The 57,671-nt window shown below is 42.2% G+C and carries 49 protein-coding genes and 1 riboswitch (1 of these 50 running past the window's edge); of the genes, 41 read left to right on the plus strand and 8 right to left on the minus strand.

All coding sequences use genetic code 11. From position 1 onward, the window contains the following. On the minus strand, positions 1-213 hold a 213-nt coding region (locus tag IFO66_RS09505; protein WP_192024926.1), incomplete at its 3' end, for a transposase. A gap of 353 nt (positions 214-566) precedes the next feature. Here IFO66_RS09505 and IFO66_RS09510 point away from each other — a divergent pair. The 10 genes from IFO66_RS09510 (at position 567) to IFO66_RS09555 (ending at position 20,291) form a co-directional block, all read left to right on the plus strand. Then, the gene (locus IFO66_RS09510; RefSeq protein WP_192024927.1) at positions 567-1,949 is read left to right on the plus strand and encodes a TraB/GumN family protein; all 1,383 of its coding nucleotides are present in this window, start codon (positions 567-569) and stop codon (positions 1,947-1,949) included. Between the two features lie 303 nt (positions 1,950-2,252). Further along, positions 2,253-3,074, plus strand: a complete 822-nt coding sequence (locus tag IFO66_RS09515) for a sensor histidine kinase (protein WP_192024928.1) — start codon at positions 2,253-2,255, stop codon at positions 3,072-3,074. A gap of 3 nt (positions 3,075-3,077) precedes the next feature. Then, complete coding sequence (locus IFO66_RS09520) at positions 3,078-3,725, plus strand: response regulator (protein ID WP_192024929.1); 648 nt, start codon at positions 3,078-3,080, stop codon at positions 3,723-3,725. A gap of 455 nt (positions 3,726-4,180) precedes the next feature. Continuing rightward, positions 4,181-5,665, plus strand: a complete 1,485-nt coding sequence (locus IFO66_RS09525) for a phytoene desaturase family protein (protein WP_192024930.1) — start codon at positions 4,181-4,183, stop codon at positions 5,663-5,665. 32 nt (positions 5,666-5,697) lie between these two features. Next, complete coding sequence (locus tag IFO66_RS09530; RefSeq protein ID WP_192024931.1) at positions 5,698-11,235, plus strand: type I polyketide synthase; 5,538 nt, start codon at positions 5,698-5,700, stop codon at positions 11,233-11,235. A 149-nt stretch (positions 11,236-11,384) separates the two neighbouring features. Then, positions 11,385-12,839 (plus strand): condensation domain-containing protein, encoded by a 1,455-nt coding sequence (locus IFO66_RS09535; protein WP_192024932.1) that lies wholly within the window; start codon positions 11,385-11,387, stop codon positions 12,837-12,839. Positions 12,840-13,034: 195 nt separating this feature from the next. Beyond that, entirely contained in the window at positions 13,035-14,093 is a 1,059-nt protein-coding gene (locus tag IFO66_RS09540; RefSeq protein ID WP_225445642.1) for a glycosyltransferase family 2 protein, read from the plus strand. A 68-nt stretch (positions 14,094-14,161) separates the two neighbouring features. Beyond that, positions 14,162-17,695 (plus strand): amino acid adenylation domain-containing protein, encoded by a 3,534-nt coding sequence (locus IFO66_RS09545; RefSeq protein ID WP_192024933.1) that lies wholly within the window; start codon positions 14,162-14,164, stop codon positions 17,693-17,695. 99 nt (positions 17,696-17,794) lie between these two features. Beyond that, complete coding sequence (locus IFO66_RS09550) at positions 17,795-19,561, plus strand: ABC transporter ATP-binding protein (protein ID WP_192024934.1); 1,767 nt, start codon at positions 17,795-17,797, stop codon at positions 19,559-19,561. Positions 19,562-19,592: 31 nt separating this feature from the next. Further along, positions 19,593-20,291, plus strand: a complete 699-nt coding sequence (locus IFO66_RS09555) for a thioesterase II family protein (RefSeq protein ID WP_192024935.1) — start codon at positions 19,593-19,595, stop codon at positions 20,289-20,291. A gap of 92 nt (positions 20,292-20,383) precedes the next feature. On the opposite strand, the gene IFO66_RS23995 is transcribed toward IFO66_RS09555, so the two are convergent. After that, positions 20,384-22,741: a S8 family serine peptidase gene (locus IFO66_RS23995; RefSeq protein ID WP_192024936.1), complete on the minus strand. Its 2,358-nt coding sequence runs from the start codon at positions 22,739-22,741 to the stop codon at positions 20,384-20,386. Positions 22,742-23,026: 285 nt separating this feature from the next. Between IFO66_RS23995 and IFO66_RS09565 the strand changes: the two genes are divergently transcribed. Together IFO66_RS09565 and IFO66_RS24220 are read left to right on the plus strand one after the other, a co-directional pair. Beyond that, entirely contained in the window at positions 23,027-23,764 is a 738-nt protein-coding gene (locus tag IFO66_RS09565) for a MerR family transcriptional regulator (protein ID WP_192024937.1), read from the plus strand. A gap of 49 nt (positions 23,765-23,813) precedes the next feature. Continuing rightward, entirely contained in the window at positions 23,814-24,569 is a 756-nt protein-coding gene (locus IFO66_RS24220; RefSeq protein WP_192024938.1) for a VOC family protein, read from the plus strand. Positions 24,570-25,018: 449 nt separating this feature from the next. Here the strand turns inward: IFO66_RS24220 and IFO66_RS09575 are convergent, their stop codons facing one another. Further along, the gene (locus IFO66_RS09575; protein WP_337912797.1) at positions 25,019-25,972 is read right to left on the minus strand and encodes a GNAT family N-acetyltransferase; all 954 of its coding nucleotides are present in this window, start codon (positions 25,970-25,972) and stop codon (positions 25,019-25,021) included. Between the two features lie 351 nt (positions 25,973-26,323). Here IFO66_RS09575 and IFO66_RS09580 point away from each other — a divergent pair, with 351 nt between their 5' ends. From IFO66_RS09580 to IFO66_RS09590, 3 genes are all read left to right on the plus strand, one after another. After that, positions 26,324-26,917 carry a TetR/AcrR family transcriptional regulator gene (locus IFO66_RS09580; RefSeq protein WP_192024939.1) on the plus strand — a complete coding sequence of 198 codons (594 nt, stop codon included), beginning with the start codon at positions 26,324-26,326 and terminating at the stop codon, positions 26,915-26,917. A gap of 54 nt (positions 26,918-26,971) precedes the next feature. After that, positions 26,972-27,628, plus strand: a complete 657-nt coding sequence (locus tag IFO66_RS09585) for a DJ-1/PfpI family protein (protein WP_192024940.1) — start codon at positions 26,972-26,974, stop codon at positions 27,626-27,628. Positions 27,629-27,863: 235 nt separating this feature from the next. Continuing rightward, complete coding sequence (locus tag IFO66_RS09590; protein ID WP_192024941.1) at positions 27,864-29,699, plus strand: UbiD family decarboxylase; 1,836 nt, start codon at positions 27,864-27,866, stop codon at positions 29,697-29,699. Positions 29,700-29,824: 125 nt separating this feature from the next. Here the strand turns inward: IFO66_RS09590 and IFO66_RS09595 are convergent, their stop codons facing one another. Next, positions 29,825-30,283, minus strand: a complete 459-nt coding sequence (locus tag IFO66_RS09595; protein ID WP_192024942.1) for a MarR family winged helix-turn-helix transcriptional regulator — start codon at positions 30,281-30,283, stop codon at positions 29,825-29,827. A 266-nt stretch (positions 30,284-30,549) separates the two neighbouring features. On the opposite strand from IFO66_RS09595, the gene IFO66_RS09600 reads away from it, so the two are divergent. Beyond that, positions 30,550-32,133, plus strand: a complete 1,584-nt coding sequence (locus IFO66_RS09600; RefSeq protein ID WP_192024943.1) for an MDR family MFS transporter — start codon at positions 30,550-30,552, stop codon at positions 32,131-32,133. Positions 32,134-32,631: 498 nt separating this feature from the next. Here IFO66_RS09600 and IFO66_RS09605 read toward each other — a convergent pair whose 3' ends face one another. Beyond that, a complete protein-coding gene (locus IFO66_RS09605; RefSeq protein WP_192024944.1) occupies positions 32,632-33,312 on the minus strand; it encodes a DUF559 domain-containing protein in 681 nt (226 codons plus the stop codon). 409 nt (positions 33,313-33,721) lie between these two features. Then, a riboswitch (adenosylcobalamin (AdoCbl) riboswitch) is annotated at positions 33,722-33,873 on the plus strand. A 556-nt stretch (positions 33,874-34,429) separates the two neighbouring features. Between IFO66_RS09605 and IFO66_RS09610 the strand changes: the two genes are divergently transcribed. The 25 genes from IFO66_RS09610 (at position 34,430) to IFO66_RS09730 (ending at position 55,930) form a co-directional block, all read left to right on the plus strand. Then, positions 34,430-35,572: a 1-propanol dehydrogenase PduQ gene (locus tag IFO66_RS09610; protein WP_192024945.1), complete on the plus strand. Its 1,143-nt coding sequence runs from the start codon at positions 34,430-34,432 to the stop codon at positions 35,570-35,572. Between the two features lie 196 nt (positions 35,573-35,768). Beyond that, on the plus strand, positions 35,769-36,122 hold the full coding sequence (locus IFO66_RS09615; protein WP_028596407.1) for a BMC domain-containing protein: 354 nt from the start codon (positions 35,769-35,771) through the stop codon (positions 36,120-36,122). Positions 36,123-36,136: 14 nt separating this feature from the next. Next, positions 36,137-36,568: a EutP/PduV family microcompartment system protein gene (locus IFO66_RS09620; protein WP_192024946.1), complete on the plus strand. Its 432-nt coding sequence runs from the start codon at positions 36,137-36,139 to the stop codon at positions 36,566-36,568. Between the two features lie 72 nt (positions 36,569-36,640). Beyond that, complete coding sequence (locus tag IFO66_RS09625; protein ID WP_028596405.1) at positions 36,641-37,213, plus strand: ANTAR domain-containing response regulator; 573 nt, start codon at positions 36,641-36,643, stop codon at positions 37,211-37,213. After that, positions 37,206-38,630 carry a sensor histidine kinase gene (locus IFO66_RS09630; RefSeq protein ID WP_192025084.1) on the plus strand — a complete coding sequence of 475 codons (1,425 nt, stop codon included), beginning with the start codon at positions 37,206-37,208 and terminating at the stop codon, positions 38,628-38,630. Before IFO66_RS09625 ends, IFO66_RS09630 begins: the two co-directional genes overlap by 8 nt. 139 nt (positions 38,631-38,769) lie before the next feature. Further along, positions 38,770-40,200 (plus strand): ethanolamine ammonia-lyase reactivating factor EutA, encoded by a 1,431-nt coding sequence (gene eutA, locus IFO66_RS09635; protein WP_192024947.1) that lies wholly within the window; start codon positions 38,770-38,772, stop codon positions 40,198-40,200. 40 nt (positions 40,201-40,240) lie between these two features. After that, positions 40,241-41,605 (plus strand): ethanolamine ammonia-lyase subunit EutB, encoded by a 1,365-nt coding sequence (locus IFO66_RS09640; RefSeq protein WP_028596402.1) that lies wholly within the window; start codon positions 40,241-40,243, stop codon positions 41,603-41,605. A 17-nt stretch (positions 41,606-41,622) separates the two neighbouring features. After that, positions 41,623-42,597, plus strand: coding sequence for an ethanolamine ammonia-lyase subunit EutC (eutC, locus tag IFO66_RS09645; protein WP_192024948.1), 975 nt, complete (start codon positions 41,623-41,625; stop codon positions 42,595-42,597). An 18-nt stretch (positions 42,598-42,615) separates the two neighbouring features. Next, positions 42,616-43,269: an ethanolamine utilization microcompartment protein EutL gene (eutL, locus tag IFO66_RS09650; RefSeq protein ID WP_192024949.1), complete on the plus strand. Its 654-nt coding sequence runs from the start codon at positions 42,616-42,618 to the stop codon at positions 43,267-43,269. 10 nt (positions 43,270-43,279) lie between these two features. Next, complete coding sequence (locus IFO66_RS09655; protein WP_192024950.1) at positions 43,280-43,906, plus strand: BMC domain-containing protein; 627 nt, start codon at positions 43,280-43,282, stop codon at positions 43,904-43,906. A 28-nt stretch (positions 43,907-43,934) separates the two neighbouring features. Then, positions 43,935-45,407 (plus strand): acetaldehyde dehydrogenase (acetylating), encoded by a 1,473-nt coding sequence (locus IFO66_RS09660; RefSeq protein ID WP_192025085.1) that lies wholly within the window; start codon positions 43,935-43,937, stop codon positions 45,405-45,407. A gap of 246 nt (positions 45,408-45,653) precedes the next feature. After that, positions 45,654-45,944, plus strand: coding sequence for a propanediol utilization microcompartment protein PduA (gene pduA, locus IFO66_RS09665; protein ID WP_028596399.1), 291 nt, complete (start codon positions 45,654-45,656; stop codon positions 45,942-45,944). 208 nt (positions 45,945-46,152) lie between these two features. Further along, entirely contained in the window at positions 46,153-47,019 is an 867-nt protein-coding gene (locus IFO66_RS09670) for a cobalamin adenosyltransferase (RefSeq protein ID WP_192024951.1), read from the plus strand. A 27-nt stretch (positions 47,020-47,046) separates the two neighbouring features. Beyond that, a complete protein-coding gene (gene eutD, locus IFO66_RS09675; RefSeq protein ID WP_028596397.1) occupies positions 47,047-47,682 on the plus strand; it encodes an ethanolamine utilization phosphate acetyltransferase EutD in 636 nt (211 codons plus the stop codon). A 208-nt stretch (positions 47,683-47,890) separates the two neighbouring features. Continuing rightward, the gene (locus IFO66_RS09680; RefSeq protein WP_192024952.1) at positions 47,891-48,643 is read left to right on the plus strand and encodes an ethanolamine utilization protein; all 753 of its coding nucleotides are present in this window, start codon (positions 47,891-47,893) and stop codon (positions 48,641-48,643) included. 21 nt (positions 48,644-48,664) lie between these two features. Continuing rightward, on the plus strand, positions 48,665-48,940 hold the full coding sequence (locus IFO66_RS09685; protein ID WP_192024953.1) for a EutN/CcmL family microcompartment protein: 276 nt from the start codon (positions 48,665-48,667) through the stop codon (positions 48,938-48,940). After that, the gene (locus tag IFO66_RS09690; protein ID WP_192024954.1) at positions 48,933-49,478 is read left to right on the plus strand and encodes a BMC domain-containing protein; all 546 of its coding nucleotides are present in this window, start codon (positions 48,933-48,935) and stop codon (positions 49,476-49,478) included. The genes IFO66_RS09685 and IFO66_RS09690 overlap by 8 nt, the downstream gene beginning before the upstream one ends. Before the next feature lie 60 nt (positions 49,479-49,538). Next, positions 49,539-50,642 carry an ethanolamine utilization protein EutH gene (gene eutH, locus IFO66_RS09695; RefSeq protein WP_028596393.1) on the plus strand — a complete coding sequence of 368 codons (1,104 nt, stop codon included), beginning with the start codon at positions 49,539-49,541 and terminating at the stop codon, positions 50,640-50,642. 281 nt (positions 50,643-50,923) lie between these two features. Next, complete coding sequence (locus tag IFO66_RS09700) at positions 50,924-51,658, plus strand: hypothetical protein (RefSeq protein WP_192024955.1); 735 nt, start codon at positions 50,924-50,926, stop codon at positions 51,656-51,658. After that, the gene (locus IFO66_RS09705; RefSeq protein WP_192024956.1) at positions 51,648-52,409 is read left to right on the plus strand and encodes a hypothetical protein; all 762 of its coding nucleotides are present in this window, start codon (positions 51,648-51,650) and stop codon (positions 52,407-52,409) included. Before IFO66_RS09700 ends, IFO66_RS09705 begins: the two co-directional genes overlap by 11 nt. Before the next feature lie 78 nt (positions 52,410-52,487). Next, on the plus strand, positions 52,488-53,018 hold the full coding sequence (locus IFO66_RS09710) for a cysteine hydrolase family protein (RefSeq protein WP_192024957.1): 531 nt from the start codon (positions 52,488-52,490) through the stop codon (positions 53,016-53,018). Positions 53,019-53,043: 25 nt separating this feature from the next. Continuing rightward, on the plus strand, positions 53,044-53,292 hold the full coding sequence (locus IFO66_RS09715) for an NUDIX domain-containing protein (RefSeq protein ID WP_192024958.1): 249 nt from the start codon (positions 53,044-53,046) through the stop codon (positions 53,290-53,292). 302 nt (positions 53,293-53,594) lie between these two features. Then, entirely contained in the window at positions 53,595-54,416 is an 822-nt protein-coding gene (locus IFO66_RS09720; protein WP_192024959.1) for an amino acid ABC transporter substrate-binding protein, read from the plus strand. A gap of 14 nt (positions 54,417-54,430) precedes the next feature. After that, positions 54,431-55,099, plus strand: a complete 669-nt coding sequence (locus tag IFO66_RS09725) for an ABC transporter permease subunit (RefSeq protein WP_192024960.1) — start codon at positions 54,431-54,433, stop codon at positions 55,097-55,099. 12 nt (positions 55,100-55,111) lie between these two features. Further along, positions 55,112-55,930: an amino acid ABC transporter ATP-binding protein gene (locus IFO66_RS09730; protein WP_192024961.1), complete on the plus strand. Its 819-nt coding sequence runs from the start codon at positions 55,112-55,114 to the stop codon at positions 55,928-55,930. Between the two features lie 139 nt (positions 55,931-56,069). On the opposite strand, the gene IFO66_RS09735 is transcribed toward IFO66_RS09730, so the two are convergent. From IFO66_RS09735 to IFO66_RS09745, 3 genes are all read right to left on the minus strand, one after another. Next, entirely contained in the window at positions 56,070-56,696 is a 627-nt protein-coding gene (locus IFO66_RS09735; RefSeq protein WP_192024962.1) for a TetR/AcrR family transcriptional regulator, read from the minus strand. 24 nt (positions 56,697-56,720) lie between these two features. After that, positions 56,721-57,182: a hypothetical protein gene (locus tag IFO66_RS09740; protein WP_192024963.1), complete on the minus strand. Its 462-nt coding sequence runs from the start codon at positions 57,180-57,182 to the stop codon at positions 56,721-56,723. A 231-nt stretch (positions 57,183-57,413) separates the two neighbouring features. Further along, on the minus strand, positions 57,414-57,671 hold the end of the coding sequence (locus IFO66_RS09745) for a VOC family protein (protein WP_192024964.1). The gene runs 588 nt beyond the window's last position; 258 of the gene's 846 nt are visible here — the last part of the coding sequence; its start codon lies off the right edge, out of view — the gene reads right to left on this strand; it ends in the stop codon at positions 57,414-57,416.

Raw genomic sequence — 57,671 nt, forward strand, 5'->3', positions numbered from 1 at the left:
TGTAGTCAGCGTATGCGGATAGGTCCCATTTCGATATCCTTGCCGTTCCTCCGTGCGTTCATAATGTTCCGCTTGGAGTTGATCCGTGGCTTGTGCTTTCAATACCTGATTTAGAACGGTCTCAAGCAATGCAGCAACTCCCGCATCCCGTGACTCACCAATAAACAATTGATGCAATAATGGTTCATCTAAGGTAATATGATATTGAGTCATAAATAGTACCTCCTCTGAATGGGTCTGCATAACTTCATTCTAGACGAGGCTCTATTTCATGGCTCTTTTTTTGTTCACCATTTTACACAATTATACGGACTCAACTAGAAAATGGCGTTTTGAACTTAAAATAGCTGCATTTTTGTCCATATCAATATGACTTATGCACGCAAGTGGGATTTCGCGAAGAAGAAGTGCAGTTCACAGATGCAGCTTCACAGATGCTGTGCTGTTCCACAGTTTCTTCAAATATAAATAAGTTCATTATATTTTTGACACATGTACGTCGGATAGATAAAGTATAATATTGATGAAACATTTACCACAACTTAGATTCGAGAGGAGAAAAATTGATGCCAGAACAAAAACGCTGGTCCAAGTTAACGCGTTGGACAGCTGCAGGTATGCTGAGCTTTTCCATCTTGCTAGGAAATGTGTTCCCCGTTCATGCAGAAACAACTGCTCCTGCAGCACCACAAATTAGCGAATGGTCTGTAAAGACGCTGAATGAAGGTGAGAAGTATGGGATATATCCAATTAATTGGTATTATGATGGATCGTTCCAAAAGTCGATTACACCAGATAAGTTTAAAACGCTCATGGAAGGAACAGAGACGAAACTAGATAAACTTGGATTTAACAAAAAAGTAGCGTCCTTGTCTTTCCCAACGGATAAAGTTATTACGAGAGAAACGGTTATTACTTCCTTACATAAGCTACTAGCAAATTATGAGCTGCCGAAAGCATTCGACATGACTGCGGATATGGCACCAATTGATTATATGCAGAATAAAGGTCTCGTGAAAGGTACGAAGGCAGGCTTAGAGTTAGACAAGCCTAGTACGGTTGAGCATGCCGCTGTAATGGCGAGCCGATTAGTGGAATTTGCTTATGATGCGGCTGGAGCTGGCGCAGAAGGTCTAATGTGGAAAGTAACAAATAAACAAAATACATTGTATCTGCTAGGTTCTGTTCACCTTGGCCTTACCGATATGTATCCGATGCAGAAGAGCATTCGTGAAGCATTTGATGCCTCAGACAATCTGTGGGTTGAATTGGATATGCTGAACGGAGACATGAGCTATTTTAATGAAAAGATGCAGTATAGTGATGGAACTACCATAAAAGATCATGTGTCTAAAGAAACGTATGAAAAGCTGCAAAAAGCACTGACGAAGCTAGACTTGCAGGGGAATGCTTTTGACGGTTTTAAACCTTTTGCAATTTCCACGAGTCTGTCGACTTTAGGGTATGCCCAAAATCCAGAAGCGTACCAAATGGCGATGCTAACTGGTATTGACAATTACTTTATTACAAAGGCTATGTTAACAGGCAAGCCGATTCATGAGTTGGAAGGAATAAAGCTGCAAGCCGACCTATTCGCGAATGTTCCTCCTGCACAGCAGGAAAAAGAATTGAATACCATGCTAGATTCCATTTTAAATGAAAAAGGAATGGAAGAAAGCGCAGAATACTTGAAAAAGATGCAGCTTGATTGGATTGAGGGCGATGCAGAAGGCTTGGCGAAATTACTAGAAGTCGGATTTGAGGATGAAGCTAGTAAACGCTTAATTGGTGAGCGGGACAAAAATATGGCGCTCAAGTTAGCCAAGTTACTGGAGAAAGAAGGAGAGAACACATCCTTCGTCGTCGTAGGAGCGGCACACTATGTCACGAAAGGCATGGTTGTCGATCTGTTGAAAGAAAAGGGATACACAGTTCAGTACTTGCAATAATTTTATATAACAAGCGACAGCAGTCCGTGCATCGGGTCATAACGACTTCGAAATACGGGCTGCTTTTTTGCAGTGTCGACTCCAGCTGGATAAGCCTATTTTTTGATACACGACTCGGCTTAGCGTAAGAGAGGAATCTGCGAAAGGAATCAAACCGGAACTTGTCTGAATCACTAATAAATTTCGGTCGATTGATCAAACGTTATAGGATAAGATTAAGGAAACGGCAAGGCGAATGCAGCCTGCTAATGGAAGGCGCTGTGTGCGGTAGTAAGCCGTAGGCCTATGAAGAGGAGAAGTGAGATGACCTATAAGCAAATGAAATGGCTAATTTTAATTATTCCCACCTTGACGATTGGTCTATGGGAGTATGTTAGGCACGAATTTCTTCTTCCTTATATTTCTATGGAGTTGGGTAACTGGCTTTCATCTGTATTTGTACTAGTAGTAACGCTGTTGTTTATAATGAAATTGTTCAAAATGATTGAGCATCATCAAGAAGAATTGAGTCGGGCTAAGGCAGTGCAGGTCGTACTGGAGGAGCGGGAAAAGCTTGCTCGAGAATTGCATGATGGCATTGCGCAATCCCTATTTTTCTTACATGCTCAGGTAACGCGTATGGAACATATGAATCAAGCGGAGGGACTCCCCTTAGAGCAATTGAAGGAAAGCGTATACCGTACCAACGACTACGTAAGACAAGCCATAGCTAATTTACGGCATGCTGCGGATGCAGACGAAAATCCTTGGCTGCAGGGGATGGGAAGCTTGATAGATGAGTTGAGCCTTGAAACGGATCTACAAATTGAAACGAATTGGGATATAGAAGATTCTCAGCTCTCAGCGAAAGATAAAATAGAATTACTAGCAATCGTTCGAGAATCATTGATTAATAGTTATAAACATGCGAATGCTACTAGTGTACGAGTGAAAGCGTTGTCAACAAAACGAGGCTGGATGTGTCAGATTACGGATAATGGGAAGGGATTTGATCTAGACAAAGCAGCTGGCTCTAACCGCTATGGTCTTAAAATGATGAAAGATCGAGCCACTAATATGTCTTGGCAGCTGCAAATCGATAGGAAAAATAGAGGGACTTGTGTTGCGATTGTAAAGGAGGGGTAGTGGATGTCAAAGTTCCGGGTACTCATTGTGGATGACAGTGAACTGGCTAGGGCAGGAATTCGTATGATTTTAGAGAGCGATCCTGCTTTTGAAATCGTTGCGGAGGGAAGCAACTGCGAAGAGGCGTTAGCACTCAGTGAACGGTGGATGCCTGATTTGATTCTTATGGATATTCAAATGCCAGGCATAGATGGTCTGGAAACAACTCGACGATTGAAGGAGAAGTTCCCTTATGTCAAAGTTGTGATGGTAACGGTGTCGGATGATATTGCTCATTTATTCGATGCGCTTAAAAAGGGTGCTCAAGGCTATTTATTAAAAAATTTAAAGCCAGAGGCATGGCATGAATATTTGAAAGCGATCGCCGTTGATGAGGCACCGATGACGCGTGAGCTGGCTTTTCGTATTTTGAAAGAATTTTCCCCGATGGGAGCTGATGAGGGGCAATCTGATCGTTTAACTGGCCGAGAACGAGAAATATTAGGATTGGTTGCAAAGGGAATGAGCAATAAGGAGATTTCGAGCAAGCTTGATATTTCCGAGCATACGGTAAAGAATCATTTGAAAAATATTCTCCAGAAGCTTCAATTGGAAAATAGAGTCCAGCTCGCGCGTTATGCCTATGAAAAGAGTTGGTTGGTAAAGGGATAGAGATTTTATTTACATGGGAATGAGATGTGTCTGTTCCTTTGTTATTTGTATTTTTCTTGCATAATTATGCATTAAACGGGTGAAGGTGGGGGGATAACGAATGAAGTAGGAAATAGGGAGCGTCGTTTTTTGATCCTGAAGTTTATAGTTAGACAAGGAATTGTCGATTTTATATTAATTTCTGCTAAAAAATGACTTCCGTAAAATGAGTTTAAATGTTTATAATATGAATCAAGTTATATTCAGCGATTATACGTTATTACTTCTACGATTTTCCTCCTAAACTTCATTAGATCCGCTCTCAGATTAGTTATTATCCGTAAAAGAAACAGTAAGGAGTTATTGCTAAACTTTAATAGATGGAGGTTGGAATAATAAAAATAATTATTAGGTCCTATATATTGGGATAAGAATGACAGTCTTTGCTTCCTGGTTTCTTAAAAAGGAGGGGGATTATGACAGAAAATTATGATGTCATTATAATAGGAGCTGGACTTGGTGGATTAACTGCAGGGGCAATGTTAGCGAACCAAGGAAAAAAGATTCTTCTACTTGAGAAGCATAATATTGTTGGTGGTTGTGCCAGCACATTTAGAAGAAAACAATTGACCTTCGATGCAGCAGTGCATTTAATTGGAGGATTAGAGGACGAGGGAGTTATTTACTCTATTCTGAAGGATTTGAATGTCCTAGATCAATTACATATCCACCATAACCCTATTATATATCGAGATCAAATAGGATTAGAAACATTCAACTTGCCAGGAGATCCCGATGCGCTGGCAGATGTCTTGATGCGCGCTTTTCCATCAGATGAAGAGGCGATATATGAGACAATTCAGGAATTCAAAGAGATTGGCAATGCAGTGCTATCTGATACCATACCTGGAAAGAGAACACAAGGAAGAATAATTGCCCTTCAAAGCATGTCGATTCAGGATTACTTGTCAGATCGCTTTATTAGTCAAAAGGTAGAATTTTTGCTATCATCGCTGTTTCCTTATATCGGTGCTATGCCAAGTGAGATATCTGCACCATACTATATGGGAACGATGATGTCTTATAGCGGTGGAGGGTTCTACCTGAAGGGTAGCTCACAAACGTTGGCCAATTCACTCAAGTATGCGCTGGAACGTGATGGCGGTAAAGTTATGCTACGTCGACAAGTCCACAGTATTTTAGTTCAAGATGGTAAGGTAGAGGGTGTATTAGACCATAAAGGAAATACGTACATGGCACCCACGATTATATCCAATGCAGACATGACCAGAACTTATCTTTCGATGATTACTTCAGAGCATCTTCCACCAAATTTGGACAAGGAACTAGACAGTCTTATTCCTTCTAACTCATCAGTTGTTCTCTTCATGAGTATTCAAAATGATGGATGGGAACAACAGCTAGCACACGAAATTTTCATTTTCTCAGACTACAACAACGACTCCAAACGAAATTATTTTGATCCCCTAGATACACGTACAAAACCATGGATGATTCTTTCTTGCCCTTCTTTTGCTGATACATCACTTGCACCACCAGGATTTTCGATTGTATCCATAATGGCTCCTTGTGATGCTGATTATGTTGAGAACATTCGTAGAGAAAAAGGTAAGGAATTCATTCAGGAACGTTTCTTAGAACATATTGAAGCTTCTTTACCTGGATTAAAAGAGCGCATTACTTTTATGGAGCTGGCTACACCTAGTACGATTGAGCGATACACCAGCAATAGCAAGGGGGCCATATATGGATGGAAGAAGTCTATGGACCAACAAAAAAGAATCGAGTCATTGTCGCGATCGTTGATTTCGGGCTTACATACGGTAGGTCATTGGACAAAGTATGGTAATGGTGTATTTGGGACGATGAATGGTGGAAGACAGGTTGCAGACGTCATTATAAAACAAGAGGATATTTCCAAGCACGGGCAGCTACAATAAATGATTCTATAAAGCAAAATGGAGGAGCACAAATGAATGATAAAGATACTTTATTGCGTGAACCCATCGCTATCATAGGTATTGGGTGCCGTTTTCCAGGAGGTATTACAGATCCCGATACATTTTGGAATCTATTGAAAAATGAAGTAGATGCGATTACGGAAGTGCCCTCTGATCGTTGGTCATTGGATAAATATTATGATCCAGAACGTAGTAAACCAGGTAAGACCTATACTCGTTGTGGTGGATTTTTGGAACGAATGGATCAATTCGATGCCTCTTTCTTCGGTGTTTCTCCACGAGAGGCCTCGTTCATTGACCCTCAACAGAGATTATTAATGGAAGTATGCTGGGAGGCTTTTGAGGACGCGGGTTTGATTTTGGAAGACAATCGTAATCGTACAGGTGTGTTTATCGGTGGTTTTACAATGGACTATAAATATTTACAATTCCAAGAGAGAAACCGTGAAATCATTGATTCTCATACAGCAGTAGGGGCAATGATGACGCTGCTCGCTAATCGTTTATCTTATGTATTTGATTTTCAAGGACCTTCCCTCGCAGTAGATACAGCTTGTTCATCTTCCTTGGTTGCCGTTCATCTTGCTTGTCAGAGCATTTGGAGCGGTGAATCAACCGTGGCTGTAGCCGGGGGAGTCAATTTAATGCTTAAGCCTGATATTACAATCGCAGAATCTAAAGCAGGCATGTTGTCTCCTGATGGAAGATCTAAAGCATTTGACTCACGTGCAAACGGTTATGTACGTGGGGAAGGGGCAGGTATTGTCCTTCTTAAGCCTTATTCTCAAGCTCTAGCAGATGGTGATTCGATCTATGCCTTAATTCGAGGAACGGCTGTCAATCAAGATGGGCATAGTGCTGGTCTTACAGTACCACGTGGAGAAGCGCAGCAGACATTAATGCGGGAGGCATATGCGAATGCAGGCGTGCTGCCCAGCGAAATACAGTATGTTGAAGCACACGGAACAGGTACACCAGTAGGAGATCCGATTGAGGCTAACGCACTTGGAACCGTACTATCTGAAGGACGAAGAGACGGCGAATTCTGCTATATCGGTTCGGTAAAGACCAACTTTGGACACACTGAAGCTGCAGCAGGAATTGCTGGATTGATTAAAGCAGCCCTTTCTATTCAAAATGCTCAGATTCCGAAGCATTTGCACTTGATAAACCCTAATCCAGGCATCAATTTCGAACAATTAAAGATTAAGGTACCACAGACATTAACAGAGTGGAGATCTGTTAACGGGACTCGTCTTGCTGGGATAAACTCGTTTGGTTTTGGAGGGACAAATGCTCATATAGTCATACAAAATGCACCGAGTACTAGTAAAGAGACAAGTATGGAAGTAGATAATATGAAGATGATTCCAATAACAGCACGAAGCACAAATGCTTTAGAAGCCTCCGCCCGTACTTGGTTGGATCAACTTCGTGGAGAAACATGGTTACATCATTCACTGCAAGATATTGCTTATACTGCAAGCTCGCGTAGAACACACCATCAATATCGTCTAGCAATTGTCGCCCATTCTAAGGAAGAGTTGACTGAGAAGCTAGAAGCATTCCTTGAAGGTGAGTCACTGTCAGGAGTTGTTACTGGTAATATGCAAACTAAGCGGCCACCGTCCGTATTTGTGTATACAGGAATGGGACCGCAATGGTGGGGAATGGGGCAGCAATTATATAAAGAGGAACCCGTATTTCGAGAAGTTCTTCATCGATGTGACGAACTATTTACTAGAATTGCAGGCTGGTCACTATTGCAGGAAATGCTTAAGGAAGAGAAAAACTCACGTATGTCAGAAACAGAAGTGGCTCAGCCTGCAAATTTCTTTATACAAGTTGCTTTAACAGAATTGTGGAGAGCTCGCGGAATTGTGCCGGATGCTATCGTTGGACATAGTGCAGGTGAAGCGGCTGCTGCTTATGCTGCTGGCGCAATGACGATTGAGGAAGCAATAAGGGTCATTTATCACCGTAGTCGTCTCCAACAGATGACCACAGGGCAAGGCAAGTTAGTTGCCGTGAGTCTATCAGAGCAAGAAATCAAGGCGTATTTAAATGGTTATGAAGATCGGGTATCTATTGCTGCAGTTAATAGTCCTACTTCAGTTACACTTGTAGGTGATCCATTAGCGTTGGAAGAAGTTATCGCTCCACTTGAGGAAAATGGAGTATTCTGCAAATACTTATTCGTGAAGGTGCCTTATCATAGTCATTATATGGATCCGCTAAAAGCGGAATTGTTGGATGTATTGAGTGATCTTAAGTTATCATCTACAACGATACCTCTTTACTCAACAGTTACGGGCAAACATATCGATGGAGCAGAAATGAATGCGGAGTATTGGTGGTTGAATGTTAGGAACCCTGTATATTTTGCTGCTGCAACTCAATCCATTATTGAGGATGGATATGGCCTATTTGTCGAAATCGGCCCGCACCCTGTATTGGCCAATTCTATTCAAGAATGCTTGACAGTGTGTGGAAAGCAAGGTGTTGTCACGCCTTCATTGAGACGCGGTCAGGATGAATTGAGTATTATGATGAATGCTACGGGATTGCTTTTTACGAACGGTATAGATTTAGAATGGGCTATCGTTAATGGAAATGGAAACTATATTAAGCTCCCATTATACTGTTGGCAGCGTGAACGATACTGGAATGAAACAGAAGAATCTAGATTAGATCGTACAGGAGAGGCTTTGCGACCATTGCTCGGAACGAGATTGAAGACTCAACGATTGACATGGGAGTCAGAAGTAAGCTTATCTAAGCTTCCTTATCTAGAAGATCATCGTATTCAGCAGGCTGTTATATTCCCTGGCGCAGGCTATATTGAGGTCATCAATGAGGCGATTGCTGACATGTATGGAGAACGAATTGATGATATTTCCATTGAAATTGGAGGAGAGTTCCATAAAGCGCTATTCTTGAATGAACAGAAAAATGCCAAGCTACAAATTGAAATCGATCAAGAAAATGGGAACTTCTCAATCGTAGATGCTTCTAATAGTAAAGGTAACCAGGAGTGGCCACTTCTTTGTAGTGGTACTTTACGCATAAACAATCTTCACAAGGAGCCAAAGCTTAGTCTGGATGAATTACGACAACGAGTGCATAAGAGTATTACGAAAGAGGAGTGCTACACAAGATTCCGGAAATTGGGATTAGAATACGGCCCTACATTCCAAGGTATTGGACATCTCTGGCAAGGGGAAGGTGAAGCGTTGGCGAGACTGGAGTTGCCAGAATCCGTTACAGCGGAATCAAATCAGTATCAAATTCATCCTGCATTATTTGATCTGATGTTCCAGACGTTGGCGGCTGCACTTCCATTCGATGATAAAGAAACGGTATATATGCCTACTGGTGCTGAAAACTCTATTTCTTACAATCGCATTAATATTTCAGAACTATGGGTTTACACCGTTATTAGAGAAAAAAACAGTTCTGAAATGAAAGGCGATATATATTTAATGGATGAGGCAGGCCATGTGTTGTTTTTCATTTATAACTGTCGGGCAAAGTCATTAAATGAAGACGCAAGCAGTGTAATAGGCGGAGCGCCAATAATTTATTCAGAATTGAAGTGGACGGAACAAGAAATCGAGACAGTATCGGTGCCGATTGTTGATTCTTTGGGTCTATGGTTGCTTCTTTCTGATAATAATGGCATTGGAAATGTCTTGGCGGATAAATTAATAAATCAAGGAAATCGTGTGGTGCAAGTTCGTACTGGACATAAGTACGAGGAAGTGCTCCGTGGTGAAATATACTCAATTAATCTTGATTCTATCGAGGATATGAATCGTCTTTTAGATGAACTTCAGGTGCTAACCGCAGAGAAGTCGCTTGAATTAAAACGTATCGTTCATATGTTTGGATTGGATATTGTCCGTACTGAAGAGACTGAACTAGAGCATCTTCTCGAAGCTGAACGATTAGGAAGTAAAAGCGTGATGCATATAGTTCAGTCAATAGCCAAGCGTAATTGGAGCAAGGTGCCTACTTTGCATATTGTAACTAACGGTGCTCAAGCTGTTCGAGCTGAACAAATTTCCAAAATCGGACAGACATCGTTGTGGGGGATAGCAAGAGTTATAGGGCACCAGGAACACCGTGATATATGGGGAGGAATTATTGATCTAGACCCTGCTGTAGGTATTGAACAGGCAGTGGAACATTTAATGTATGAATGGTCTTACTCTTCAAAGGAGGACCAAGTTGCCTTCAGAGATAGCACGAGATATGTGGCTAGATTGCAAGAATGCCATAATGTTAACCTACCCTTAAAGACACAAATGAGACCTGATGCTGCGTATATGATTACGGGAGGATTTGGAGCGCTAGGTCTTTTGACAGCGAAACATCTTATTTCCCGTGGCGCAAGACATCTGATTTTGGTCGGGCGAGCTAGTTTGCCGCCTCGCTCGGAGTGGAATCAACTGGAATCAGGCAGCAGCGTTGCAAGCAGATGCGCAGCAATTAAGGAGTTAGAGGCTTTAGGAGCAAGTATTCATGTGGCGGGATTTGATGTGTCTAATGCAACTGCTCTTAAGAGATATGTGGAAGATTATCGTCAGCAGGGCTGGCCAGAGATACGAGGTATTATTCATTCAGCAGGTACATCGAAGCCGCAAATGCTACTTACGATGACAGGGGAACAATTATCTGAAATCTTGGAACCCAAAGTACAGGGAGCATGGAATTTGCATCGTCAATTCCTGGCGCAAGAATTAGATTTCTTTGTTCTATATTCTTCTGTTGCTTCTCTCGTTGTTTCGCCGGGCCAAGCTAGTTATTCAGCTGCAAATGAATTTCTAGATGGATTGGCACGTTATCGATTTGCTCTGGGCTTGCCTGCATTAAGCATTAACTGGGGACCATGGGGTGAAGTCGGAATGGCGACTCAGCTTGACTTAATAGAATTCTTCGTTAAGCGCGGCAACTATCCGATTGCTACAATAAGAGGACTTGAAGCATTAGATAATGTACTGGGCTATAACCGACCTCAAGTTATGGTGACTCCAATCATTTGGGAAGTGTGCGCTCAGAACAACTATCCGCTTGGTGAATACCCAATGATGTTTGATGATGTGCTGGCTGCGGTCCGTGAGCGCCCGGAAAACAGTAGTTCGTTAGGTGAGGAAGCGGACATTTTATCTGTTTTGAAACAATCAACAGATCATGAGGAACGGGCTGCCCTTGTGCAATCTCATGTGCAGGGTGTTGTAGCTCAAGTACTACTGGTTAATCGTATTGACCTTACACCAGAACATTCTCTTACTTCCCTAGGATTGGACTCTATGTTGGCACTTGAACTGAAAGGACGTTTGGATCGTTCATTTGAAATGAATATATTAGTTGTTGACTTAATGCGAGACCCAACGATTGCTAAGCTATCTTCCTTAATTATGGATAAGTTAGTGTTTGATGAGGATTTGTCTATTGAAGCTTCTGAGTTGTTTACTAAATTCGAGAATTTATCACCTCAAGAGCTTGAGAAGCTCTTGAGTGAGGCAGCAGCTACAGACAATAAATAGTCATTGCGTAAACGTCTGTCATATGGTTTGGTCAACATGAAAATAGGAAATATGTACAATGATCAATCATGATAATTTTGGCGCCGTGCTGAACGTGTAGTTTGGGCGGCGTCAATTTTTAGCAAGTGATGAAAGGGACTGATGAAGTAATGACAGATAAATTATTGTTGAAACAGATGGAAGCTCTGCCGCCTGAGCAGAGAATGCTGCTCATGAAAAAACTACAACAATTAAAAGAAGAGAAAGAAGGGGGAGATATTATATCTATTCCCCGTACTAGTGATACGTATCGGTTATCGTTTACACAGTATCGTATGTGGTGCCTCGATCGGATACAACCAGGGAATCCCGCTTACATTATACCAATATCTTTGCGTATTCAGGGTGTGCTTGATTCGGATATTTTGGAACAAGTATTAAATGAAATCATGAAACGACATGAATCGCTGCGATCTTCTTTCCAATTAATTAAAGGAGAGCCCGCTCAGCAAGTACACAATTCTGCGAAGCTTCCATGGACACATTACGACTTTGTTGGTATGGAACAGTCCGAACGTGATCAAAAAGTGGAACAACTAACTCGCGAACAATTTAGACGTCCTTTCAGTCTTGCAGAGTTTCCATTATTGCGTTCAACCCTGATTAAGCTTCAAAAAGAAGAGTATTTATGGCTGATCGCTGTGCATCATATCATATTTGACGGATGGTCCGTGGGATTACTATTAACTGAAGTTTCTTCTTTATACGAGTCATACGTTAAAGGTTTAACTCCCGTGCTACCTCCAGTCTCTGTTCATCCTGTAGACTATGCGGAATGGGAACAGAACCGACTACAAAATAATTTGCTTGCGGACCAACTATCCTATTGGAAGAGCCAGATGAGTGGTTCGCTGCCATTACTAGAAATACCAACGGATCGAACAAGACCTACACGCCGATCGTCAGAGGGCAAACAAGTGACGATTGAATTGCCAAGCAAACTTTATGATACTCTCTCATCATGGAGCATGTCGCAAAGTACAACTCTATTTGTGACTTTAATGGCTGCTTTTCAAGCTCTCTTGTATCGTTATTCAAAACAAGAGGATGTGATTGTTGGATTTCCAATTTCGGGACGAAATTTGACGGATATTCATGGTGTTATAGGTGCATTTGTAAATACATTGCCTCTTCGCTGCCATATAAATGAAGCAATTAGCTTCAAAGATTTTGTACAACAAGTTAAAAATCTGACAACAGCAGCATTTGCTAATCAGGATATACCTTTCGAGATGTTAGTTGAAGCAGTGCGACCAAAGAGAAATATAGGCTACAGTCCGTTATTTCAAGTGGTATTTAATATGACCAAATCGTTGCCAGTAGTTCAGCTTGATGGCTTAACATTCAGTTATGAAATTGTCGACCATGGAACTTCAAAATTTGACTTAAACTTGGAGGTTCGACTTAGGGAGGATAATTGTATCTTCTGTACATTTGAATATAGTACAGATTTATTTGAGGAGGATACAATAACGGTTTTAGCAAGCCATTATGGAAGGTTACTCCAAGTATTCGCAGATGATCCTTATCTAGCATTAGGTTCAATTACTTTCACGACAGAATAGCGATATCAATGCACTAAAAATTGAAATGTGGGATAGGTATAGGATTGAAATTTGATTAACCACCTATGCACCTATTGATTTCTAAAGAAGTGCTGAAAGTCCCGCTTGGTTAAATCATTCAGTGTTTATAACTCCCTAGTGCTAACGTCTTATTGTTTTAAAGCCTGTCTCGAATAAGCTTTGGAGGTTGAGCGAATGATGAATGATTCATCTTTAATTAGTATTATTATACCGACCTATAATAGGAAGGAATTACTTGCTAAGGCTATCGCATCGGTATTAGCTCAAACATATAAGAACTGGGAATTAATAATAGTGGACGATAATAGCACCGATAATACCAAAGAGCTAGTTGCGCAATTCTCCTCTACTGATTCAAGAATTAGGTATATCAAAAATAATAGAAGTAAAGGTCCTTCTGGCGCGAGAAATACCGGTATATTGCAAGCACAAGGGGATGTAATCGCTTTTTTGGATTCCGACGATGAATGGTTCGATTACCATTTAAGTGATAGTTTACATATTATAAATAACACCGGAGTAGATGTTTGTTTTTCATTGTGGGTTGAGAGACGAGGGGGAGACATTAGAAACGACTTTGAAAGGGAAGAAATCCAACTAAATCTAAAAAATAAAATGAAATTGTTTGACACATATGATGATGCGATATTGTTAAATGATGGCCTATTCGAACATTTTCTAAATGATGATGATTGGTTCTATCATATTAATACAATGGTAGTAAAAAAAAATAAGCTGACTGAAGTTGGTCTCTTAAATGAGAATTTATTTTATGGAGAAGACTCAGAATATATCGTTCGGTACTTTGAGCATGCTAAGATTGCTCTAATCAGCAAGCCTCATTTTATCTACAATCAATCACCGGATAGTCTATATTTCTTTTGTGATAGAAGTAGTCTTAGTGCAGAAGAAATATTCAATAATGCTGACTTACTCGAAAAACTTACTGTTACATGCATTAATTCAAATGAATTTCGTCTAGGAGTACGTAAGCGGGTTTTACAGTCAAATAACCTTTCTGACAAGGCTACCTGTCTTAAAAACATTGACAGTGCTATCTCCCAAAAATATTTAACTCTAAGCATCCTTCATAAGTTGAAACTATCAAAAGCTCTTCGTTATTGTTATTTGTCGTTACGTTATGAATTTAGACTAAATACACTATTTTTAATGTTAAAATTGCTGAGGCCGAACAAATTGAAATTAGACAATATCCAATTATTCTTGAATTAGCGCCAAAATTAAAGGTGGCTATTTCCTTAGATACGCTTTTTATGCACTAAGCTTAAGGGGGAAGTGTAATGAATTATATGTTATTTTTTAAAAAGTATTTTTTAGATTGCTTTAAAAGCGAAGTTGCATACCAACTGCTTAAACATGGATATGAAATTGATGATTTGTTCTACAATTGTTACGAGAACACGGCTAAAGTATACAATGAAACGATGGTATTGAATAAAGGATATTGGTTGTATAATGTTGACAGTTTTACTAAAGAAGATTTAATGGATATAGGAATTAAGTTAATCGAACAACCAATAAGTAGCCATCAAGAAGCTGCAAATTTTTTAAGAACCAATGTGGAGAATGGTAACATTATATTTCTTCCTGTGAGACCAAAATATTTTTCTGATCTGCAAACGATGGGTCCTGATGATGTACATATCGTTATGATTGAGGAGTATTGTGAGAATACGAAATCATTTAAACTGACTGATGTTGCAAATTTTAAAGATAAATGGTTTGAATCAGAGTATATATTGGATGTTATCGGGAAAATGAGTTACGAAATGTTTGCTTTAGATTTTAAGCACGTTACAGTTACGAGCGAAATAAAACATAAATTTATGAATCAGGCTAAACGCTTAATTGAAGAACTCAACGACGATTATGTGCTGTATGTAAAATGTATTGAATATATTCGCAGCCTAAACTTGAAGTCTGTTGCGGAGGTTAAGCGAACGGTATTTCATCTTCGACAAGCCTTTACTATTATTTGTGGTTCAAGGTATGTATTTTCAAAGTATTTATCAAAGAATAATGTTAAGCATTCACTATGCGAGCTTGTGCTTCATTGTTCTGATTTGGCAGAAAATATTAGAAACTTACTCACTGAGAAAGAGCTCGAATTAAGAAGTGGAAAGACGGTTGTTTTATTTGATGATGTGGAAGAACTCTGCATTCAGTTATATGAATATGAAAAATTAACGTTATTGTTGTTAAAAGATGAATGGATAGATGAACAACAATTAGAGCTTCGTTCTGTATACAGAAACGCTGCAGAAAATCCTAAACAGATTGAAGTTCTAGATTTAAATAGCCACAGTATACTTATTAGTTGGCAGCCGCCAGCTCTATCAGAGTATATTGTCTCCTATGAGATTACAGTTAATAGCGAGCAATACCACAGCAAAGAATCGAAATATAGAATAGTCAATTTAGAGCCAGAAGTTTCGTATAAGGTAGTAGTAAAAGCAATAGATGCTTTTGGTAATATTTCCGTCCCTGGGATTGAGTTGTTATTAACGACGAGTTCGTTGCAGCCATCTGAAGATTTGGCGTTATTTAAACGCGTGTCAGCTTCGTCATGGGAGGAAAACAACGTAGATGAACATTTTCAGCCTCACAATGTTGTAGATGGTACAGAAATGTCAAGATGGTCCAGTAAGTTTGAGGAACCACAGTGGATTTGCATCGATTTAGGGGCCATATACGATATTAATAAAGTTGTCCTACATTGGGAGGCTGCCCATGCAGTTGCATATCAGTTGCAAGTTTCTATGAACAATGTAGATTGGGAGAATATATATAGCACATCAACTGGGCAAGGTGGGGAAGAAGCGATACATTGTGAAGGAAGAGGTCGATATTTTAGGCTTGACTGTTTAAAGAGAATGACCAAGTGGGGGTATTCTCTATATAAAATAAATATATTTGGTGATGATTTCCTTGCTTCAGATTGCTCGGACAAACAGATAGAGGAAAATTCACAAAAAAATACACACTACTTTAAAGATACTACGGACCATACATTTAACAACACGACCACAGTTTATCCCTCAGACGATCATATCGGAATTTTGTTTGAAGAACAAGTACTCAAAACACCGCATCAAGTAGCTCTACGATTTGAAGAAACGGTATTAACGTATAGTCAGTTAAATGAAAGAGCCAATCAAGTAGCTCGAAAGCTTCAACATAAAGGCGTTGCAATAGGAACAAAAGTAGGAATTATGGCATCTCACTCTTTAGAGATGGTAATCGGCATATTAGCAATTATTAAAGCGGGAGCGGCATATGTGCCAATTGATGCCTCGTATCCCGTTGAAAGAATAAATTATATGGTGGCTGACTCTGCAGTTCAAATTATATTAACGAACGATGCAAATATAGCAGAAAATGATTACGCGTTCAGTGGGAAATATGTTTTGTTGACAAATGCTGATTTATATACGGGTGAATCAGCGAATCTTGAGCTTACTATTTCTCCAAACGATCTTGTATATATGATTTATACATCTGGTTCAACAGGCCTCCCTAAAGGGGTCATGATCGAACATCGTGGTTTGGTCAACTATATTTGGTGGGCTAAACAACAGTATGTTAAACATGATCATGAGGTGTTTGCTTTATATTCTTCGATATCTTTCGACCTGACCGTAACATCAATCTTTACCCCATTAATCTGTGGAGCTCAGATCGATATTTATCGTGAAGAGGGGGCGGAATTTGCACTGTTCAAAGTCGTTAGAGACAATAGGGCAACCGTCATTAAGCTAACGCCTTCCCATCTATCATTATTAAAAGATATAAATATTACGTCTTCATCTGTACAGACATTTATTGTGGGAGGAGAAGACTTAAAATGCAGTCTTGCTGCTAGTATTGTTAAGCATTTCGGTTCACATGTTCATCTGTATAACGAATACGGACCTACGGAAACAGTGGTAGGGTGTATGATATATCTATTCAACGTAGATTTGGACAAAGAAGTATCTGTTCCCATAGGAGTTCCAGCTGATAATGTGCAGATATACATCTTGGATCAATCGCTTGAGATCGTCCCTATTGGAACAGTAGGAGAACTTTATATAGCTGGAGATGGTGTGGCTAGAGGTTATTTGAATCAGGAACAATTGACGGAACAAAGGTTTATATCTAATCCCTATCTACCTGGCGCCCGAATGTACAGGACGGGAGATCTGGCCAAATATCGAGCTGATGGTCAGATTGAATATTTAGGAAGAGCCGACACTCAAGTGAAGATCCGAGGATTTCGAATAGAAATGGGTGAAATAGAAGAGCGACTTCTCAGCATGGAAGGGATAAAAGAAGCGGTTGTTGCTAGTAAGGAGGATGTTAAAGGAGGAGCTGTGCTTTGTGCTTATTTTACAGCTGACAACGAGATAAATACACAAGATATTAAACAGTACCTTTCTATATATTTACCAAGCTATATGATTCCTAATTATATAGAACGGATGGATAAGATACCCTTAACGGTGAACGGAAAAGTTAACATTAGTCAATTACCTGAGCCTACACAGATGGTTCAAACGCAAGTTCAATTTGTAATGTATCGTAATCAAAAGGAAAAAATACTCATTGAAACGATGCAAGAAGTGCTTCAGATCAGCAAAATCAGTATGAAAGATGACTTTTTCGATATCGGAGGGGATTCTATTAAAGCAATTAAATTGGCAGATAAACTAACTTACTTGGGACTAACGATTAGTGTAATGGATATTCTGTCCTTCAGTGTAATAGAAGAAATGGCCGAATATGTTGTTATGAATGACCTATCCTCACTTTCGATGTCGTCCCGTCCATTTTAAAAGATGTCCGATACGCAACTTTAACTACTTAATGAGTAATTTTTGCGTGAAGTAGCTAGCACACTGGGATTATTTTAATAATTTATAAGTAGGTGTGAGATGGATAACAATAGCACATTTAGACAATTGATAACCAGGATGATGAAGTATTGGAAAATGTATGTTGTTCTACTTATTACTACGATCATCGGGATTGTTTCTGACTTGTCTATTGCATGGATTCTCTCTGTTGCAATTAATTTTGCTGTAGATATAAATAATGCAAACTGGACATTTTTTATTTATGCGGGATTGGGTTTACTATTGATTATTGGGATTAACTCTTATTTGGATACTTATGTTAAGGCTAAAGTCTCTTTAAATGTAAGGAATGATTTGCGTATGGAACTGTCTCACCACATACTGAGATTACCCCAGTCATATTATGACAAGCATCATACCGGAGATATTCTTGCACGCTTTACAAATGATATTAATTCTGTCGGAGAAGCATGTGGAACTACAATTATGGGTTTAATAAAAAACCCTCTGCTCTCACTTGCAGCATTTATTTATTTACTTACCATTCATTGGCAATTAGCTTTAATTTGCATAACTTTAGGGTCACTAATGCTGGTGAGTGGTAAAGTATTCGGAAAATTAATGAGAAATACAAGTGATCGATTGCAACATAAAGTAGGTAGCAGTGTTCAGTTCTTACAAGATATATGTAATTCCAGTATGGTGATCAAAACATTTGGTCTGGAGAAAAAGCTTTTTGAGAAGTATAGAGAAAAAAGTAATGAGATTGTTAGTTTGGAGCGATCACAAGGTATCATTTTTGGTGCAACAGCTTCCTCTTCCTTTATAATTGGAAACTTAACGTTTTTACTTTCTGTTTTCATGGGAAGTTATTTGATAGCTACGGGTTCGGTGGGAATTGGGGAAATGATAGCATTTGTGCAATTGATGAACTATCTAGTTACTCCGTTCATGGGATTGCCCGCATTATGGGCGGGGATGCAGCAAGCTTTAGGTGGGGCTCAACGTGTTTTTGATGTGTTGAGTGAGCCGACTGAAAAGGCCCAGGTGCCTTCGGAAGGAAGGTCTCCATCCTCTTTTAAATATTTAAGATGTTCAAATATTTCTTTTTCTTATCCAGAAGTGAAAGAAAGGAATATTTTGAATGAAGTCACATTCACTGCTCATTCGGGTCAATTAATTGCAGTAGTTGGGGCAAGTGGTGGAGGGAAATCAACATTATTTAAACTGCTGCTTGGTTTTTACCAGCCTACGAAAGGTAATATTCAAATTAATGATGTGGATATTAATGAGATGAGTTTACGAGAATTAAGAGATTATTTTGCATTAGTTCCTCAAGAAACACAGCTATTTACAGGAACCATCCGTGAAAATATAGCATACGGTAACAACAGCGCCACAGACGATGATATTATTGCAGCAGCAAAGCAAGCAAATGCCTATGAGTTTATTATTCAACTTTCAGAAGGGTTCGACACTCAGATTGGTGAACGAGGCTCACGGCTTTCAGGGGGACAGCGCCAACGTATTTCTATAGCTCGGGCTATTATTAGAAATGCTCCCATATTGTTATTGGATGAAGCAACAGCAGCACTAGATAATGAATCTGAATGGTTAGTTCAGGATGCGATTGCTAAACTAATGTCTGACAAAACAACAATAGTTATTGCTCATAGGTTATCAACAATACAAAATGCAGACCAAATATTAGTTATGGAATCAGGTTGCATAGTTGAGAGAGGAAATCATGAAGAATTGCTTGCTCTTCAAGGAAGATACTACTCTCTGTACGAGAAGCAATTAAAGAATGAGTTGCCTGTTGAATATGAAAGAACTGTATTATGATACTCTCAAATAAATAGGTGGTTGTTATAACATGAGTAGCAGAGTAAGCGTAACTTCAAAGTTGATTTGTCTTCCCTATGCAGGAGGTGGTGCAACGGCATTCCAAGCATTAAGGAATCAACTATTGCCGAACTGGGATATCATTAGTATGGACCCTCCAGGGCATGGCAGCAATGAAGAGATGTTAACAGACGATTTAGAGGAACTCGTTCGTTATTATTTAAATCAATATCACCATTATTTTACTGATGAGTTTGCGCTTTTTGGGTATAGTATGGGTGGGAAAATTGTACATAGAATGGGCCAACAGCTTCAATCTGAAGGGAAATATCCAAAAACAGTTATTATCTCAAGCATGTATCCACCTGATATTAAGGTTCAGAAAATATCTCACCTAGAACGGAATTTATTTCTTCGTCATCTTGTCTCACTTGGTGGCATTACGGAAGAGTTGATTCAGCATGAAGAGTTCGTTAATTACTTCCTGCCTATTATACGTGCCGATTTTAGAGCTGTGGAAGAGCATGTTTGTCCAGACGACACGCCACTCCATGCTCCGGTACATGTTTTTGTAGGATTGCAAGATGAGCGTGCAACGCCGGAAGCAGTAACTGGCTGGACCAACTGGGCCGATAACGTGAGTTTTACCTATTTTGATGCTGGACACATGTTCTTGAGCAATCAAGCGGACGAGGTGGCATATAAACTGAATCATATTCTTTCCATGTAATACAAATGTGTTAAAACTTATCATGCTATAAACCAAAAGACAAGGGAAGGCAGATGTTATTACTTCCCTTGTTTTTTTGATCTAATCTTTCTCTATTTAATAGTTATTTGTATCGTCTGTTCTGCTTGATTGCCGAATACATCTTTCACCCGCAAAATAATGTTGTGCTTACCAAGAGCTAACTTGGCTGATCGCAAATCGGCAAAAAAACGTTTCTCATCTACGTTGACATTCACATAGTTCCACTTCTGACCATCCTTGACTCGCCACTGCATCGTTACAAGCTTGGGATCGAAGATAAGGTGGCGTTCCAACTCTTTTGTAACTATCAACCCGTTAAGTTCGGTAAGCTGGTCTTCGATTGTACCAAAGAGTTGTCCTTTGGCAGCTTTCTGGTTGTTGATCTTCACGACAACAGGAGCCTTCGAATCAACAAAGAAGGTGATACCTTCTGTTACCGTCTGACGGTTTTCCGCAAAGCTTTTCACTTTTATATTGTAGCGTCCATCTGGAAGCGTTGTTCCGTTTACATCTTTACCTGTAAATTTGAACTGCGTCAAACCTTTCGCGTGTTTCGCTTGATTCAACAATACGTACGTTTTTCCTGCCAAAGATTTAGGCTGCTCATCTTCACGTGTTGCCGTTACTAGCACACGCTGCGAAGGGACGGTCACATAATAATGAATCGTCGAAGACTTTTTACTGCTGTCTCCTTTAGGTGAATACAACGTATTATCAATGTGTTCTCCTTTTACGAGCGGATAGCTTTTTACTTGATTGACAAGTACGAAAGGAACGCTTAGCACCTCTTTATCGCCTTTGATCGAAATTGAACCTGACCATACTCCTGCCTTCTGCTTCAAGTCCACAGTCCATTTTACTGGAATTTTGACCGTTTGATTCGGTTGAACCGTGATCTGTTGTGGAATTTCCAATTGACCTTTTCCAACTTCAAGGTTTGCTTTCAGCTGATAAGTAACCGGCTTGTCCGACGTATTTTTAAGTTCAAGTATTTGAGACAGTACAGGGTTGTTCCCTTTATATCCAGGTGCAATATGTCCAAAAGACAAGCTCGCTGGTAAAGCGAACGTGCTGGTCTGCAATGCTGCTTCTACATTCAAGCTGCCCGCACCTTGTTCTGTGCGTTTATAAGGGATGCCTTTCTCATTAACGAGCTGATTGGCATGCTGCATCAACGCGGACTTGACCATCTCAGGGGTCCAATTTGGATGAGCTTCCAGCAGCAGCGCAGCGGCAGCCGTTACTTGTGGCGCAGCCATACTTGTGCCGCTATTCATCACATATCCGTCTTCTTCGCCTAGTGCACTGTAAATATGCATTCCAGGTGCTACAAGGTCGGGCTTAAGCAGCCAAGTGCCTACTGCTGGCCCACCTGAGCTTAGACTACCTAATCGTTCTGCTACGTTTACGCTGCCCCAAGACCAAGGTTTGGACGCCAGCTTCTTCAACTTCCTGGCATCTTCCATCGAAATAATAGCGCCTGGAATCATACGCGAAGGATCTTTATCTACATTGACGTACATTGAAGATCCATCTCCATCCATGGAGGAAACAGCAAATATAACCCCTTTCAGGCCAGATTCTTGAGCTGCTTCGTACCATTCTTCTACGAAATAATCCGAATCTTCCCTTGCTTCAATCACGACATACTTACCACGAAATTTGGCGTCTTTTAGCTTCGCAGGAGCTACATGTCCAGCGTATACGAAGGAGGCAGATCCTGTTGTAGGCAGCTTCTTTGCACCATATAAGGGATGCAATTGCACGTTAGTCGTACCACTAACAAGAGCAGCATCTGTGTGGGCTTGTGAAGTTGCTCCCACGACAATGGGCTCTGCACCATAACCAGGGGAAGTAATCGACCAAGCTTCACCGGAATTTCCTGCCGACTTTACAACGACAACCCCTTGCTGTACAGCTTCTGCAATCGCACGAGCAATTGGTTCACTAGGAGCATCTATATCAGCATTTAAGGATAGATTAATGACTTGGACTTTGTCCTCAACTGCTCGTTTAATGGCATCTACGACAGAATTAGAATAGTTCTTCTGACCATTCACGCCTGCAAATACGCGATAAATGTACAGTTCAGCATCTGGTGCTTGCTGCATAATAATGCCTGCGACATGTGAGCCATGTCCATCGCCATCTTGAGGAATGGAATCACGCTCGATATAGTCGTATCCCTTTTTAATATTGCCTTTAAATAGAGGGTGCTCCATATTGATACCCGAATCAATCACGGCAACCTTAATTCCTTTGCCTGTATACTGCTTGGACAATTGAGTAGAACCTGTTGATATATGATGTTCGCTAAAGCCACTAGGTGCGGCTTGTACCGCATTCATGCCAAATAGACTCGTTACAGTCATGGAAAAGGCTAGCGCTGAACTTACTAGAATTTTTTTGCTGTGTGTTAATTTCTGCATGTCTGTATAGCCTCCAACTATGTTTGCTGTTTTCGCTAGCTATACTATAGCTCCTTTTACGAAGGGATAAACTACGGAAAATTAATTATTAATATATTAAATTTTTCCAATCGTTTTTATGCTTAAATGTAAGAAACATGTCATAGAGTGATGTCTTGTGATTTCAACCCTTTCTCCGAATTGTTATTTGATGTAAAATATCAATATACTTCCAAATTAAGATTTTAGTGAGCTGTTTGTGTTTAGGCCTTATTGAAACCTATTTTCCATCAGGAGGATCACATCATGACAACCGTTCATTTGACGACAGGACAGGTATCATCCAAGCTCGGCATATCTGTTCGCACGCTCCGTTATTACGATTCGATTAAGCTGTTCAGTCCAGAAAGTAAACAGACCGGAGGCAAACGTCTTTACTCGGAAGAGGATTTGCTTAGGCTGGAGAAAATTACGCTGTTGAAATCACTATCATTACCGCTGAACGATATTCAGAACTTGCTAGATGAGCTGTCGATTAAACAAATTCTTGAGGCGCATCAGAAACATTTGCGTGCTCAAGTTGCTCAACTGCAAGAAGGTTTGGAGCATACAACCGCACTGTTGAACCTCTATGAGATGGAGGGGGGACTTCGCTGGGATACTTTGCTGCCGCTGGTAAAGGGGCCGCAGAAAAAAGACACAAAATCTTGGCAATCTTATTTTGATGAAGACGAACTAAGATTACTTTCAACCCGTCTTCCTAAATTGGAAAGCAACGACGAGATTACGCAGCAGTGGATTAACGTTGTCGTCCGTATAGAACGCTGCTTACATGAGGGGATCGACCCGCATTCGGAGGAGGGGGCTCAGATTGCACGGGAGATTGAGCGACTTTCTATGGTGACCTTTGTAGGGGATAAGGAACTGATGGAAAAGTTTTGGGATGTAAGGAAAGACCCAGCTTCGTCAGATCCAGGATCAGGCTTAGTACCGATTCGACCCGAGGTTATTCAGTTTGTTGAGGATTGCATGACTCCTGTTTAAATATTGATGCCGCGCGATAGAGTAGAAGAAGTAAGGGGGGCAGAATGAAGTGGACCATTATCGTAATGCACATGAAATTTGTTGGCTAGATTTGAAGGTGGCGGATATAGCTACTGCTCAAGTTTTTTATCAAGAAGTATTGGATTGGCACTATAAAGAAGAACCGTGGCCTAACCGGATGTACACGACGATTTATGCCAATACTGGGAAGCTGGGCGGCTTCACGGATGTGAATTCTCCCATATTTCCACCAGGCACGAAACCACATATCAGTGTATACATAGCTGTCGACAACGTTGATCGTTCCGCCGCTAAGGTAGCAAAAGCAGGGGGATCGATTCTCATTCCGTCGTTTGATATGGCTGACTTTGGCCGCATGGCTGTTGTACAGGATAATATGGGTGCTGTTATTTCGATATGGGAATCTAAACAATTTAAAGGTATGAATGTCGATGCATCCTGTGAAGGTGCTCCATGTTGGTTTGAATTGGAGACGACGGATATTGAACGTTCGACTGCTTTTTATAGCGAGTTGTTTGATTGGACTGTGGAACGGATAGAAGATAGTTCGTTGATGCGTGTATGTAGCTATGGTGAAAAGAGGTTCGGTGGAATGAAGCAAGTCGCTTCTGAAACAGGAATGTCTCATTGGAGTGTTGGCTTCACCGTGGTAGATTTGGATGCAACCGCAAAAAAAGCAATGTCTCTCGGGGCTAGGTTGACGACTGGCGTACATTATTTTCAAGCTGGTAGGAGAGTTGATTTGATCGATGCTGAAGGCTTGCCGCTTATATTTATAGAATAAGAAAATAATTAAAACCGTGCAAGAAGTTAATATAGAATCTTTAAGGGGCAAAGCGCCCCAATTTCGTATGTACGATAACTAGATTTTTAAATAACTGTACTAGTGCTGAACACACAACTATTTAGTCGAAGAGATCAGCGAAAAATCTAAAGATGCCTCGAATCATGCGTCCAACGGCTCGTATTGCTCTCCAGATGCCTCGAAAGATTTTTCGAATAAAATGAAAGACCGACTTTATCTTTGACCATACTCTTTTTATTTCTCTTTTGCGTTTCCCCATATGTATCACCTCGCTAGCAGATAAGGAAAATCATAGCATATGGATTGCGAGATGAGTATGCAGTTTTTTCCTGCAAAATAGGTCGTCGCCGTTCGTAAATAAAATATGTAAGAACGACAAACAAAGGCCATCCCTATAAGGACGGCCTATACTGTTTCATATTTATTGATTATTTCAATTCAATATAGTGCCTAACTTCTTCTGATGTTTGATAGAATCCTACTGATTCATAAAGCGTTAAAGCGGCTTTATTCGTAGTAAGCACCTCTAAATATGCTGTTTTTAAGCCATGAGCTTTCAAATAGTTCAATCCTTGTGCAAGCAAGTATTTAGCAAGGCCAAGATTTCTCCACTGTTCACGGATAAATACATCTTCGATGATGCCATCAACGGTATCTTTATTGCTGCCGTCCTGCCAGGCCATTAAGCTGCCCACAATCGTATCAGCTTCACGCACAACTATGGCCGTCCATAACGGATAGTTTTTATACTCCGTTAGTTTATCGCTTCTTAGTGGTGCATCAGGCCATATTTCGCCTTCAATGTCCAAATAATGCTGTTCCTCCTGAGAGGACTCCATCTTCCAATGTGAAAATTGAAAAGGTTTAGGCAGTGGAAACAAAGGAATGGGCTCCTGTAGATCCCGGGACATACCGAACGAACTGTATAAATAGTGAAACCCTTTTTGTATAAAATACTGATTGTTAGCTACTTCTGATGTAGGATTGCCAATACATAAATGAGTGCCGTATTCTTTAGGCAAAGTTGCCTTTAATTCCAAGGCTTTTGTGTAAAGATAAGGATACACTTTATCGAGCAGTGCATAGTCATGTTCTCTTTGCGGCAGCGTCCGTAAATTCACATAAATTGAATGCTTACTGTGCGAGGGACGGCCAGCAGGAAGCGTAGTAATAATGCTTACCTGACCTTTGGCGACCATTTTACCATCTTCAAAAGCACAGAATACATTGCTCCAATTGTGCTCATTGCCAATCCACCAGAAAGAGTCTGGATCACCTTCAGCGACGATTGCATTGTACAATTCACCGAGAGCTGGCATATCGCCATGTTGGAAGTTACGGATTACGATCTCATTTTCTTGTTTGAACGTAGGTGTGCTCAAAAGATTACCCCTTTTCATAAGTAGGAGAGCTCGCGGTTGAGAGGGCTAGGTAAGCGGCTTCTCCTGTAGAGATGTGCTCTGCGATAATAGTTTTGTTTTCATAACAAACGCCTCCTGTAGATTGAATTACCGAAGATGTTATCACGAATGGAATATTTTCTCAAACAAATAATTACATATTAATTTTAATTTGAACATGCATGTACCTCATAGTCTGAATAGGCTGGAGTAATCTTGGTAATTCGCAGCTAGTGTCCAGTTCGTTAAGAATGTAGTTGCATTCATTTGAGAAAATGTGGTAGTGTACGTATTGAGACCGAATGGTCCCTAATTTTTCGCGGGAGATTTAGCATGAGAAATGGTCAAGAGACAAGAAACCGAATTATTGAACAATCTGCTGTCCTCTTTAATGAGAAAGGTTATTCCGGCTCTTCGATAAACGACATTATGGATGCAACAGGATTGAAGAAAGGCGGTATTTACCGTCACTTCAAAAATAAAGATGAGCTGGCACTAGAAGCATTCAACTATGCTGTTGACGTATTGAGGAAGTCCTATCGACAAGCAGTCAGTGGCAAGAACTCAGCAGAGGAGAAGCTGATTGCTGTGCTGTCTGTCTATAGAAATGTCGTGGAAGCTCCGCCTTTGCAAGGAGGCTGCCCGGTGTTAAATACGGCTGTCGATACAGATGATACGCATCCGCTCTTAAATCAAAGAGTACGTGAAGTGATGAGCGAATGGCTATCACTGCTTAGTTCTATTCTGCGCGAGGGGATTCAGTCGAAGGAGTTTCGAGCAGATTTGGATGTGGAAGAGGCGGCTATATTTTTAACATCTGCTTTTGAAGGCAGCATTATGATGGGGAAGCTGTATAAAGATAACGAGTATGTGGAGAAATATGCTGCTCAACTGAAAAGGTATATCAATTACTGCGTAAAGCAGTAATTTTTATATAATAAAGAGACCGATCGGTCTCGATAAAAAGGATGGGATGATCGTATGAAAAATCAGTGGAACGTAGGTATTTTATTGTTTGATGATGTTGACGTCATGGATTTTGGGGGACCGTATGATGTATTTAACTTGACGTTTAGAGATTTTAATAAGATCCAGGAGTCTTTTGAAAGTGAAAAGGAGATCGAGGACAAACCTTTTATCGTAAAGACAATTGCTCAGCACGAGCGCATGATTATTGCCGATCACGGAATGAGAATAATGCCAGATTTCAGCTTTGATTCGTATCAGCAGACGTTTGATATTGTTATCGTTCCAGGGGGACCTATCAAGGCAATTAAAAATGGAATGTGCAATGAGGAACTATTGACATGGATTGTTACTCAGCACAAGTCAGGAGCGACGATTGCTTCTGCATGTACAGGAGCCTTTTTCCTTGCCGCAGCGGGACTGCTAACGAATAAAAAAGCGACGACAAACGTATTAGCGCTGGACATTTTAGAGAGCAAATTCCCACAAATAGAAGTCGTACGCAATACGCGATTTGTAGACAACGGTGATGTGCTGACTTCCGCAGGTATTTCGGCGGGAATTGATATGTCGATGTATATCGTGGAACGGCTTCTTGGGGAAGAAGCTGCTCGTACTGCAGCACTGACGATGGAGTATCCTTATTATGATTCAGCACTTTTGAAAAAATAACATGCTCTAATTCATCCGTCTATTTACAGCAAAATGACTTTACGTTTTTTGACGGAATGGTTGCACTATTAAAGTGAATAGGTCCAGCATTGACCTGAGCTGCCAGATTCCTGATAATAGAAGGGACAACTTTTTACTTCGTGAATGAACAGGTTTCATACGATACATTTTAGAAGTGACTCATACGCAGCAGCAAGACATGAGGTCACTATCTTCAACAGATTGGAGCAATACAATGAGATATCGCAATCTAGAAGAATGCATCCTTGATTTGGAGAAGCATGGGCATTTGATTCGCATCCATGAAGAGGTTGATCCGGATTTGGAAATGGCAGCCATCCACTTGAAAGTGTACGCCGCTGGTGGTCCAGCATTATTATTTGAAAATGTAAAAGGCTCGAAATATCGTGCTGTATCGAACTTATTTGGGACGATGGAGCGCAGTAAATTCATGTTCCGCGATACATTAGAATCGGTGCAGGAGGTCATTGGGCTTCGCAACGATCCGATGAAAGCACTCAAAAATCCTTTCAAATATGCAGGCACAGGCTTGTCCGCAGCGAAAGCACTGCCGATTAAGAAGTCTGGGGTACCTTCTCATTTTGAGGAGATCCAGATCTCCGATATGCCTTTAATTAAATCTTGGCCGATGGATGGCGGTGCCTTCATAACGTTGCCGCAAGTATATTCGGAAGACCCGGATAAGCCTGGCATTATGAATTCCAATCTAGGAATGTACCGTGTCCAAATTAGCGGTAATGAATATGAACTGAATGAAGAAGTCGGGGTTCATTATCAAATTCACCGCGGGATCGGTGTTCATCAGCATAAGGCGAATAAGCTGGGCAAGCCCTTGAAAGTAAGCTGTTTCATTGGCGGTCCGCCATCGCATACGTTGTCAGCGGTTATGCCTTTACCTGAAGGAATGAGCGAGCTAACCTTTGCAGGCTTGCTTGGCGGACGTAATTTCCGTTACAGCTATGAAGAAGGATATTGCATCAGTCACGATGCGGACTTCGTCATTATGGGTGAAATTTATCCAGAAGAAACGAAACCAGAAGGGCCATTTGGCGATCACTTGGGCTATTACAGCCTGACGCACCCATTCCCGATGATGCGCGTGCATAAAGTATATGCAAGGAAAAATGCAATCTTCCCGTTTACGGTCGTCGGTCGTCCGCCGCAGGAAGATACTTCTTTCGGTGCGTTAATTCATGAGCTGACTGGAAGCGCGATCCGTCAGGAGATTCCGGGTGCGAAGGAAGTTCACGCGATTGATGCAGCAGGTGTACATCCATTGCTGTTTGCAATCGGCAGCGAGCGCTATACGCCATATCAGCAGGTGAAGCAGCCAGCCGAAATTCTAACCATCGCGAATCGAATTCTTGGTACAGGCCAGTTGAGCTTGGCGAAATATTTGTTTATTGCAGCGGAAGAGAAACAGCCAATTAGCACGCATCATATTGAGGAATTCTTGGGCTATATATTGGAACGCATCGATCTGCATCGAGATATTCATTTCCAAACGAATACAACCATCGATACCTTGGATTACTCTGGAACAGGATTAAATACGGGTAGTAAGGTTGTGTTCGCAGCGGTCGGTGATAAGAAGAGGGAACTGTGCACAGAGGTACCGGAGCAATTAAAGTCGCTGCCGGGGTTTGAACAGGCTCATATGATTATGCCGGGGATTGTAGCGATTCAAGGTGCTGCTTTTACGAGTTATGCAGAAGTACAGCGTCAAATGGACGAGCTAAGTGCGGCGATTCATGAAAAAGGAGATATGCCATCCTGCCCGCTAATCATCGTGTGCAATGACAGTGAATTTATGAGCGCGACACTCGATAACTTCCTATGGGCAGCATTTACACGCAGCAACCCGTCCCATGATATTTACGGTGTGAACAGCTTCTATGCACACAAGCATTGGGGTTGCGATAATGTTATTATCGATGCGCGCACGAAGCCACATCAAGCGCCACCGTTGATCCCTGATCCAGATGTAGAAGAGGATATCAAGCGCTTCTTCCAGCCTGGAGGAGTTTTGAGTGGTATTTCCATAAAGTAAATGAATGTAGTAAGTATGTAGCAAAAATTCTTGTTTCCTGTAAAATGCATCGTGAAATGAAAAGTGACTGTTCCTTCTATTTATTAGAGAGCAGTCACTTTTTTTGTTGCGTGCAGATGTTGGCGTTATTGTTGTTTATCCAATTGATCGAAATAATCTAAGGATTGGGTGAGGAGCTCAATGAGCTGATCACTTTGTTCTTTTCCAAGATGGTCAATGAGTCCGGAAAAAATAGTCGTAATCATTTCCTGAGAGTCTTGTGCGATTTGTGCGCCTTTCTCGGTCAGTGTAATTTCAACAATTCTTCGATCACTCGAATGAACTGTGCGGTTTACGTAGCCGTCTTTCATTAGGCTGTTAAGCATTTGTGTCACTGTCGGGGAAGTAACTTGTAACAGTTTGCTCAAATCAGATACCGTTAAGCCTTCTAAGCATGGCTTATTGTTTGCTTCTCTAAGCGCGATCAATAGACGGACTTCGCTTCCTTTCAAAGTCCACTTCATTTTTTTTCGCCAATCCATCCTTGCCAGCGTGGCAAATACACGGCGCAGTGCAATTACATTTTCATATTTAGATTCTGTCATGTATCGTCACTCGATTCCGATTGATATGATAGCTATAAATGTAAGTTTAAATGTAAGGTTACGCAAGTAATGATAAGGAATTGAAACTATTCAGTCAATAAAGAGGAATAAGCGGCATAATTCAAGCTATTTCGTCGCTTGAAAGTATATAAAAATTTATATAGTATTAGATAGGTTGCCTAACTAACTAAAATGCAAGTGATATTAAGATATATGCAGTGGGCATTCAACGAGAGTATTTAACACAACTAGAAAAGAGGAATGGAATGGAGAGCTTGTCTCACAAGAAAAAGGTTGTCGTGATGATCGCGTTAATGACTTCGATGTTTTTTGCAGCGATCAATCAGACACTTGTCGGCACCGCGATGCCGAGAATTATTGCTACGCTAGGCGGAATGGAATATTATTCGTGGGTCATCACGATTTATATGCTTACTTCAACAGTCGCTACTGTATTGGTTGGAAAGCTGTCAGATATATATGGCCGTAAGCCGTTCTTATTATCAGGGATTGTTATCTTTATGGTGGGTGCCTTTTTAACCGGATTATCCACAACGATATTTGAAATGATTACGTATCGCGGTATTCAAGGCATAGGCGCAGGGATATTGATGTCATGTACGTCGATGGCAGTCGGTGACTTATTTGCGCCTCGTGAACGGGCAAAATGGACGGGGCTTATGATGGCTGTATTTGGCTTCTCCAGTATAATCGGACCTACGCTAGGTGGAGTTATGATCGACCATATGGATTGGCAATGGGTGTTCTGGGCGTTTCTGCCGCTCGGTGTTATCGCTTTTGTGATGATCTGGAGAATATTCCCCAAGACTGCCAAGGCTCAAGCGGAATCCATCGATTACTTGGGATCGTTATTGCTATCCCTGTCGCTCGTAGCTTTGTTGATAGGTTTCTCATGGGCAGGAACGAAATATGCATGGGGTTCGATTGAAATTGTTAGTCTTTTTGCGGCAGCTATTTTGTTTGCAGTCCTTTTTGTTATGGTTGAACGTAAAGCAAAAAGTCCAGTCATGCCACTGTCCTTATTTAAAAATAAAATTGTTGTCAATACGAGTATGAGTGGTTTCCTAATGAATGCGGGCATGATGGGTGCTATGATTTACTTGCCATTTTTCGTACAGGGTGTAAAAGGATTAAGCCCAACAGAGTCTGGCTTCGTAAATATGCCGATGTCGATCATGATGATTGTCTTAAGTTCATTAACGGGACGTTGGATTTCCAAATCCGGCAAATACAAGCATTATGCGATAAGCGGTATCTCGTTCATGGTTGCAGGTATGCTGATGATGGTGATTATGGACAGCATTGCAATGGCTTTGGCTAGCATGTGCGTGTTCGGAATTGGTATTGGACTTGCGATGCCAGTCTTTACGTTAGCAGCGCAAAATTCCGTTCCGTTGGATCAATTGGGCGTCGTAACGGCTACATCTACGCTGTTTAGAAATTTAGGCGGCACGATTGGGATTGCTGTATTTGGCTCGGTGATGAATGGGGTTCTTACGCGAAATATGGAACAAGCGATGGCTGCCGGACAAGGCCCAGATTTGTCTAAAATAGACCCTGCGCAGGCCGAGCAATTGGGCACGTTGATGAATCCACAAATTTTGCTGAATCAGCCGAAGTTAGCGGAGATTGAAGCTTCGCTGCCTGAACAATTACAGCAAGGTTTTGTACAGCTTATGGATATGCTTCGCTCAGTATTAAGTGATACCGTGTCTACGGTGTTTATGCTCGGAGCGGGTTTGCTTGCGCTGGGTCTTATTTTGACGCTGTTCCTGAAGGAAATTCCACTGAGAACTGCGCACAAAGGTGCAGAAAAGCAAGAGGTATAGGCAGCGGCAGGGGGGCGTGTCTTATCTTTTAGATTATGAGGTGGATTAACGATTTTGTTGATCCACCTCTATTTTATAGGTGTGTATAACCTGCTGACCCGACACAATTTGCACAACGCTTAAACCCACAACCTACACAACCTGCAGAACCAGTAGATCTAACACTCCCTTTTCCTCTAAAATAAATGCAATAGTGCAGGTTTTTCACTTGATACAGCCTAAAAAGATAAAATTCCTGCAAAAGTGCAGGAATTTTACCCTCATATTGGCCAGGGGGTCGTTTTCAACCGTTAAAAGATGCACTTTTGCAACAATTTTACGCATCACTAACTTTTTTTGGTGAAAAAGATGCACAATTGCAGCTTTTTAGCACTTTGCTTTTAACACCGCCATGAATCTTCATTTATGGAGCTGAGTCTTCAATTGAATCGTAAGTTACTGTTCTACACCCAAATAATGAGCGGTTTTCAAGAATACAAGAATACATACTTTATTTTTTCAAACAGAAGAATATAATTGGTTCCATGCCATAGGTTGCAGCTCGTATCGAACAATGTGCTGGCCACTCGCACCAGTTATCCCACACATCAATCCTTTTTTACATAACGTTTGGAGTGTCCGAACAGCGGTGCGATGATTAATATGCAGATGCTGTGTTACATCAATTGGGCGGAGAGGACGAGCAAGTGAGTAGGCGAGCAGGATGATTTCTCGTTCCAAGAGGCAGGTTAAATGAGTTGAAGAAGAAGTAGAGTGATATCTACTGAGCACCATACGAAGCAGTGAAACACATAATTCGGGTCGTTGTGCAACATCATCGTAGGAGAAGGAAATGACCTGATACCCCATCGCAGTCAAAAACGTTTCACGATTGAGCTCATTGCAATATTTTTGCCTATCCATATCGCGCACATGTGGGCCGTATCCTTTTATCTCAATGATCAGTTTAACCGTCGATGTAAGAAAGGCAAAATCGCAGAAATAGGATCTACCCCTCCAATCAAGTACTTCATATTCGGGATGCAATTGTTCAAAATTTCCTTGCAGCGGCCACCATATATTACAGCAAAATAGTTGTTCTCCATGCTGGTGTCCACGTTCTAATCTGCCTTTGCGTTCTCCTGATCTTTGGTGAAGATGTTGTTGTAAAAAGGCTGCATGCGCTTGTTCACTAGTCATTTAAAGCTACTCCTTCCTCACGAAATATAAAAAAACGCCCTGTACGTTCTCCACAAAAGGAGTCGTTCAGGACGTTCTTCGTCTATGCTTGATTATACTAGAATAATGAGCAGTTCTCTATCCATATTTTATGTAGCTGTAAGATGTGAGTTAGAGAGAGTGTGATGCAAATTAGAAGTCTTGTACCTTGTTATTATATATTCGTACTAATTATCTTGGGCTTTACACATATGTATCCGAGGTGTACTGCGAATATTATTCAGAGAGAAGTGTAGTATAAGAACGTACAAAGTGACAGAATATCGAAGTTTTCGAAAAATTTCTGAATGCAAAATGTTGTATAAAATATTGCCAAGCTCCATCGATATGCTATAATGATGTCGAATGGGAGACCATTCACGTCATGTACAAACAATAGAAAAAGTTATAGGCAAAGGAAGTTTGGTGCAAATCCAACGCGGTCCCGCCACTGTGATAGACCGATTTACTTGGTCTTAAGTCAGGTCAATTGTCTAATAACTTTGTCTAGCCAATCCTTTCGAGGCAAAAGGGTTGGATTTTCAAGTCTAGTGACGTTCTGCGCCTCGCTAGGCTTTTTTTTATGGCAAGAAAAGGCTGTCAACGATGGAGTTGGAAGGCCAGGTGCTTGTCACCTAACTATACAACGGCGTATAGCTAGCACGCGGGAAGTTCTTCAATGATGAAGAATGATATGCACAAAGAAGTGCATCCCATTTTTTACATAGCTAATTGTGTGAGAAATCGCACAGAGGTCACTGCGAATCTGCATATACAATAAATGTGAATGATACTGTAGGAATCCTCGTATCTTTCATGCACAACGACAATGTTACGATTCTGCCACATATCCTGTGGTTGACGAGCATCTGGATCGCAGTGTACAGTAGTAACAGACAATTTCATGAATGTTGCACAATGGCGTGCATCTAACATAACAAGCGAAGAGGCTTTTAAGGGAATACAACCGTATTCCTTTGAAGGCCTCTTTTTATTTTTTTACGTATTTTTCATTTAGTTACGTATGTAGTACTTATTATTAAGTATGAATGCTTTACGATTTTTTACTATGACTTTGACTTCTTTTGGAGGTGCTTACATGGAAAAAATTTCGATCAGAACAGAAATTTATCTTGGTGAAGGCTCGCTAGATCGCCTGTCTGAATACAGAAATCGCCGCATATTTGTGGTAACTGATCCTTTTATTGTGAAGGCTGGACTCCTTCACATGCTGTTTGAACGCGTACATGACAGCAATGAGCAGTATATTTTCAGCAATATCGTGCCTGATCCACCGATTGAAACGGTAACAGAAGGCGTTGAGAAACTTGCTGAATTCAAAGCTGACCTCATCATTGCCATTGGTGGCGGTTCTGCTATTGATGCGGCAAAAGCAATGAAACTGTTCGCACACAAATTGATGGATCAAGTGGACATTCCGTTTGTAGCAATTCCAACAACAAGTGGTACAGGATCAGAAGTAACGAACTTCTCGGTCATTAGCGATACAGAAAAAAATATTAAATATCCGCTCGTATCTGATTTGATGCTGCCACAGGAAGCTATTTTGGACCCAGCATTGGTTAAAACAGTTCCTGATTTCATTACAGCTGATACAGGTATGGACGTGTTGACGCATGCGATCGAGGCGTACGTTTCCACGAAAGCGAACGATATTACCGATGCTTTGGCTGAAAAAGCGATGAAGCTCGTATTCACCTATTTGCCGCGTGCCTACAAAAACGGGGACGATCTCGTAGCACGTGAGAAAATGCACAGCGCATCTTGCTTGGCTGGTATAGCATTTAACATGACATCCCTTGGGTTGAATCATGGAATTGCTCATAATGCGGGCGCTAAGTTCAAGATTGCTCATGGACGTATGAATGCACTGCTATTGCCGCATGTCATTGAGTACAATGCGAACTACAAGCCGGGATATAGCAGAGATGAAGAGACAGCTACAGCCGTGAAATATGCAGAAATTGCGAAAACACTCGGTCTGTCTGCTCCAAATGTGAAGAGCGGTATTCGCAACTTGATGCAGGCGATTAAGCAATTGCAGAAGGAATTGAACATGCCATTATCCTTGCGTGATTGTGGTGTGGACAAGACTGCTTTGAAAGAGCATAGTCAAGCAATTGCAGAAGGTGCTTTGCAAGATGGATGCACGGCTACCAATCCGCGTGTGCCTACGCTGGAGGATATTGTTCAAATTTTGAATAAAATGTATCAATCTTAAACGGAATTAACTTTTCGTACGTAATGCGGTTGACAACGTTTACACAATTAAATATAGTGAAAGTAACACAACGGCGTGTTGCATACAAATATAAGCGATGAGGCTTCTTAAACTTTCCATTCGGATATTTAAGGGGTCTTTATGTTTTTTTTTCAACTAAATCGTGTTTCTGAACAAGAGATAGGATGAGATAAGTATGGATCAACACAACGAAAAGCAACGTGTCATACAGGAATACGTTCCTGGTAAACAGGTCACGCTGGCACATATTATCGCTAACCCAAACGCGGATATTTACAAGAAGCTAGGATTAGGAACTGATACACATGATGCCATCGGAATTATGACCATCACACCAAGTGAAGCCTCCATTATCGCAGCGGATATCGCAACGAAGGCAGCAGGCGTGCAAATCGGCTTTGTCGATCGCTTCAGCGGATCGCTTGTCATTACAGGCGATGTATCTTCGGTAGAAGCATCTGTTAATGAAGTGCTGCTTGGCTTGCAAAATATTTTAGGCTTCTCCGCTTCGAAAATTACGAGAACGTAAGGAGAGAAGCTGGGATGAAGAAATTAATCGTTGCCGGTAGTACCGGTTCAGGCAAGACGACCTTATGCCAATGGCTGCACGGTCATGAAATTGCCTATAAAAAGACGCAAGCGATTGAAACATTCGATCAAGCGATTGATACGCCTGGGGAATGCATAGAAAATCGATTTTTGTACAAGATGCTGCTCGTTTCTAGCGTAGATGCAGACGTCATTGGTCTTGTACAAGACTGTACGAAGGAAGAAAGCTATTTCCCACCAGCCTTTGCGACTGTATTTGCGAAACCTGTTATCGGTATCGTAACGAAGATCGAATTGGCTGAGTCGCAGGAGCAGATCGCGGAAGCGAGAGCTCATCTGCAAGCAGCGGGAGTAGAGCAAATTTTTGAAGTCTCGACGATAGAAAATGTGGGAGTAGATGCGCTTCGATCCTATTTGGAAGCGTAGACGACTTTTTTCATCTAGGTCTTCACAATGAAAGCAAAAGCAAAAAACGGCAGACAATGAGGTGCATGACACATGAATGGAAAAATTGTAATAGTCGACGATGAACCTATTACAAGAATGGATATTCGTGAGATGCTTGAAGAAGCTGGCTACACTGTAGTAGGCGAAGCTTCTGATGGCTTTGAAGCCATCGAACTATGTAAAAAGCATCTACCCGATTTAGTAATTATGGATGTTCAAATGCCTATATTGGACGGGCTAAAGGCGGGTAAACGAATCATTTCAGAGCAGCTTGCAGGCGGAATTATTCTCCTTACTGCATTCAGCGACAAACAGACGATTGAGAAAGCATCTTCTGTCGGAGCGCTTGCTTATCTGGTGAAGCCGTTAGACGAAAAGTCGTTTATACCGATGGTGGAAGTCACTATCGCCAAAGGGAAAGAGATTCGCAAGCTCGAACAAAATCTATCTAAGCTAACGCTAAAGATGGAAGAGCGCAAAGCAGTCGAGAAGGCCAAAGGCATCTTGATGAAGGAAAATGGCTGTACGGAAGAGGAAGCGTATCAAACGCTGCGCAAACTTAGTATGGATAGACGATGTCCAATGATTGAGATTGCGTCGACAATCGTCATTTCCTATGACTGATTTTAAATCGCAAATCGAGCACTTGTGTAATCGGCAAACATCATTGACAGATACAGATATCGGTCGAATTAAAGAGATTGCGGAGTCATTCGAAATATCCGATGTGCAGCATGATGTGTTCATCGATGTGCTTTCGAGCGTATCCAATGAGGCTATTGTAGTTTACCACCGACGCCCAGAAGAGGGGATGTCTTTATACGCTCGTTCGGTTACGGGTGAGAAGGCATTACGCGAGAATGAGCCTGGTGTGCTGCGAACGCTGGAGACAGGTATTATGTCTCAAGGACTTGTAGCGAATACACAGGAGAATCATCTCGTCCGTCAGACGGTATACCCGATCAAGAGCCAAGATGATGTTATAGCGGTTGTTATTTATGAAAAAGACGTTAGTGATAATATACAAGATCATTTCAATGTAACGGGTGCGGAATACGAAGAGAGCGAGCTTTCTTCGATGCTGTCTACAATATTGGGCTTTAAGGCTTCGATTATTAATCAGCTTGAGGATGCGGTACTCTTGTTTGACAAGAAAGGCTTTCTGAAGCTGAAAAATAAGAAGGCTGATGAATATTACAGACAGCTGGGCTATTTGGAAAATATACAAGGGTTGCACTATGACAATTTGTCATTGGACCAGACGATATTTTCCGAATTAATGCGACAGCATACTACATTACCTTCTTCTACATTGACGAAGGATGTAAAGGCTGCTGGACGCTATTATCAGGTGAAGCGAGTGTTTATTGAGCAGCAGGATCTATGTGTAGGCGTTATCTTACACGATGTGACGGAGATTAAGGATAAAGAAGCTGAGATTATTTCCAAATCAGTTGCGATCCGTGAAATTCACCATCGGGTAAAAAATAATTTGCAGACGGTCGCTTCCTTGCTTCGCATACAGAGCAGGCAAAGTGAAAGTCCAGAAGCGAAAAAATGCTTGAACGACAGTGTCAGCAGGGTTCTCGCTATTGCAGCGACGCATGAACTGTTGTCGACAGAGATTGAAGCGCAGGTAGATTTATTGGATGTCATTCGGCTCATTGCCTCAAACGTTCAACGAACTTTTGTTAACAATAAAGATATTGATGTTCAAATATGTGCGGAAGAAAGCATTTGCTTGGATAGTGATCGCACGGTTGCGATCGCACTTATCGTAAGCGAACTGTTGCAAAATAGCTATGAACATGCATTTGATGATGGCATGGAAGGCGCCATTACGGTGACTGCTCAAGTGGAAGCTGGATTAGTAACCGTCGTCGTTGCTGATAACGGAGCTGGATTCGAGGTTAGCGAAGTTTCACAGAAGAGCTTGGGACTATCGATTGTTCGCAGCTATGTGAAAGACAAGCTGAAAGGCAAGCTTGCCTTTGTATCCAACGAAGAAGGTACGGCGGTTTCATTTACTTTTAAAAAATAAATATACTAATCTGGCTACAACGAAGTAGTCTAGTAAGCAAAGAGGCTTAAAGTGAACCATTCCTGAACGATAGGAGGGGTGTAACTTTAAGCCTTTTTATATACATCTGGGTCAATTCAAGCGATGGGAGATGAGGGTTGTGAACGAGCAATTGCTAAGTGTAGGCATTGATATGGGGACTTCTACGACTCAACTCGTGCTGTCGAAGCTGCATATTGAGAACTTGGCATCCTCTTTTACGGTGCCTCGCTTGGTCATTACGAATAAAGAAGTTGTATATCGCAGTGACATCTGCTTTACACCAGTACTAGCGGACAACCGAATCGATATGATTCAGATTCAACAGTTTGTTCAAGAACAGTATGCGAAAGCGGGCATTTCCAAGGAAGAAATCCAGACAGGGGCTGTCATTATTACAGGTGAGACAGCTCGCAAGGAAAATGCCAGTGAAGTACTGCAGTCTTTGAGCGGATTTGCCGGAGATTTTGTTGTTGCTACAGCAGGTCCAGATTTGGAAAGCATTATCGCTGCCAAAGGGGCAGGAGCTCATACGTATTCGAAAGATCGTTCGACTTCGATCGTGAATATCGATATTGGCGGCGGTACGAGTAATTTGGCGGTGTTTGCAAGCGGCGATTTGTTGGATACAGGTTGTCTCGATATTGGCGGTCGCCTTATCAAGGTGGATCAGAACAGTCACGAGATTACGTATATCGCACCGAAAATTAAGCAGCTCGCAGAACGTAGAGGTATTGCGCTTGCTCTAGGACAGCGTGTGACTCCAGCCGATCTAGAGCCGATTATCGGTGAAATGGTCAAGTTGCTTGAGGAAAGTGTCGGGATTCGACCGCTTGGTGATTTCTACGACACGATCGTTACGAATAAAGGCTTGAAGCTGGATCGGAACATAGCAAGCATCTCGTTCTCAGGCGGAGTAGCTGACTACATCTACAACGAAGCTACAGGCGATGTGTTCCAATATGGGGATATCGGCATCTTGCTTGGTAGAGCGATTGCTGCCTCACCATTGACGAATCAGCTAACGGTTGCTCGTGCAGCAGAGACGATTCGTGCAACGGTTGTTGGTGCAGGATCGCATACGACGGAGATCAGTGGGAGTACTATCACTTATACAGATGAAAGCTTCCCGATTAAGAGCGTTCCAATCTTGAAGTTGTCATTATCAGATGAATCTGGTGATGACGAGACACTGGCACGTGCGATTACGGACAAGCTGAGTTGGTTCAAGCTTAACAACGACCTACAGCAGGTTGCGATTGCGATTGAAGGGAAGAGCAGTCCGAGCTTCCAAGAGGTGCAAAAATATGCTCGCGGTCTCCACAAAGGGATGGCTGAGCTGTTGGAGCAGAAATATCCGCTTATTGTCGTTGTTCATCATGATATGGCAAAAGTACTTGGGCAGACGCTGTACGCACTGCTTGATTACAAGAAAGATGTCATTTGCCTGGACAGCGTAGTTGTAGACAACGGCGATTATATCGATATCGGCAAGCCGATTGCGGATGGAAAAGTGTTACCGATCGTCATTAAGACGCTTGTGTTTCATTAAATAGAGTTATCAATAGGTGCATTTGGAAGGAGGAGCTTTTGTGATTTTGAAAACGAAACTGTTTGGCCGTGTCTATCAATTCAATTCCTTGATGGAAGTTATGGCTAAAGCAAATGAAGAGAAATCGGGAGATATGCTCGCTGGTTTGGGGGCTACTTCTTCAGAAGAGCGCGTAGCTGCAAAAGTGGTGCTTTCCCAGATTACATTGGCTGACTTGCGCAACAATCCTGCGGTTCCTTACGAACTGGATGAGGTTACTCGTATAATTCAGGATCAAGTCAATGAGCGCATTTATGACGAAATTAAAAACTGGACAGTAGAAGAGCTTCGCGAGTGGATCTTGAACGAGAACACAACCGAGTCTGACATCAAGCGCATTTCTCGTGCTCTTACAGCTGAGATGGTAGCTGCGGTTGCTAAGATCATGTCCAACCTTGACCTTATGTACGGTGCGAAAAAGATTCGCATTACAGCTACAGCGAACACGACAATCGGTCGTTCTGGCACTTTGTCTGCTCGCTTGCAGCCGAACCACCCGACGGATGATCCAGACGGCATCATGGCTTCCTTGATGGAAGGTTTGACGTTCGGTATCGGTGACGCTGTACTTGGTCTGAACCCGGTAGACGATTCCGTAGAAAGCGTTACTCGCGTTCTTAATCGTTTCGAGGAGTTCCGTACGAAGTGGGACATTCCAACGCAATCTTGCGTATTGGCTCACGTTACAACGCAAATGGAAGCTGTGAAGCGCGGTGCGCCGACAGGACTTATTTTCCAATCGATCGCAGGTTCTGAAAAAGGAAATGCAGCATTCGGCTTTAACGCAGCTACAATCGCGGAAGCACAAGATCTTGTGTTGAAGCATGGACAAGTAGCTGGCCCGAACGTGATGTACTTCGAAACAGGTCAAGGTTCTGAGCTTTCTTCTGAAGCTCACCACGGTATTGACCAAGTGACGATGGAAGCACGCTGCTACGGCTTTGCGAAAAAATACAATCCGTTCCTTGTAAATACGGTAGTAGGTTTTATCGGACCTGAGTATTTGTACGATGCGAAGCAAGTTATCCGTGCTGGTCTTGAAGATCACTTCATGGGTAAACTGTCCGGTATCTCTATGGGTTGTGACGCTTGTTACACGAACCACATGAAGGCTGACCAGAATGACTTGGAGAACTTGGCTGTTCTACTTGCAACAGCAGGTTGTAACTTCTTCATGGGAATTCCACATGGTGACGATGTCATGTTGAACTACCAGACAACTGGTTATCACGAGACAGCAACTTTGCGTGAATTGCTTGGCTTACGTCCAATCGACGAGTTCGAAAAGTGGATGGAGAAGATGGGCTTCATGGAAAATGGCAAGCTGACTAAAAAAGCTGGGGACGCATCTGTGTTTCTGAAGTAGGAAAGGAGGAATTGGACATGAACGAAAAAGATCTTAAATCCATGATTGAATCGATCCTTAATGAAATGGTAGGAAATGAGCCAGCTGAGACAAATGCGAAGCCGGCAGCTCCTGCGCCAAGCGCAGCTCCAAGTGAGGCGGCTGTTGCGGTTGCTCAACCTACTGCAAGTGCTGCTGCTCAGCCGACTATGGCTCCACAAGAGCAAATGCAGGAGCAAGTGGACACAGGTGAATGCTTGGATGATATTACGGAAATCAATTTGCGCAAGCTATTGCTCGTTGATGATCCAGAAGATCGCGAAGGTTACTTGAAAATGAAAGAGAAGACACCAGCTCGCCTAGGGGTAGGTCGTGCAGGTCCTCGTTATAAGACGATTACGTCTTTGCGATTCCGTGCTGACCATGCGGCAGCGCAGGATGCGGTATTCTCTTACGTTTCTGAAGATTTCGTAAAAGAGATGAATCTCGTAGCAGTTGAGACGTTGTGCAGCCACAAGGATGAGTACATTACGCGTCCTGACTTGGGCCGCCAATTCTCTGCTGAGACGATTGAATATATCAAGCAAAATACGACGAAGCAGGCAAAAGTTCAGATTATGGTCGGTGACGGCTTGAGCTCTGCGGCTATTGAAGCGAATTTGCGCGATATCGTGCCAGCTATTACACAAGGTCTTAAAATGTACGGCCTTGAAGCAGATAACATTTTGTTCGTTAAACACTGCCGTGTTCCTTCGATGGATGTTATCGGTGATGCAACAGAAGCAGATGTTGTTTGCTTGTTAGTTGGTGAGCGTCCAGGTCTTGTAACAGCAGAATCGATGAGTGCTTATATCGCTTATAAGCCAACTGTCGGCATGCCAGAAGCAAGACGTACTGTAATTTCGAACATTCACTCAGGCGGAACGCCAGCTGTAGAAGCAGGCGCTCACATTGCTGAGTTGATTAAGACGATGATCGATCGAAAAGCTTCAGGTATCGATTTGAAACTATAAAATGTCTAGGAGGAACGTATGAGAAACGATCCGATTCATGCAAAGGTGTTGGGCATGAAGCTCATTTCCAACGTTAGCCCTGATATGGCAAGCCAGTTGGAGCTGAAGCCGCACCATAAAAGCTTGGGCATTATTACTGCTGACATTGATGATGTCACGTACGCGGCACTTGATGAAGCTACAAAAGCAGCAGTCGTAGACGTTGTTTACGCAAAGAGCATGTACGCTGGTTCTGCAAATGCTTCTACAAAGCTTGCAGGTGAAGTTATCGGCATGATCGCTGGACCTAGTCCAGCTGAAGTAAGCAGCGGTCTTAACGCAATTGCTGATTTCATCGAGAGCGGCGCGCACTTCGTGAGCGCAAATGACGATAATAGCATTGCCTATTTCGCACATTGTGTATCTCGTACAGGTACGTACTTGTCCCAGACGGCGAACGTTCAAGAAGGCGAAGCACTTGCTTACTTGATCGCACCTCCGTTGGAAGCGATGTATGCACTTGATGCAGCATTGAAAGCTGCTGATGTTTCGATTGCGACGTTCTTCGGACCACCATCCGAAACAAACTTCGGTGGTGCGCTGTTGACAGGTAGCCAATCCGCTTGTAAAGCAGCATGCGATGCATTCGCTGAGGCTGTGCAATCTGTAGCAGATAACCCGACGCGTTATTAGGTGCTAGCTTATGAGACATAATGCGCTAGGTCTAATAGAAGTAAGAGGGTATTTAGGGGCAATTGCCGCTGCGGATGCTGCCTTGAAGGCGGCAAACGTAACTTGCATTGGCATTGAGCGAGTGAAAGATGGATTCCGTATGATCAAGCTCAGCGGTGATGTAGGTGCTGTACAATCTGCAGTGGATGCGGGAGCAGAGATTGCCGTGCAATTGGATGTACTTGTTACTCGTCATGTGATTGCAAGAATGCATGAAGAGACGGCTGCAATGATATTGGGCCCGAACGAAGGCGAGAAAAAGGGTTGTGTTGTTGCTGATGCAAAAGCATCTACTGATCCTGTAGATTCATCTGCGGCAGCGCTATCTGAAGCGACACCATCTTCTCAAGTAGAAGAGGCATCGTCACAGATGATAGCTGGTATGGAGGAAACTTCATCGACGCTTGAATCTGCGAATGCAGCAACAATTTCAAATAAACAAGAAATTACGAAAGAGCTGACGCCTTTGAATGGCAAGCAAGAGACAGTAGGGAAGCCTGAAGTGAAACTTGAGGCCAAGCCTATCGCTGTTCCTGTAAAGCCAACTGCCCCATCGGCAGCAAAGCGTTCTAAGCACAAGAAAAAAGCTAGCTCTTAATTAACGTAATGGGAGAGTAGGAATATTGATGGAAATGCTGGATAAAGACCTAAGATCCATTCAAGAAGTCCGTGATCTTATTAAAAAAGCCAAGGAAGCTCAAGCAAAATTGGCTGTTATGACACAGGCACAAATCGACGCTATCGTCAAAGCAATCGCAGATGCGGGTTATGCACATCGTGAGAAGCTTGCAAGAATGGCTAATGAAGAAACTGGATTTGGCCGTTGGGAAGACAAAATCGTCAAAAATGCATTCGCTTCGAAACATGTCTATGAGTCTATCAAAGACATGAAGACAGTTGGCATTATTAATGATGATAAAGCCCACAAAGTGATGGATGTAGCTGTACCGGTTGGTGTTGTTGCGGGATTGATTCCTTCCACGAACCCGACATCTACAGTTATCTATAAAGCACTAATTTCTCTTAAAGCAGGAAACAGTATCGTGTTCTCCCCGCATCCGAATGCATTGAAAAGCATTTTGGAGACGGTAAAAGTAATCAATGATGCTGCTGTACAAGCTGGTTGTCCAGAAGGTGCAATTGCATCGATGACAGTTCCTACGATTCAAGGAACGGATCAATTGATGAAGCATAAAGATACATCTGTCATTCTTGCAACAGGTGGAGAAGCAATGGTTAAAGCTGCTTACTCCTCTGGTACGCCAGCTATCGGTGTAGGTCCTGGTAATGGTCCTGCCTTCATCGAGAAAAGCGCGAACTTCGAACTTGCTGTTAAACGCATCTTGGATTCCAAGACGTTCGACAACGGCACGATCTGTGCTTCCGAGCAATCGGTTATCGTAGAAGCTTGCAGCAAGGAAGCAGTTATGGCTGAGTTCAAGAAGCAGGGAGCATACTTCCTGACTGCTGACGAAGCTGTTCAGCTTGGCAAATTCATCATGCGTGCGAATGGCACGATGAACCCGCAAATCGTGGGTCGCAGCGTTGACCATATCGCGAAGCTAGCGAACTTGAACGTACCAGCTGGTACTCGTGTCCTCATCGCTGAGGAAACAAGTGTTGGCCGCAACGTTCCTTACTCCCGTGAGAAGTTGGCTCCAATTCTTGCCTTCTACACAGAAGACAATTGGGAAGCGGCTTGCGCGCGCAGCATCGAGATCTTGAATGGTGAAGGCGCTGGACATACGATGATGATTCACTCTGAAAATGAGGAAATCATTCGTCAGTTCGCACTCAAGCAGCCAGTATCTCGCTTGCTTGTTAATACACCGGGCGCACTAGGCGGTATTGGTGCTACAACAGCAATCGCTCCTGCACTTACATTGGGATGCGGTGCTGTAGGCGGAAGCTCTACTTCCGACAACGTTAGCCCGATGAACCTGCTTAACATCCGTAAATTGACTTACGGATTGAGAGAATTGGAAGACTTGGTTGAACAACCAACTGTACAAGCTGCTCCAGCAGTAGCAACCATTTCTCAAGACGACAAAGAGCAATTGATCAGCATGATCGTAGCTCGCATTCTCGAAAAAATGTAATTGTTCTCGTTTTCTTATTTTGGACTGGTTATAAGCAACCGCTCGTAATGGCGAATGGGAGCAGAATCATTTTAAACAATGGCATGGTTCGACGTTATAGATGAGTTTTTCCCCAATAGTTATATAAAAACTCAAGGACAACAGCGAATGAAAAATGATCGGTTTCCCACAAGCTATTGCGAGCAACTGTTTATATATATATCTATTTATTCACTAATTTCACATATAACTTAGGAGGAATTTACAATGGCAAACGCAAACGCACTAGGAATGGTAGAAACTAAAGGTTTGGTAGGCGCAATCGAAGCAGCAGACGCAATGGTAAAAGCAGCAAACGTTACTCTTATCGGTAAAGAGCAAATCGGTGCAGGTCTAGTAACAGTAATGGTACGCGGTGACGTAGGTGCAGTTAAAGCAGCTACAGATGCAGGTGCAGCAGCAGCTGAGCGTGTAGGTGAATTGTTGTCCGTACACGTAATTCCAAGACCACACACTGAAGTTGACGCAATTCTTCCAAAAACAAAAATTACTGAGTAATTTCGTTCTGGAAGCATAGGATCTCTCTCATATTTAGGCATTACGCATTATGCTAGTTTATTCAAGTTCACGGCTCATGAAATAATAAATGATTTTTACCTAAAGGTTAGGTTGGAGGGTGCGGTGTAAACTTGCACCCCCATCTTGCCTATAGCGATTTTCTCTAAAGGCAGCGGCTCAAACAGCCGCATGTAAAGGATGTGAGAACATGGCTGTCATCACGGAAAGCGGATTGCGCAAGCACTTTCGCAACCAGAACTTGAAAGAGGTTGCCGTTTATGAAGTAGTCAAGGGGACAATTTTGACACCCTCGGCAAAGAGCTTCTTAACGGATCATCAGATCGAGCTTCGTTACGTACAACCTGGACAAACTTCCGCTCCTGAGGCTGAGACATTGAGCAAGACGTCAGCAACGACAGACGCATCAGAGGCAGCTAATTCGTCCGCAGCATCTTCCGCTTCACAGCGGGAAGTAAAGCTTCAAATTACGAAAAATTTGGACACCGAGCCACAAACGGCAATGAAAAAGCGTTTTCGTACGTTATATGGCGGTTTTCTAGAAACGAAGCCGGAGCATATGACTCATTTGTATGGAAATATGCTGGTGTTTAAAGACCATCCACGGATTTTGTTCCGCGGCAAATTAGATTCGCTAGAAACGAAACTACTAGAAGCGCAAATCAGCTGTCACAAGCTGAATATGACCAAGTTGGTCGAGGATTTGGAAGAAGTATTGCAATTTGTAAGACGCATCGTTCGATGTGAAGTGTTAAGTGAACCGATTGAAGAATTTCATTTGCTTGGGATGACACCTAAGGAACTGCGGGAGCAGTCTCATTTTCCCAAGAAGCATTTTGGATTGGAACATTTTCAACCCAGCTTTGATATGGGCGAAGCGGTTGTTGTCATAAATGCGTTGCGCACAATGACGAGGGAGACGGAACTGCTGGCTTATCAAGCCTTCAAGAAGGAGCATGGCGAAGCCGATCGTGAAGATATCATTCTTTCACTGAATCGACTCTCATCGTTGTTCTGGATTATTATGTTCCGCATCCGCGTAGGACAGTACAACTAAGATCGTACAACTGATGAGGTGAGCAGAATGGATAATCAGCTAGTTGAAAGTATTGTAAATGAAGTTATTAAACGCGTACAGGATGAAGCTTGCTTCGAGGTAGAAGCATCAGGTAAACACGTTCATTTGAATCGTGAAGCAATCGATGCTTTGTTCGGTGAAGGCTATCAATTGACGAAAGCACGTGATCTCTCTCAACCAGGACAATACGCTTGCAAAGAGCGCGTTACGCTAATTGGACCAAAAGGCAGCTTGCACAATGTTATCGTACTTGGACCAGAGCGTAAACAGTCTCAAGTGGAAATTTCACTTACGGATTCTGTCGTGCTAGGTGTGTCTGTACCTGTAAGAGAGAGCGGCAAAATCGAGGGAACACCTGGTGTTATTATTGCTGCTGGCAGCAATGTACACAAGCTTGATCAAGGTCTTATTGCAGCACAGCGCCACATTCACGTAAAAGCAGAAGATGCAGCGAAATTTAACGTGACAAATGGTGAGATCGTACAGGTAAAAGTAATGGGCAAACGTCCACTTATTTTCGACGATGTACTTATTCGTGTTAGCCCTAACTTTGAGACGTATATGCATATCGATTATGACGAAGCGAATGCGTGCGGCTTTGTAAAAGGTACGAAGGGTCAAATTTTGAAGAAAACCAAGTAAACGTTCGAGCACAGCATTGTGCTTGTCAAAGTGGGAGTAGCAGGTATTGCTATCGATCGCTGTTGTCGTCGAGTTCTTTCTATGAATGCTTTCACAGTGGGAGCTCGACGACAAAGGCGACCACTTCGTTTTTTAGAAGATGAGATGCTACTTCGTATCCGCTAAGTAGTATCTTTTTGTTCAACCTATCACTATAGGGGGTGAAAAAATGAACCTAGAAGCTCACCAACAGGCCGCACTCATTCAGGCGGTAACGGATGAAGTGATGCGAAGACTTGAGCAGATGAAACAAGGTCAATCGACGGTGACGAAAAAACGAGCGGTACTACTATCTATGGAATCGCTTCCAGAGTTAGAAAGTATGCTGAATCCGCATGTTGAGGTTTCTTATTATGAAGCATCGATGCGTGATTGCGAGTTGCTCATTATTCCAAAAGTATGTCTCCAACTGCTTGCTAACTTAGCAAATGGACTTAGTGCAGGGCCGCGTGAACGATTTGTGCTGACGATGCTTCTCAAAGGCAGACAAGTTGTCGTACTGGAAGAAGGATTGCTTTATCGCAAATACAAAGCAACGGCTCCTGTCCATTTGTACAAGCTGTATGAAGGTTTTGCTCATCAGCTTAACAATTACGGGATCAGGACGGTAAAGACTGCGGAACTGTTATCGGTATGCCAAGAAGATGATCAGCAAGCCGAAGCCCAGTTGAGATGCTCGCTCACGCGTACACATACGGAAGCAACGGCTTCATCTTGCACGATTCCTCAAGTCAGCACAGCAGAATCGACAAAAGCAGTGACACCCGAAGTTTTGACTTCGAAAGTAATCACAGAAGCAGTTGTGAAGAAGTTCCGTCAAACTCATCATCGCGATGAGATCGTAATTAGCAAGAGCAGCATTATCACACCGCTGGCGCAAGATTATTTGCGTATGCAGCACATGCAAGTACACAGAAGATAACGGCAAGGTGAGGTGAACCCGATGATCGTGGGAAAAGTGGTAGGCAGCCTGTGGGCTACTCGTAAAGACAACAAGCTCAATGGGTTGACGTTTTTGGTAGTGAAGCCCATAACGCATGAGGATGGAGCGATTTCGCGCGACAGCATTGTTGCTGCGGACAATGCGGGTGCAGGTATCGGCGATACGGTGCTTGTGACGACAGGAAGCGCTGCCCGAACATCGATATCGAATTCGGATGTTCCTGTGGACGCAGTGATCGTGGGAATTGTCGATTCTATCGAGGTATCCCATGACTAGTGCAGTAGGCGTCGTAGAGTTGCGAAGCATCAGCAAGGGCTATGAGACAGCTGATCAGATGCTGAAAACTTCACCTGTGACGGTTCATCATCTCAAGCCGATATGCCCAGGTAAGTTTCTAATCATTATGAGCGGTGACACGGCAGATGTAGAAGTTGCGATGGCAGCAGCCAAAGTAGAAGCAGGCGACTATCGCATTAGTGACTTTGTGCTGCATGGCATTCATTCTGACATCATCGAAGGATTGAAAGGACGTAAGTCCTCTATTGCTGTTGATTCGATTGGTATCGTAGAAACATCTACCGTGTCTTCTGGTATTTTTGCTCTAAATGAAGCTTTGAAGCAGTGCGATATTCATGTGAAAAAAATGAACCTCGGCATGGCAATTGGCGGCAAGTTTCTCGCCGCATTTACGGGAAGCGTCAGCGACGTGGAGCAAGGAATGAACGTCTTTATTTCCGCTATGGATCAGAAGCGGATCATTCATACGACGGTGCTGCGCTCTCCAAGCGAGGAAATCAAGCAGCAGTTCCGCTAAGAGGTCATTATAGAAAGATCATTGTAAGAACGCTCATCATAAGAATGGGGGATCACCTTCGTGGAAATCAACGAAATTATTATCTACGCCATGGTACTATTTATGGTTCTCGGTGCGCTTGATAAAGCCATTGGAAACAAATTCGGATTGGGACATCAATTCGATGAAGGGATTATGGCGATGGGGTCTTTGACCCTAGCGATGGTAGGGATCATCTCTCTATCACCGGTCTTGGCAAAAGTATTAAGCCCAATCGTTGTTCCGATTTACAGTGCGCTTGGCGCAGACCCTGCTATGTTCGCGACTACACTGTTAGCGAATGACATGGGTGGATATTCACTTGCGATGGAGCTAGCGAACACACCTGAAGCAGGATTGTTCGCAGGTACGATTTTAGGCGCAATGTTAGGACCGACAATCGTATTCATTATTCCAGTTGCACTAGGTATCATTAAGAAAGATGACCACAAGTTCCTTGCAACTGGTGTATTGGCTGGTATTATTACCATTCCACTTGGATGCTTGGTTGGTGGATTGGTTGCAGGCTTCTCGATTGGCATGATTTTATCCAATCTAGTACCAATTATTATTTTCGCAGTACTTATCGCACTTGGCTTGTGGAAGTTCCCGCAAGGGATGATTAAAGGCTTCACTATTTTTGGTCAATTTATCGTAATTGTAGCTACACTAGGTCTTGCAGTAGCTATCATTCATCAGCTTACAGATGTTACGATTATTCCTGGTATGGCTCCAATTAGTGAAGGCATCGAAATTGTTGGTCACATTGCTATCGTCTTGGCAGGTGCTTTCGCGATGGTGTTTGTGATTACGAAGCTGTTCAACAAGCCATTGATGAAAATGGGTAAATTGCTTGGTATGAACGAAGTTGCAGCAGCTGGTATGGTTGCGACACTTGCTAACGTTATTCCGATGTTCGGTATGATGAAAGATATGGATGCTCGTGGTAAAGTCATCAACGTTGCTTTTGCTGTATCCGCAGCATTCGTGTTCGGTGATCACCTTGGCTTCACAGCTGGGGTAGCGAAAGAAATGATCTTCCCGATGATCGTCGGTAAGTTGGTTGGTGGTATTACAGCTGTATTTGTAGCTATTTTCCTTGCGAAGAAGATGGCTCCAGAGCCTGCAGCTGTAGAAGGAAAGTAATACCTCAAGTTAGCATGTAAATTAACATGCAGCATAAATGATTAGAAATAGATAATAGTCACCTAATGCAAGTTAACAAAGTAGAACTCGCAGCTCAGACACGATGTCATATGTGTGCTGAGCAGCGGGTTCTTTTTTTATTTTGATATAACAGACTAGTGGTTCGTTTCATTTAGTGAGCAAGGAATATGCAAATACGATGTTGAATAAGAAAATGAACGAATAAATGGAAAGAACGCTCTGTTGATGAGGTGATTATAGAGTGCCAGAGAGGTGAGCTAATGGTAGTTGAGACGAGTGGATACAGTCAATATAACGTTACTCTGTCTGTAGGCATTGCTTTGGGGGCGATAATCGTATTGATTATTGCCATATATATGTATCGCAAAAAGCAAGATAACTCTGTGAGGCTATGGGTCGTTGCTATTGTTATCTACGTAGGATTATTCTCTTTCTCAACTAGTTTTACGTTTAATCAACAAACAATGAAGCTCGCCATACTTCCGCTTGGGGTATGGCTTCTACTCGTGGTTCTGCCGAAACAATCGATAGAAAGGTACCGCCCTTATGCATGGCTAGGTTTCTGTTCTAATTATTTGTTCCTGTTTCTCACGATTGTTATTAGCTTTATTCATGAAGGCGTGTATCCTAAATCGAATCCGGCAACCTACATTTCCTACCTCGATAATGCCGTTCTCATTTCAATTCATTCTTCAGCTCAGCCTGCCGAGTTCAATAAAAATCGACTTCAAGAGCAATTAGAACATCTAGTTCCAACGGATATGCAGGTCGATGAATGGCATCGTCAGTCAGTTATGAGTACGCAATCTCATTATAAACGGGAGCGGTTTCCTTATATGCTCGTTGGTGTAAAGGCTCGGTGGGGAAGCGGTCTGTCTTCCACCATTTATATCGAACACGATGGGAAAGGATTATTGCTTACGACACCTGAACAGCAGCTTTATTATCGGGTAGGGGAATCGGTCCTTGAGAAGGAGGTTAACGATGTACCGTAGAAAGAAACAGTGGACAATAGCCGGAGGAGTACTATTGGCAGTCATTTTTAGCTGCATTTGGTTTATATGGTTGCCATCGTCGCATCCGAGTCCAATCCCTAGTCGTCAAGCTATGCTTGCAGAGATTCGTAAACACTCCTTTGGCGTCGAAGCGCAAGAGATTGTAGATGTAATCTCGTTAGATGATCGGCACGTCTATGCTCCTTATATTTCAAAGGAAGGTAGTTATGGACAAAGTTTTTGGAGGTGGGATCGTAATCAATGGGTAATGGGTGGGATTCTGGATAAGGGTGAGCCTTATGTTTGGGAGTTAGATGGAAAGCCGTCTAAGCAATATATCGTATATCATGTTGATCCGCAGGATGAAGTAGGAATGCTGAAGTATCATCTCTTAAGAGGTGTACATTACCAAATAACCGATGGCTGGCAACGATATACGCCTAGTGTTCAGATGTCTATATCCGTGCCTGTACAAGAACGTCGATATGGTGCCATTCCTGTGCCTAACGACTGGATACGTGTAATGGAAGAGGAGGCTCGAATAAATAGAAGTGAGCGATCATCTGATATTTTTGGTTGGATGGCTTCTTCTGCTCAAGTGCGGATCGTATGGCATGCCTATGATCGCAAGGGCAAGGAAACTTTTGCAGAACACTCTGTAAATGGTTCTAGCTATTGGGATGGTGGCCTCGCGCTACGTTTCATTTCGAGCATTAATGAGTCCGAGTTGGAGGTGAGTCCAAGCCCCTGAGAGAGCTATTATCAATGAAACAACGTATCGTAGAGTAAGTACATCATTTCATGTACGATTAGAACATATAGGAGGAAGATGGTTGTGAACAATACGGCTCTACTTATTATTGATGTTCAACAGGGGATGTTTACAGAAGACAATCCTGTATATAAAGGGAAACAATTGCTAACTAACATCGAACAGCTAATTATCTATTTCCGAAGTCAGCATCTACCAATCTATTACATTCAACATACGGAGCCTGCTGGAAGAGAATTTGAAAAAGGCTCTCCGGCTTGGATGATTCATCCTCAGATTGCCCCCACTGCATCAGATATCGTTATTGAGAAGACAACTCCAGATTCATTTCATCATACCGAATTACATCAAGAGCTAAAGAAAAGTAATATTGAACATCTTTTGCTTACAGGCATTCAAAGTGATGTGTGTGTAGATACAACTTGCAGAAGAGCGTTTAGCCTAGGGTACAAGTCTACATTAGTAATAGATGCGCACAGCACCTGGGGATCTTCAGAGCTAACGGCACAACAAATTATTAATCATCACAATCAAGTTTTACGGTGGTTCGCGAAAACGAATGAAACGAAGGATATTGTTCTAAGGTGAATGATGGTTATACGGAGGTGGGAATATGAATATGCCTACGCATATTGTAGCAGTAGGTGGAATTGTTAAAAATGAAGAGGGACAAGTTCTTCTTGTGAGGACTCAACATGGAGGATGGGTATTTCCTGGCGGGCAAGTGGAAAATGGTGAGAATCTCATGGTTGCTCTATCAAGAGAGATAAAAGAAGAGAGCGGAATCGATATCGAAGTACTATCAGGCTTATTTAGATTTTTGTGGGGATATTCATTATATGGAGTATCGTACAAAGCCTAATTTTGAATTGAAAATGAAAAGGACCATTTAACTTCTAAAAGCCCTGAATTTATTCAATAGTAATCGTCACCGCTGATATCATTTCAATATCGGGGCATATTGTATTTATGCTAGCCCTGCGCCCTTTATTTTTGGCTTGTATTATTAAAACTTAGTTAATTCATCGGAATTATATGAAAAAAAGATTGTACAGAATCGAAATGCGTGATATTATCGGAACAATCATCGAATGCACGGGGTTATTTATTCGCGAAATTCTGGCTTGCAAATGGTGATATTACATGTTTAGGGGGCTGTACGATATGAAGAAAAAGACGCTAACGATACTATTCATTGCATTTGTCACCATGGTACTGGCGGCATGCGGCGGTCAGAGTGACAGCGCAAAGTCGGAAGCTGGCCAAGGGACATCTGAAGCGAACCATTTGCTTGCGCAAATTAAGGCGAGTGGCAAGATTCGTATCGGCACAGAAGGGACATATCCTCCGTTTACGTTTCATGATGCCAACGGTAAGCTGACAGGTTTTGATGTAGAGCTTGCTGAAGAGATAGCAAAACGTCTAGGCGTAACACCAGAATTTCACGAGGCAAAATGGGATGGCATGTTTGCAGGCTTGGATAGCGGTCGATTCGATATCGTTGTGAACCAAGTGTCCATTAATGATGATCGCAAGAAGAAGTATGACTTCTCTGATCCTTACAGTGTGTCTAAAGCTGTGCTCATCGTGCATGAGGAAACGACGGACATCAAAGTTTTGTCTGATATAAAAGGCAAGAAGGCTGGTCAATCTTTGACTTCCAACTTAACCGAAATTGCTAAAGAAAACGGTGCGGAAATTGTACAAACAGATGGCTTCAACCAAGCGATCGAATTACTAGTTTCCAAGCGTATTGATGTGACCATTAATGATGGTTTGTCTTTCTTAGACTTTAAAAAACATCGTCCTGATGCAAAAGTAAAAGTTGTCGATGAGCATCCGAATGCTTCCAGCAGCGGTGTGTTGATTCCTAAAGGGGAGCAAGAGCTTGTAGATGCGATTAACAAAGCACTTGCGGATATGAAAGCTGACGGCACGTATGTAGCCATTTCTCAGAAATACTTTAATGCCGACATTTCAAAATAATTGGGTGATCGCTCGTGGATAATAAATATTTGGAAATATTCCTTGATTCACTATGGCCGTTATTGAAAGCGGGAGTGCTGTTCGCAGTTCCGCTTACACTGATTTCTTTTGCGGTTGGCCTCGTGTTAGCTTTATTAACTGCTTTAGCTCGCTTGTCATCTATTAAACCATTAGTATGGCTCGCGCGGTTCTATGTATGGATTATACGTGGAACGCCATTGCTCGTGCAGCTGTTTATTATTTTCTATGGACTGCCTAGCTTAGGTATTACAATAGGTGCGTTTTCAGCCGCCATTATTGGGTTCTCGCTTAGTGTTGGCGCATACAATGCAGAAGTGATGCGCGCTGCTATTCAGTCGATTCCAAAAGGGCAGTGGGAAGCGGCAGAATCGCTTGGTATGACACGCAGCCAAATTTTACGTCGTATTATTTTGCCTCAGGCAGCTCGAGTATCGGTACCGCCATTATCGAATTCATTTATTAGTTTAGTTAAAGATACTTCTTTGGCTGCTACCATTACGGTGACGGAAATGTTCCAACGTGCCCAGCAAATTGCAGCAGTAACTTACGAGCATATGCTTATTTACTGTGAAGTGGCCTTAATTTATTTGTTTTTCAGTACGATTTTGTCTGCGCTGCAAGCAAGAGTGGAGAAATACTTTGAACGCTATACGGTTCGATAAGGGGGCTTCGTTATGATTAGGTTAAAAGACATAAATAAGAACTTTGGAAATGTCCCCATCTTAAAACATATTGATCTGCGCGTAAATAAGGGAGAGACTGTCGTTATTATCGGGCCTTCTGGATCAGGTAAATCAACTTTACTGCGCTGCTTGAATTTGCTAGAGCAGCCGACGAGCGGGTACTTGCGTATTGCAGATGATTCTCTGCAGTTGAAAGAAGGGGATTCGATCAAGCAAGCAGATGTAATGAAAATACGATTGCACACGGGAATGGTGTTTCAAGCCCATCATTTATTTCCGCATATGACTGCGGTACAAAATGTAATGGAAGGGCTCGTTACCGTTCGACGTCAAGCAAAAGTAGAAGCTCGTGCAGCAGCACTTCGGCTATTAAAGAAGGTCGGCTTGGCTGATAAGGCAGATTCGTATCCATTTCAGCTGTCTGGGGGTCAGCAGCAGCGCGTCGGTATTGCGAGAGCATTGGCATTGGAACCGAATGTGTTGCTGTTTGATGAACCTACTTCAGCACTTGATCCTGAGATTGTGGGGGAAGTTCTTAATGTTATGGGCGATCTCAAGCAGGAAGGGATGACCATGGTCATTGTCACGCACGAAATGCAATTTGCTCGCCTTATTGCTGATCATATTATTTTCCTAGATCAAGGTGTCGTTGTTGAGGAAGGCTCACCAGATCAAGTATTTGATGCTCCGACTCAGAAACGGACAAAGCAGTTTCTACAGCGTCTTGATTGGATGAGGGAACGTATTCCGACAGGGCATGAAGCAGAGCTATTTGCACCTCAAAATGAGGAGGTTGGCATTGTTCATTAATAGTAAAAATAAAGCGAGACAGCGTAGGTGAAAGGTTCAACCTCGCTGTCTCTTTGTGTTGTCGTGAATGTAATTATTCATTTGTAAATGTTCTGTGTAATGAGCTTGTCATAACTAAGTAAGCTAGGCCATTTCTGGCTTATAGTTTCTTCGTGGCTTGTTGAATAATACTAATAAGTTCACTGCTATACGTCTCCAAATCTACATCTTTCGTTGAAGGATTCAGCAAGAACTCACCAATCGCACCTTGAATGACATTTGACATTATGGCTACATGGAAGTTTCCGAACACACCTTGCTGCTGACCTTCTCGCAAAATATGCTGCAGTGTGCTCACTAATGCATCTTCTTCGTCTTCATCGGCATCTAATTTGTAATACGGAACTTGCTCAGGTGTTCGCGCATTGAAAATAATTTCGATCAGTGCAGTTTGATGAGCAGGGTGCGTAACTTGATAAGCTAGGCTGGCAGCGATAAACGCTTCCAGCTTCTCCTCAGGTGTATGTCCCTGATTGACTCTCTCTAGAACATATGAAGTGGAACGCTCTACAAGCTTGATGAGCAAATGATTCATCAGATCATTCTTATCCGAAAAGTGGTAGGAGATAAGCGCCGTGCTAATCCCAGCTCGTTTTGCTATTTTAGCTAAACTGGCATTTACATACCCAATATCATCAAGGGTTTGAACAGCAGCCTCGATAATTTGCTCCCGTCTTGCGGCTGCAATAAACGATTGTTTGCCTTCTGGTTTATGATCTTGGTTCATCTAACATCGCCTCAATTGTCGCAATTATTTGGATTTTGTCTGATTTAATTTCCCGAGCAATAATAAAGCTACGACGATAATGGGAATCACTAAATTGCTTGGATCCATGATGAATTGTTCAAAACGCTCAAACAATGCACTGCTATTGTTGAACAAATAGTAAATCCCACGGATTCCGACAATGACGAGCCCTGAGAAAAGCATAAATGGAATGATGGACAATCCGAGTTTTAGTACATTCCATCCTAACGGTTTGCTTAGTAACAACAGCAATGCTGCTGTGACACAGAATATCCCAAGTATTCCGATACATGCAACCCGTATCCATCCGTACCAAGGGAAGTCTAGTGTATTCATATTATCGTTGTACATATACCAAGTATACCAGAGTGCAGCCCCTCCAAGTAATACACTTAGAACAGGAATAACTTTTTGCATCCAGTCAGCGAATAAAGTGGTGGAATGTTCTTGATTGTGATTAGTCATGATGACTCTCCTTATTGAACAAAATTGATTAAACGTTTAAAAAATTAATTGATTAGTTAATCAAAATAATAACGTATCCTTATATTCTCGTCAATATAGCATCTAGAGGACTGACTTTATCCCTCAATACGTGGATGAAAAATATCGTGGACATGCAAATACCCCCTGCCAAAATGGAAGGCAGGGGGTTAGGTTCATTTGAATGTAAATTGGGACTGACATCGCGGCGGATCAAACTTGTAATTGAATTCGGTTGCCTGACGGATCCGTCGTTATGAGGTGACCATTTTCTTCCTGGACAGTTTCTCCGATTTCTTTTAACTGAGCAATAACTCGTTGTCTATCAGCATCAGTAGGGAACACGATTGCGTAGGATTCCAGGCCTGTGCTGTTCGGAGCTGGTGTAGGAGCGCCAACTCCAGCCCATGTGTTTAATCCAATATGATGATGGTATTTACCTGTCGAAATAAATAGTGCCTGAGGGCCAAA

This window comes from Paenibacillus arenosi, from assembly GCF_014841135.1.
Taxonomy (GTDB): Bacteria; Bacillota; Bacilli; order Paenibacillales; family Paenibacillaceae; genus Paenibacillus_B; species Paenibacillus_B arenosi.

Bases quoted from the DNA above. Each gene is read 5' to 3' on its own strand.
- IFO66_RS09520 (WP_192024929.1), top strand. From the start codon at position 3,078: ATGTCAAAGTTCCGGGTACTCATTGTGGATGACAGTGAACTGGCTAGG.
- IFO66_RS09525 (WP_192024930.1), top strand. From the start codon at position 4,181: ATGACAGAAAATTATGATGTCATTATAATAGGAGCTGGACTTGGTGGA.
- IFO66_RS09540 (WP_225445642.1), top strand. From the start codon at position 13,035: ATGATGAATGATTCATCTTTAATTAGTATTATTATACCGACCTATAAT.
- IFO66_RS09735 (WP_192024962.1), bottom strand. From the start codon at position 56,696: ATGAACCAAGATCATAAACCAGAAGGCAAACAATCGTTTATTGCAGCC.
- eutC (WP_192024948.1), top strand. From the start codon at position 41,623: ATGAACGAAAAAGATCTTAAATCCATGATTGAATCGATCCTTAATGAA.
- eutD (WP_028596397.1), top strand. From the start codon at position 47,047: ATGGATAATCAGCTAGTTGAAAGTATTGTAAATGAAGTTATTAAACGC.
- IFO66_RS09590 (WP_192024941.1), top strand. From the start codon at position 27,864: ATGAGATATCGCAATCTAGAAGAATGCATCCTTGATTTGGAGAAGCAT.
- IFO66_RS09555 (WP_192024935.1), top strand. From the start codon at position 19,593: ATGAGTAGCAGAGTAAGCGTAACTTCAAAGTTGATTTGTCTTCCCTAT.
- IFO66_RS09530 (WP_192024931.1), top strand. From the start codon at position 5,698: ATGAATGATAAAGATACTTTATTGCGTGAACCCATCGCTATCATAGGT.
- IFO66_RS09615 (WP_028596407.1), top strand. From the start codon at position 35,769: ATGGATCAACACAACGAAAAGCAACGTGTCATACAGGAATACGTTCCT.
- IFO66_RS09550 (WP_192024934.1), top strand. From the start codon at position 17,795: ATGGATAACAATAGCACATTTAGACAATTGATAACCAGGATGATGAAG.
- IFO66_RS09545 (WP_192024933.1), top strand. From the start codon at position 14,162: ATGAATTATATGTTATTTTTTAAAAAGTATTTTTTAGATTGCTTTAAA.
- IFO66_RS09700 (WP_192024955.1), top strand. From the start codon at position 50,924: ATGGTAGTTGAGACGAGTGGATACAGTCAATATAACGTTACTCTGTCT.
- IFO66_RS09630 (WP_192025084.1), top strand. From the start codon at position 37,206: ATGACTGATTTTAAATCGCAAATCGAGCACTTGTGTAATCGGCAAACA.
- IFO66_RS09580 (WP_192024939.1), top strand. From the start codon at position 26,324: ATGAGAAATGGTCAAGAGACAAGAAACCGAATTATTGAACAATCTGCT.
- IFO66_RS09610 (WP_192024945.1), top strand. From the start codon at position 34,430: ATGGAAAAAATTTCGATCAGAACAGAAATTTATCTTGGTGAAGGCTCG.
- IFO66_RS09625 (WP_028596405.1), top strand. From the start codon at position 36,641: ATGAATGGAAAAATTGTAATAGTCGACGATGAACCTATTACAAGAATG.
- IFO66_RS09565 (WP_192024937.1), top strand. From the start codon at position 23,027: ATGACAACCGTTCATTTGACGACAGGACAGGTATCATCCAAGCTCGGC.
- IFO66_RS09710 (WP_192024957.1), top strand. From the start codon at position 52,488: ATGGTTGTGAACAATACGGCTCTACTTATTATTGATGTTCAACAGGGG.
- pduA (WP_028596399.1), top strand. From the start codon at position 45,654: ATGGCAAACGCAAACGCACTAGGAATGGTAGAAACTAAAGGTTTGGTA.
- IFO66_RS09535 (WP_192024932.1), top strand. From the start codon at position 11,385: ATGACAGATAAATTATTGTTGAAACAGATGGAAGCTCTGCCGCCTGAG.
- IFO66_RS09595 (WP_192024942.1), bottom strand. From the start codon at position 30,283: ATGACAGAATCTAAATATGAAAATGTAATTGCACTGCGCCGTGTATTT.
- IFO66_RS09585 (WP_192024940.1), top strand. From the start codon at position 26,972: ATGAAAAATCAGTGGAACGTAGGTATTTTATTGTTTGATGATGTTGAC.
- IFO66_RS09670 (WP_192024951.1), top strand. From the start codon at position 46,153: ATGGCTGTCATCACGGAAAGCGGATTGCGCAAGCACTTTCGCAACCAG.
- eutL (WP_192024949.1), top strand. From the start codon at position 42,616: ATGAGAAACGATCCGATTCATGCAAAGGTGTTGGGCATGAAGCTCATT.
- IFO66_RS09720 (WP_192024959.1), top strand. From the start codon at position 53,595: ATGAAGAAAAAGACGCTAACGATACTATTCATTGCATTTGTCACCATG.
- IFO66_RS09680 (WP_192024952.1), top strand. From the start codon at position 47,891: ATGAACCTAGAAGCTCACCAACAGGCCGCACTCATTCAGGCGGTAACG.
- IFO66_RS09685 (WP_192024953.1), top strand. From the start codon at position 48,665: ATGATCGTGGGAAAAGTGGTAGGCAGCCTGTGGGCTACTCGTAAAGAC.
- IFO66_RS09600 (WP_192024943.1), top strand. From the start codon at position 30,550: ATGGAGAGCTTGTCTCACAAGAAAAAGGTTGTCGTGATGATCGCGTTA.
- IFO66_RS09655 (WP_192024950.1), top strand. From the start codon at position 43,280: ATGAGACATAATGCGCTAGGTCTAATAGAAGTAAGAGGGTATTTAGGG.
- IFO66_RS09730 (WP_192024961.1), top strand. From the start codon at position 55,112: ATGATTAGGTTAAAAGACATAAATAAGAACTTTGGAAATGTCCCCATC.
- IFO66_RS09660 (WP_192025085.1), top strand. From the start codon at position 43,935: ATGGAAATGCTGGATAAAGACCTAAGATCCATTCAAGAAGTCCGTGAT.
- IFO66_RS09510 (WP_192024927.1), top strand. From the start codon at position 567: ATGCCAGAACAAAAACGCTGGTCCAAGTTAACGCGTTGGACAGCTGCA.
- IFO66_RS09740 (WP_192024963.1), bottom strand. From the start codon at position 57,182: ATGACTAATCACAATCAAGAACATTCCACCACTTTATTCGCTGACTGG.
- IFO66_RS09515 (WP_192024928.1), top strand. From the start codon at position 2,253: ATGACCTATAAGCAAATGAAATGGCTAATTTTAATTATTCCCACCTTG.
- IFO66_RS23995 (WP_192024936.1), bottom strand. From the start codon at position 22,741: ATGCAGAAATTAACACACAGCAAAAAAATTCTAGTAAGTTCAGCGCTA.
- IFO66_RS09690 (WP_192024954.1), top strand. From the start codon at position 48,933: ATGACTAGTGCAGTAGGCGTCGTAGAGTTGCGAAGCATCAGCAAGGGC.
- IFO66_RS09620 (WP_192024946.1), top strand. From the start codon at position 36,137: ATGAAGAAATTAATCGTTGCCGGTAGTACCGGTTCAGGCAAGACGACC.
- IFO66_RS09705 (WP_192024956.1), top strand. From the start codon at position 51,648: ATGTACCGTAGAAAGAAACAGTGGACAATAGCCGGAGGAGTACTATTG.
- IFO66_RS09715 (WP_192024958.1), top strand. From the start codon at position 53,044: ATGAATATGCCTACGCATATTGTAGCAGTAGGTGGAATTGTTAAAAAT.
- IFO66_RS09605 (WP_192024944.1), bottom strand. From the start codon at position 33,312: ATGACTAGTGAACAAGCGCATGCAGCCTTTTTACAACAACATCTTCAC.